Annotated in this window: 47 protein-coding genes (1 of these 47 cut by a window edge); 32 read left to right on the top strand and 15 right to left on the bottom strand. The window is 40.3% G+C overall.

Going from position 1 to position 51,445, the window contains the following annotated elements; translation table 11 throughout:
- Nucleotides 1-269 precede the first annotated feature (269 nt).
- Nucleotides 270-3,035, bottom strand: a complete 2,766-nt coding sequence (locus tag OQX61_RS20445) for a P-loop NTPase fold protein (RefSeq protein ID WP_265843668.1) — start codon at nucleotides 3,033-3,035, stop codon at nucleotides 270-272.
- 408 nt (nucleotides 3,036-3,443) lie between these two features.
- Between OQX61_RS20445 and OQX61_RS20440 the strand changes: the two genes are divergently transcribed.
- Both OQX61_RS20440 and OQX61_RS20435 read left to right on the top strand, forming a co-directional pair.
- The gene (locus OQX61_RS20440) at nucleotides 3,444-4,562 is read left to right on the top strand and encodes a hypothetical protein (RefSeq protein WP_265843667.1); all 1,119 of its coding nucleotides are present in this window, start codon (nucleotides 3,444-3,446) and stop codon (nucleotides 4,560-4,562) included.
- Nucleotides 4,563-4,577: 15 nt separating this feature from the next.
- Nucleotides 4,578-4,985 carry a hypothetical protein gene (locus OQX61_RS20435; RefSeq protein WP_265843666.1) on the top strand — a complete coding sequence of 136 codons (408 nt, stop codon included), beginning with the start codon at nucleotides 4,578-4,580 and terminating at the stop codon, nucleotides 4,983-4,985.
- A gap of 248 nt (nucleotides 4,986-5,233) precedes the next feature.
- Here the strand turns inward: OQX61_RS20435 and OQX61_RS20430 are convergent, their stop codons facing one another.
- Both OQX61_RS20430 and OQX61_RS20425 read right to left on the bottom strand, forming a co-directional pair.
- On the bottom strand, nucleotides 5,234-5,599 hold the full coding sequence (locus tag OQX61_RS20430) for an HIT family protein (RefSeq protein ID WP_265843665.1): 366 nt from the start codon (nucleotides 5,597-5,599) through the stop codon (nucleotides 5,234-5,236).
- Nucleotides 5,599-6,630: an HNH endonuclease domain-containing protein gene (locus tag OQX61_RS20425; protein ID WP_265843664.1), complete on the bottom strand. Its 1,032-nt coding sequence runs from the start codon at nucleotides 6,628-6,630 to the stop codon at nucleotides 5,599-5,601. The genes OQX61_RS20430 and OQX61_RS20425 overlap by 1 nt, the downstream gene beginning before the upstream one ends.
- Before the next feature lie 264 nt (nucleotides 6,631-6,894).
- Between OQX61_RS20425 and OQX61_RS20420 the strand changes: the two genes are divergently transcribed.
- The 8 genes from OQX61_RS20420 (at nucleotide 6,895) to OQX61_RS20385 (ending at nucleotide 19,738) form a co-directional block, all read left to right on the top strand.
- Complete coding sequence (locus tag OQX61_RS20420; protein ID WP_265843663.1) at nucleotides 6,895-8,985, top strand: carboxy terminal-processing peptidase; 2,091 nt, start codon at nucleotides 6,895-6,897, stop codon at nucleotides 8,983-8,985.
- 22 nt (nucleotides 8,986-9,007) lie between these two features.
- Nucleotides 9,008-9,556, top strand: a complete 549-nt coding sequence (locus OQX61_RS20415) for a sigma-70 family RNA polymerase sigma factor (RefSeq protein ID WP_265843662.1) — start codon at nucleotides 9,008-9,010, stop codon at nucleotides 9,554-9,556.
- Nucleotides 9,557-9,562: 6 nt separating this feature from the next.
- Complete coding sequence (locus tag OQX61_RS20410; RefSeq protein WP_265843661.1) at nucleotides 9,563-10,711, top strand: FecR domain-containing protein; 1,149 nt, start codon at nucleotides 9,563-9,565, stop codon at nucleotides 10,709-10,711.
- Nucleotides 10,712-10,822: 111 nt separating this feature from the next.
- Nucleotides 10,823-11,959, top strand: a complete 1,137-nt coding sequence (locus tag OQX61_RS20405; protein WP_265843660.1) for a TlpA disulfide reductase family protein — start codon at nucleotides 10,823-10,825, stop codon at nucleotides 11,957-11,959.
- A 31-nt stretch (nucleotides 11,960-11,990) separates the two neighbouring features.
- Nucleotides 11,991-15,548, top strand: a complete 3,558-nt coding sequence (locus OQX61_RS20400) for a SusC/RagA family TonB-linked outer membrane protein (protein ID WP_265843659.1) — start codon at nucleotides 11,991-11,993, stop codon at nucleotides 15,546-15,548.
- Between the two features lie 9 nt (nucleotides 15,549-15,557).
- Entirely contained in the window at nucleotides 15,558-17,006 is a 1,449-nt protein-coding gene (locus OQX61_RS20395; RefSeq protein WP_265843658.1) for a RagB/SusD family nutrient uptake outer membrane protein, read from the top strand.
- Nucleotides 17,007-17,016: 10 nt separating this feature from the next.
- Entirely contained in the window at nucleotides 17,017-17,847 is an 831-nt protein-coding gene (locus OQX61_RS20390; RefSeq protein WP_265843657.1) for a hypothetical protein, read from the top strand.
- 7 nt (nucleotides 17,848-17,854) lie between these two features.
- Nucleotides 17,855-19,738 carry a TlpA disulfide reductase family protein gene (locus OQX61_RS20385; protein ID WP_265843656.1) on the top strand — a complete coding sequence of 628 codons (1,884 nt, stop codon included), beginning with the start codon at nucleotides 17,855-17,857 and terminating at the stop codon, nucleotides 19,736-19,738.
- A 98-nt stretch (nucleotides 19,739-19,836) separates the two neighbouring features.
- Here the strand turns inward: OQX61_RS20385 and OQX61_RS20380 are convergent, their stop codons facing one another.
- Genes OQX61_RS20380 through OQX61_RS20370 form a run of 3 tightly spaced genes read right to left on the bottom strand, consistent with a single transcriptional unit; the run spans nucleotide 19,837 to nucleotide 21,416 of the window.
- Nucleotides 19,837-20,370: a hypothetical protein gene (locus OQX61_RS20380; RefSeq protein ID WP_265843655.1), complete on the bottom strand. Its 534-nt coding sequence runs from the start codon at nucleotides 20,368-20,370 to the stop codon at nucleotides 19,837-19,839.
- Nucleotides 20,357-21,088: an ImmA/IrrE family metallo-endopeptidase gene (locus OQX61_RS20375; protein ID WP_265843654.1), complete on the bottom strand. Its 732-nt coding sequence runs from the start codon at nucleotides 21,086-21,088 to the stop codon at nucleotides 20,357-20,359. Before OQX61_RS20375 ends, OQX61_RS20380 begins: the two co-directional genes overlap by 14 nt.
- The gene (locus OQX61_RS20370) at nucleotides 21,078-21,416 is read right to left on the bottom strand and encodes a helix-turn-helix transcriptional regulator (RefSeq protein WP_265843653.1); all 339 of its coding nucleotides are present in this window, start codon (nucleotides 21,414-21,416) and stop codon (nucleotides 21,078-21,080) included. The genes OQX61_RS20375 and OQX61_RS20370 overlap by 11 nt, the downstream gene beginning before the upstream one ends.
- A 223-nt stretch (nucleotides 21,417-21,639) precedes the next feature.
- On the opposite strand from OQX61_RS20370, the gene OQX61_RS20365 reads away from it, so the two are divergent.
- Both OQX61_RS20365 and OQX61_RS20360 read left to right on the top strand, forming a co-directional pair.
- Nucleotides 21,640-22,653, top strand: a complete 1,014-nt coding sequence (locus OQX61_RS20365; RefSeq protein WP_265843652.1) for an NAD-dependent epimerase/dehydratase family protein — start codon at nucleotides 21,640-21,642, stop codon at nucleotides 22,651-22,653.
- A 30-nt stretch (nucleotides 22,654-22,683) separates the two neighbouring features.
- Complete coding sequence (locus tag OQX61_RS20360) at nucleotides 22,684-23,262, top strand: Crp/Fnr family transcriptional regulator (protein WP_265843651.1); 579 nt, start codon at nucleotides 22,684-22,686, stop codon at nucleotides 23,260-23,262.
- A 149-nt stretch (nucleotides 23,263-23,411) separates the two neighbouring features.
- On the opposite strand, the gene OQX61_RS20355 is transcribed toward OQX61_RS20360, so the two are convergent.
- Both OQX61_RS20355 and OQX61_RS20350 read right to left on the bottom strand, forming a co-directional pair.
- Complete coding sequence (locus tag OQX61_RS20355) at nucleotides 23,412-24,686, bottom strand: ice-binding family protein (protein WP_265843650.1); 1,275 nt, start codon at nucleotides 24,684-24,686, stop codon at nucleotides 23,412-23,414.
- Between the two features lie 440 nt (nucleotides 24,687-25,126).
- Nucleotides 25,127-25,768, bottom strand: a complete 642-nt coding sequence (locus OQX61_RS20350; protein WP_265843649.1) for a hypothetical protein — start codon at nucleotides 25,766-25,768, stop codon at nucleotides 25,127-25,129.
- Nucleotides 25,769-25,970: 202 nt separating this feature from the next.
- Between OQX61_RS20350 and OQX61_RS20345 the strand changes: the two genes are divergently transcribed.
- The 8 genes from OQX61_RS20345 (at nucleotide 25,971) to OQX61_RS20310 (ending at nucleotide 32,875) form a co-directional block, all read left to right on the top strand.
- Nucleotides 25,971-26,441: a helix-turn-helix transcriptional regulator gene (locus tag OQX61_RS20345; protein WP_265843648.1), complete on the top strand. Its 471-nt coding sequence runs from the start codon at nucleotides 25,971-25,973 to the stop codon at nucleotides 26,439-26,441.
- 756 nt (nucleotides 26,442-27,197) lie between these two features.
- Nucleotides 27,198-27,434, top strand: coding sequence for a hypothetical protein (locus OQX61_RS20340; protein ID WP_265843647.1), 237 nt, complete (start codon nucleotides 27,198-27,200; stop codon nucleotides 27,432-27,434).
- A 198-nt stretch (nucleotides 27,435-27,632) separates the two neighbouring features.
- Complete coding sequence (locus tag OQX61_RS20335) at nucleotides 27,633-28,280, top strand: DUF6266 family protein (RefSeq protein WP_265843646.1); 648 nt, start codon at nucleotides 27,633-27,635, stop codon at nucleotides 28,278-28,280.
- A 78-nt stretch (nucleotides 28,281-28,358) separates the two neighbouring features.
- On the top strand, nucleotides 28,359-28,730 hold the full coding sequence (locus OQX61_RS20330; protein ID WP_265843645.1) for a hypothetical protein: 372 nt from the start codon (nucleotides 28,359-28,361) through the stop codon (nucleotides 28,728-28,730).
- The gene (locus OQX61_RS20325) at nucleotides 28,649-29,212 is read left to right on the top strand and encodes a peptidoglycan-binding protein (protein WP_265843643.1); all 564 of its coding nucleotides are present in this window, start codon (nucleotides 28,649-28,651) and stop codon (nucleotides 29,210-29,212) included. Before OQX61_RS20330 ends, OQX61_RS20325 begins: the two co-directional genes overlap by 82 nt.
- 92 nt (nucleotides 29,213-29,304) lie before the next feature.
- On the top strand, nucleotides 29,305-29,748 hold the full coding sequence (locus OQX61_RS20320; protein WP_265843642.1) for a hypothetical protein: 444 nt from the start codon (nucleotides 29,305-29,307) through the stop codon (nucleotides 29,746-29,748).
- 252 nt (nucleotides 29,749-30,000) lie between these two features.
- Nucleotides 30,001-32,217 carry an alpha-L-fucosidase gene (locus tag OQX61_RS20315; protein WP_265843641.1) on the top strand — a complete coding sequence of 739 codons (2,217 nt, stop codon included), beginning with the start codon at nucleotides 30,001-30,003 and terminating at the stop codon, nucleotides 32,215-32,217.
- 217 nt (nucleotides 32,218-32,434) lie between these two features.
- On the top strand, nucleotides 32,435-32,875 hold the full coding sequence (locus OQX61_RS20310) for an Hsp20/alpha crystallin family protein (RefSeq protein ID WP_265843640.1): 441 nt from the start codon (nucleotides 32,435-32,437) through the stop codon (nucleotides 32,873-32,875).
- 96 nt (nucleotides 32,876-32,971) lie between these two features.
- Here the strand turns inward: OQX61_RS20310 and OQX61_RS20305 are convergent, their stop codons facing one another.
- Nucleotides 32,972-33,391, bottom strand: coding sequence for an acyl-CoA thioesterase (locus tag OQX61_RS20305; RefSeq protein WP_265843639.1), 420 nt, complete (start codon nucleotides 33,389-33,391; stop codon nucleotides 32,972-32,974).
- A gap of 187 nt (nucleotides 33,392-33,578) precedes the next feature.
- On the opposite strand from OQX61_RS20305, the gene rpsO reads away from it, so the two are divergent.
- The 6 genes from rpsO to OQX61_RS20275 all read left to right on the top strand — a co-directional run bounded on the left by rpsO (nucleotide 33,579) and on the right by OQX61_RS20275 (nucleotide 40,477).
- On the top strand, nucleotides 33,579-33,884 hold the full coding sequence (gene rpsO / locus OQX61_RS20300) for a 30S ribosomal protein S15 (RefSeq protein WP_265843638.1): 306 nt from the start codon (nucleotides 33,579-33,581) through the stop codon (nucleotides 33,882-33,884).
- Nucleotides 33,885-34,001: 117 nt separating this feature from the next.
- Nucleotides 34,002-36,146, top strand: coding sequence for a polyribonucleotide nucleotidyltransferase (gene pnp, locus OQX61_RS20295; RefSeq protein WP_265843637.1), 2,145 nt, complete (start codon nucleotides 34,002-34,004; stop codon nucleotides 36,144-36,146).
- 81 nt (nucleotides 36,147-36,227) lie between these two features.
- Nucleotides 36,228-36,899: a ribulose-phosphate 3-epimerase gene (gene rpe, locus OQX61_RS20290; RefSeq protein ID WP_265843636.1), complete on the top strand. Its 672-nt coding sequence runs from the start codon at nucleotides 36,228-36,230 to the stop codon at nucleotides 36,897-36,899.
- A 249-nt stretch (nucleotides 36,900-37,148) separates the two neighbouring features.
- Entirely contained in the window at nucleotides 37,149-38,213 is a 1,065-nt protein-coding gene (serC, locus tag OQX61_RS20285) for a 3-phosphoserine/phosphohydroxythreonine transaminase (RefSeq protein WP_265843635.1), read from the top strand.
- A gap of 12 nt (nucleotides 38,214-38,225) precedes the next feature.
- Nucleotides 38,226-39,176: a D-2-hydroxyacid dehydrogenase gene (locus OQX61_RS20280; protein ID WP_265843634.1), complete on the top strand. Its 951-nt coding sequence runs from the start codon at nucleotides 38,226-38,228 to the stop codon at nucleotides 39,174-39,176.
- Nucleotides 39,177-39,232: 56 nt separating this feature from the next.
- Nucleotides 39,233-40,477, top strand: a complete 1,245-nt coding sequence (locus OQX61_RS20275) for a DUF1015 domain-containing protein (protein WP_265843633.1) — start codon at nucleotides 39,233-39,235, stop codon at nucleotides 40,475-40,477.
- 6 nt (nucleotides 40,478-40,483) lie between these two features.
- On the opposite strand, the gene OQX61_RS20270 is transcribed toward OQX61_RS20275, so the two are convergent.
- Genes OQX61_RS20270 through OQX61_RS20260 form a run of 3 tightly spaced genes read right to left on the bottom strand, consistent with a single transcriptional unit; the run spans nucleotide 40,484 to nucleotide 42,126 of the window.
- Complete coding sequence (locus tag OQX61_RS20270) at nucleotides 40,484-41,035, bottom strand: hypothetical protein (RefSeq protein WP_265843632.1); 552 nt, start codon at nucleotides 41,033-41,035, stop codon at nucleotides 40,484-40,486.
- 16 nt (nucleotides 41,036-41,051) lie between these two features.
- Nucleotides 41,052-41,336: an antibiotic biosynthesis monooxygenase family protein gene (locus tag OQX61_RS20265; protein ID WP_265843631.1), complete on the bottom strand. Its 285-nt coding sequence runs from the start codon at nucleotides 41,334-41,336 to the stop codon at nucleotides 41,052-41,054.
- Between the two features lie 10 nt (nucleotides 41,337-41,346).
- Nucleotides 41,347-42,126: an SAM-dependent chlorinase/fluorinase gene (locus OQX61_RS20260; RefSeq protein WP_265843630.1), complete on the bottom strand. Its 780-nt coding sequence runs from the start codon at nucleotides 42,124-42,126 to the stop codon at nucleotides 41,347-41,349.
- A 102-nt stretch (nucleotides 42,127-42,228) separates the two neighbouring features.
- Here OQX61_RS20260 and OQX61_RS20255 point away from each other — a divergent pair, with 102 nt between their 5' ends.
- From OQX61_RS20255 to OQX61_RS20230, 6 genes are all read left to right on the top strand, one after another.
- Complete coding sequence (locus OQX61_RS20255; RefSeq protein ID WP_265843629.1) at nucleotides 42,229-43,200, top strand: PhoH family protein; 972 nt, start codon at nucleotides 42,229-42,231, stop codon at nucleotides 43,198-43,200.
- Nucleotides 43,201-43,238: 38 nt separating this feature from the next.
- Nucleotides 43,239-44,192 carry a phosphoribosylaminoimidazolesuccinocarboxamide synthase gene (locus OQX61_RS20250; RefSeq protein WP_265843628.1) on the top strand — a complete coding sequence of 318 codons (954 nt, stop codon included), beginning with the start codon at nucleotides 43,239-43,241 and terminating at the stop codon, nucleotides 44,190-44,192.
- A gap of 182 nt (nucleotides 44,193-44,374) precedes the next feature.
- Nucleotides 44,375-44,761 (top strand): STAS domain-containing protein, encoded by a 387-nt coding sequence (locus OQX61_RS20245; protein ID WP_265843627.1) that lies wholly within the window; start codon nucleotides 44,375-44,377, stop codon nucleotides 44,759-44,761.
- The gene (locus OQX61_RS20240; RefSeq protein WP_265843626.1) at nucleotides 44,761-45,672 is read left to right on the top strand and encodes a ribonuclease Z; all 912 of its coding nucleotides are present in this window, start codon (nucleotides 44,761-44,763) and stop codon (nucleotides 45,670-45,672) included. The genes OQX61_RS20245 and OQX61_RS20240 overlap by 1 nt, the downstream gene beginning before the upstream one ends.
- A 154-nt stretch (nucleotides 45,673-45,826) precedes the next feature.
- Nucleotides 45,827-47,617 (top strand): class I mannose-6-phosphate isomerase, encoded by a 1,791-nt coding sequence (locus OQX61_RS20235; RefSeq protein ID WP_265843625.1) that lies wholly within the window; start codon nucleotides 45,827-45,829, stop codon nucleotides 47,615-47,617.
- Nucleotides 47,618-47,655: 38 nt separating this feature from the next.
- On the top strand, nucleotides 47,656-49,032 hold the full coding sequence (locus tag OQX61_RS20230) for a sugar porter family MFS transporter (protein ID WP_265843624.1): 1,377 nt from the start codon (nucleotides 47,656-47,658) through the stop codon (nucleotides 49,030-49,032).
- 143 nt (nucleotides 49,033-49,175) lie between these two features.
- Here the strand turns inward: OQX61_RS20230 and OQX61_RS20225 are convergent, their stop codons facing one another.
- The 3 genes in view from OQX61_RS20225 to OQX61_RS20215 are tightly spaced (at most 34 nt apart) and all read right to left on the bottom strand, a layout consistent with a single transcriptional unit that may run on beyond the window.
- Nucleotides 49,176-50,129 carry an MlaD family protein gene (locus OQX61_RS20225; RefSeq protein WP_265843623.1) on the bottom strand — a complete coding sequence of 318 codons (954 nt, stop codon included), beginning with the start codon at nucleotides 50,127-50,129 and terminating at the stop codon, nucleotides 49,176-49,178.
- 14 nt (nucleotides 50,130-50,143) lie between these two features.
- The gene (locus OQX61_RS20220; protein ID WP_265843622.1) at nucleotides 50,144-50,989 is read right to left on the bottom strand and encodes an N-acetylmuramoyl-L-alanine amidase; all 846 of its coding nucleotides are present in this window, start codon (nucleotides 50,987-50,989) and stop codon (nucleotides 50,144-50,146) included.
- Nucleotides 50,990-51,023: 34 nt separating this feature from the next.
- Nucleotides 51,024-51,445, bottom strand: the final stretch of a protein-coding gene (locus tag OQX61_RS20215) for an N-acetylmuramoyl-L-alanine amidase (RefSeq protein ID WP_265843621.1). Its footprint extends 484 nt past the window's final position; only the last 422 of its 906 coding nucleotides appear in the window; its start codon lies beyond the right edge, outside the window; its stop codon occupies nucleotides 51,024-51,026.

Here is a 51,445-nt window from a genome sequence, read left to right as displayed (position 1 = left end):
ATTAGATTTGAACTAAAATGAACAAGGCAGTAACTCTAATGAATCACCGCCTTGACACAGTTTATTTTACATACCCAAGGAATCTGTATTACCACTCTGGGATCTTGAATTTCACAGGTTTGCGTGTACATTTCACCAACTCACCGATCTTAATTTCTTTTATAGCTGCAAATGCTATGACACTAATTTACAGATTTAATTTTAATTATTGGGAATTCGAGATGACTTTATATTGAATTAGTACACTGTCTGTATGGCCTTCACTTTTTTTAATAAGCAATTACTACAGTCAATACTTTAAGCAACTCTTTATAATCAAAACCACTAACCATTGTTTCTGACATTAGTTGTATAGACTGGTATTCATTTGTGCCTTTTAATGCTGTGTCTAAATGCTTCTTCAATAAGTCGTCTTCCTCATTTAACGTATACATGACAATTAGCGTTGCCAATATTTTGCAATTGGCTTTGCTTTGCCATACGTTAGTCCTCTTTAAAGTTTTATAGTGTCTGATTAGCAGATTTTTTGCAATTAGGTAGCGATAATAAAAAATCCTGATTTGCCTTGGTGTAGCTCCATGATATTTAGTTATGGCAATCCTTAAAATATCGATTTCGTCATTAGCTAAACTTTTAATGGGATCCGTGATAGCTGTGGAACCTTCGTTTTGAATGACAGCGGTTTCTTCTAAGGATATGGAGTTTTCCAAATATTCAGTTGCAAAATCAGGCTCTTCATAATCTATATAGTCATCTTGCATTTGAGATTGCTCAATTTGATAGTCCAATAGAGCATCTTGAATTAGTTGGCTCTGTCTTGAATGGATTTGTCTGGTTTCCTGACTTAGCAATTCATTTAATTCAGATACTTCTAACTTTTCGCGGTCAGGCTGCGTTAGAGCAATTAAGAACTCATCAGAATCATAAGTAGACAAATCACCGAGTTTTAGCCCAGCAATAAAAAGCTTGTCAATGTATTCATCTGTGACTTTACTTAAGGCCTTTGCATGTTCTTCTTCTTTTTTATCGAGCCCAATCAACGAATGGTACTTCATTTTAATGGCCAGTTTCAGGATTCTTTCATCGACTGCAGCGACTACGATTAGCCTTTCAGCAATCTCAGGATCTTCAAGTAATACACGCAGAGAATCTATAATCTGTATGATTTTGGATTCATTACATCGATCAATATCCTCCACAAAAAGAATTATTTTTTTATTCCTTACATTTTTTTTTGTAATCCATGTTTTTAACAAGATTAGTGTTTCTTTTTGTATCTCAGCTTGTAAACCAAGGTGCTCTTTGTAAGAATGTTTCGTCGTATATTTCAAAAAAAGATCTTTTGCCTTTGAGCTGTATTCCTTCTTTATTGTTACATAGAGTGCATATGCTGTTGTTGAACTCATAAATGCAACCCCGAAGAAATTAAATGTTGATCTTAATTTGCCATCAATAAAGCTAAAAAGCTCTTTACCCAATATAAAACACAATATAGCAGCAAAAATTATTGCTAAAAGTTTAAGGATTGGCCATAACCTTTTTCTTTTGAAGTTTAGTTTAATTAATCTTGTTGCTTGAACCCACCAAGTGGAAATCCAGCAATCGTATTTTGGTTTAAGATATACTTCTGATATGCATTCATATAGGTAAGCCCATGTAGCAGGTGTATCTTGATACTTCCAGGCATGGAAATCGACTTTGATGAATTTGTCGTTCCTGGCAAGTTTAGTCCAGGTTTGTTCCATTAAAAAAGTTTTTCCACGTCCCCATTTCCCGAATATTCCGATCATTGAGCCCTGTTCTGGAGGCATCATATTGATAATTCCTGCAAGTTCTTCAGCTAGATCATTTACACCAAGCACCCCTTCAATATCCTTCTTGTCGCGAAAAGAGACATTGGTCTTTTTGAAATACTTTTCTGTGGGAGAAATCGGTATTGGAGGTATTTCTGGAGTTACTTCTTCTTCAGCAAGTAGATCGAATAGGTTTTCCATACCCATAAAATCCAATATGTTTAATTCGATCTTCCCAGGGTATGTTCTTAAACAGGGAGTTAACATATTCTGAAGTAAATTAATACTATCTGTTTTTCGAAAAATGGCTACAGATCTCGTACAACCTAGATCGATTCCTGTAACATTTGTAGATACCATGCATAGAATGAAAGGCTCATCTGTGTGCTCTTTGTAAGAGCTTATTACATTCTTGCGAATGTCATTTGCCATACCATTATGTATTGCTACTGCATGTGTTCCATTGCCAATCTGATTATTCAGTATTTCAGCAAGATTTTTAGCAAAATTTATAGTCGGGCAGTAAATGATTGTCTTGTCCTGATTTATCTTGGCTAATAATAGAACTGCCGCCGCTTCTATGTAGATCCGGGAAGAAACAATCTTTTTTTCTGATATCTCGGGATTTGTATTACTGAGTTCTTCACGTAATTCTTCTGACAAAGGGGTGAGATGAGTGACTTTGTAAGGCGTGAAAAGGAATGCATCTTCGATTGCATTCCTTAAGGTATAAATTGATACAGGCTTACCAAATCTTTCATCCGTTTGTGGTCTGTCAGTGATAGCAAGCTGAATGGCTTCAGGATACAGATCTAGTAAATCATTAAGAGTGGCCGTAGATAAGTCGCCTCCAATGAATAATATTAACCCAATTTTTTTCTCGACAGTCTCCAATTCAGCCATGGTCTGCTGTTTTGTTAATGTCAACAATGAAAGTACAGTGACTCTTCTAAATGACTTGTCCTCTGACTTGATATGTGTGTTAATTTCTAAACCTACGTATTGTTTTAATGATTCCGACACAGTAAGTTGAATCTCCTTATTTATTGTAACTAACAATATGTGTGCTGTCTTATCAATTGCATCGGAGTTTAAACACTCATTAACAATACAACCGCTTACAACTGTTTTTCCAGATCCGGTTGGCATCGCTATTGAAATGCGTTTGTTCCCTTCTTTAATTTGTTGTAATACAATAGTTATGGCCTGTTGCTGATGGGGATAGAGGTTTGAGAGTTTCATTTTAGAATTGCATTGTAAAGCATAAAGGTGCTATAATTTCAAAGGTGCACATTATTAGCGTTATACCAAATTTTCGAAATTTCCTCTAAAGATAGGTCGACTGAATTTTTTAAAATTAATCATTCACCAAATGATCCACCGATTATTGGATCAATGCCAGAAATCGTGGAACAATGACGCTTTTTTCGAATTTTCGTTTACAATTTAGATATTCTGAATAGGAAAATTTAATATTTTTAACCTCTCTGAATTGGGATTTGAAGGTCATTCCATGTTAAAAGATGTTAAATCTTGACTTTTATAAGTGAAAAATATTTGGAGAAATCAAACCATTGCTTACCTTAGACGTTGTTTAAGAATAGAAAGATAAATCTAATTTGAACAAATTAAACGCTCTCAACCAATTGTATGTCGGATTCAAAACACTTTTTATCACCTAGATTGACAGGGAAAAGATTCGACGATCATTCCGTCCCTGTTGATATTTTGCAGGATTTTGCTGCACTCCAAGAACTACTTATTGAATTAGCGAAAAATATTTATTTAGAGGACAATCCCAAAAGGAAACGTGTTCCAAAAGGTTTTACAGAAGGAGTTACTTTAAATTTAGATAAAATTGAAGATGGAAGTGCGATTTTAAACTTTTTTCTTGCGACAAGTTTATTAACTTCTCCAATCTTGGGCGAAGATTCTCACGCCTATACATATTTTGAAAAAGCCAAAAATAGAGTTATTGCAGTTGTTGCTGCTGCAGAGAAGGGTGAAGATATTAGAAGTGTCCTGCCTGTTAAATATTTAACATATTTTAATAGAATAGGCCGAAATCTTAAAGATGATGAATCAATTTACCTAAACCCATCAACATCTAGTAATGGGGTGAAACTTAATAAGAGCACTCGTAATAAAATCGTGCTTTCCGTCAGTTCAGATTCCACTTACACGGATAACTTTGCTATAACTGCTTTAATAACCTCGATCAATAAAGTTGATAAGAATTTCACTCTAATTATAGATGGCCAAAGAATTACAGCTAAATTGGATCATACCAATTTTAAAACGGTTATTACAACTTTCACAGAGTTTTATTCCAATACATATGTCTCGATCGAAGGAGAAGGGTTATATAATAGGAATGATAAGTTAATTAAAATAAATTCTATTACCACAATGGATATTTTAGATCCATTAGATGTTTCTTTGAGGTTATCAGAGTTGAGTAAACTTAAAGACGGGTGGTATAATCATGAAGGAATAGCGCCTAAGGAAGCTAACCTGATCAAATTTGAAAATCTATTCAAAGAATCATTTTCAGAAAGCTTGCCCTTACCAACAATATTTCCAACACTTGAAGGGAATATCCAGCTGGAATGGACCTTAGGAACCAAAGAAATTTCATTAGAGGTTAATCTGGATGATTTTAATGCCGAATTTATGTCTGTTGATGTCAATAGTGATGATGTTATCGAAGAGATAATCCATCTCACCAAGAAAACAGAGTGGAATAAACTCACAAAATACCTTAGCTAATTAATGTTCTCAAATATGCAAGATTCTACTATACTTCACAGACAAGTACATCCTAGTTTAGTTCAAGACAATAAGTTTTCCTCAAAAGCTTTTGAGATTGGGTCTTTACCAGTAGGACAAATAGCTTCTTCAGTTTTTGTTCCAAAAGATAGTGATAACAATCAGCTTTCAGTTTATAATGGTGATAAATTTAGTGCTGAGGAATCCCATGATCATTATATTGAGAAATTAGACTCCGCAGGAGTTGTATCCGTGTCCGTGGAAGAGTGTATTTCTATCGATTTAACTGCAACAGAGGATAATCTTCCTTTTGACGGACATTCTTTTATAGATTTTATTACTTTGAATAAATCCCAAGCCAAGATCAAGGCAAAAAAATTAAAAGCAATGGCCGTTGCTAGAGACTGGACTTTTAAAAAATAGAGACAGTATTCATGGTATGTAAAATAAACTGTGTCAAGGCGGTGATTCATTAGAGTTACCGCCTTGCTCATTTTAATTCAAATCTAATACCATCTGATCAGGAAACCAAATGGCAAGTTTTTGTGCAGTAATCCCCTGTATACATCGGTGATTTCGGGCCAGTCAAAACTGATTATACTTTAGGGTGGAACACTGGCGTCATTTCGACAGAAATATCTAGTGATAGGAGGTGTTTGCTTTAGATATCCTTAGTAACTTCCTTTTTCCGGAATACAATACCTAACTCCGCCACGCGGGTTTTCCATGTCTCCCTTGTACCTTGGTATCAAATGGCAGTGAAAATGAAAAACTGTTTGTCCTGCATCTTTGCCACAATTCATTCCGATATTAAAGCCGTCAGGCTTATGTTTTTTTAATACCAGAGATTTAGCACTTTCAATTGTATCAACAAGGCTATGTTTTTCCTCAACTGTCAAACTGAAAAAATCTGCTCTAATAACATTCGAAATAATCAAAAGATGGCCTGGGGAAACAGGGAAGGCGTCTTCAATTATAAAGAAGTGATCGTTACTATAGATGGTTTTGTGCTTTGGTATATCTAAAAAATCTTTCATTAAAAACTTCCTGCTAGTTCAATTTTAGGTTGCCATTTTTGAATAGCCAATTCTGACGCTAAGTTATACTGTTTTTCTAAAAATGCTATTCTTTGCGCTCGTGTATATCCTGTTTGGTTGATGATGGTTTCGGCCAAAGGGTGCTTACTTTCAATATAAAATTCATTCCGGTTAAAAAGCCTCTCCAGAAATCTCTTTTCAGGTATCCTAGCGCTCTTATTGTTGTTTATTTGTTTATCCGATAGCACTAGATTCCAAACACCATTTATATTTGCACCTTCATTGTGATGGTATTGCTTATGGAGGTGCGGTAAAAAATGGTCTATGGCGCACATGTTTAATTCATCATTTTTATAAATAGAAATGTCCTGAAAGGAGTAGAAACACTTGCCCTTTTGATAGCCATTAAGCGCGTCTCGTACAGAAGTAATGTTCACTCTTCTCATGAAATTGTTCTGTACAAATAACAAAGATTCAACATCATCATATTTTACTTCAAGTATGTTCGGACTTATGTTTAAACTCCATGCAGTTTCTACCAGGTTCCATCTTGCTTCAACCTCTTGATCCAGATTCTTAAACTGAAAGGTATCGAATAGCTTGAGCAGACTATCAGTAATTATAATTTCCTTTTTGCCTACGGCAAAGTTCTTTTCATAAAATGGGTTAGGTATGGCGCCACCATTAACATTTTGAAATGCATCAATTACGTTTACAAAGCCGAATTTTTCAGTATCCCTGTAAAGCTGATCTTGATTCAATTCATTTTTTATAAAAGCACGACAACTATTTAAAAATTTACTGCTCTGTGAGCTACCTTGTTTGTCATTAAATTTTAGGTGCTCTATAATATTGCCTGCAAAAGGTACTGCTAAATCACTTAAACTAATAGATGTAGTTTGATTGCCAATTAGGGTTATTAATGATTTTGCAAAGGCGAATTTATAAGTAGCAGAATTCTTTCCGAACAGTATTAATGATCTCCATTGAGATTCCAGGGATGGATCATTAATTTGAAACTTTGTACTCATGACGGATCAAGGTACAAATATTCGAGATTAGTTACAGAATATTGATTAAACTGACAGAATTTTAATTGTTAACAGCAATGTAATTTCTATTCTTCGGGATGAACAGAATTGTTTCTTCCTGAAAAAACCGTACAGGTGATTACTGTTAGTCCTTGATGTCTTTATAGAAATCGCTAAAAAACAATAAAAATATTTTTATACATCTCTTCACCCTTTTTGCTTTCTGGTCGCCTTTAAGGTAATCACAAAACTTAAACTGTTATAATGAACCTAAGTAACCATTCAAATACATTCCGTGTATTCAGTTTTGCTGCGATTCTGTTTTCTGGATTGGCACATGAAGCGATAGCACAATCTAGCCCGCAGGATATAGAAAGCCTTCAGAAGAAGACGATCGAGGCTGTTGTTAGAAATCTGAAGCAGAAACATGTGCGGCCTAAAGCGATTGACGATAATTTTTCTAAAATCATCTGGAGGAGATACCTTGAAGGACTAGATCCGAATAAAAGTATTCTTCTTTTGAGCGACTTGAATGCCCTGAAGAAATATGAACTGAGTATAGATGATGAACTGAATGCCGGAACAACAGATTTCTTTACTGCCACTTTTAAGATCTATCAACAGCGGTTGAATGAGGCTGAGCTTGGTTTTAAAAGAATTCTGGGGAACCCGATGACTTTCAGTAAAGATGAAACGATTCAGCTTGATGGGAGTTTACTGAAATTTGCGGTGAATAAATCGGCACTACAGGAAGTTTGGAGAAAAAAAGCAAAATACCTGGTGTTGAAGAAAATGTTCGATCTGGATAAAAATAAACTCAATAGTCCGGCACTGGAAAAGGAAGCCAGAGCAAGGGTAGCAAAATGGCTAACCAGTAGTTTTAAAACTTTGAGGGCTGAATACGCTTTAAATGAAAAGTTTAGTCAATATCTTAATACGATTACTTTAGAGGTTGATCCACATAGTTCTTATGCTGCGCCTATTAAAGCCAGGGGCATGGAGGATCAAATGGCTAAACGTTTTTTTGGGATTGGCATAGAATTACAAGATAAAGAAGGAGATGTGTTTGTAAAGTCTCTTAGACCGGGTGGTGTTGCCCTCAAAAGTGGTCTGATAGATATCAACGATCGTATATTGCGTGTTAGCGACACCAAAGGAAGCATGGTTGATATAGCTGGGATGCCCATTACGGACATTCCTGATTTAATTCGTGGAGATAAAGACACGCAGGTTTCCCTGGATTTATTGAAAGGTAATGGTTTGGAAAGAACCGTTTCCTTGAAACGTGCTGAAGTAAAGGATGAAGAAGGCAGAGCTAGAAGTGCCATAATGGAGCAGGAGGGACAGAAAATAGGGTACATTTACCTACCGGAGTTTTATGCCGATGTAGCCGGTGCTTCTGGTGCTCATGCGGCTACCGATGTAGAAATAGAGCTCCTGAAATTGAAGGAAGCTAAAGTGAATGCAATCATCATAGACCTTAGGAACAATGGTGGCGGATCTCTGGACGAAGTGATTAAGATGAGCGGTTTCTTTTTAGGTAAAGGGCCGAAAGTTCAATTGAAGGATGGTGTTGGTGTGAAAATTCACACTTCTGGCGTCGCAGCCTTATACAATGGCCCACTAGCGGTGATGATCAATGAGCAGAGCGCTTCTGCATCCGAAATCTTTGCTGCGGTAATTCAGGATTATAAACGCGGAATTGTGATCGGCAGTCCTGCTACGTATGGAAAAGGAACAGCACAAGCAACCGTGCCAATGGGTAAGATGGGTGATAAAGCGAAAGGAATTCCTGACCAGAGTTATGGTTCACTCCGACTTACAGAATATCAGTTTTACCGTGTTAATGGGGGCTCAACTCAGCTGCGGGGGGTAAATGCCGATGTCGTATTGCCCGGAAAACTAGCCTATCTGAAAATCAAAGAAAAGGATAATGTAACTGCGCTAAGCTGGGATAGTATCCCGGCAGCAGTTTATACTGAAATTAATAAACCCGCAGCCTGGAATAATATTATAAATTTAGCGAAGGAAGCTGTCGGAAAGGAGGAAGGATTTAAGACCATTGACGAAACCAGCAAGTTAATTGCCCGAAATCAGCTGGCCCCCATTCATCTAAACGCTGATCAATTTAATAAAATGCAGCAGAATCTGTTGGCGTATACCAAAAAGATAGACCAGGCGGCCATACTGCCTTCTTCTAAAAAAATAAGAATAACGGGTACAATGCAAAATGCTGCGGAGTCGGGCAATGAATGGTATCAGCAATGGCTGGATGTTATTTCGACCGATCTGTATGTGGAGAAGAGCCTGCGTATTATGAATAAAGTGATTACAGCAACAGCTAAAATAAATTAAACACCATAAAATGTAAAGCCTAATGGCAAAACTTTCAAAGATAGAATTCTTGTTTCGGGAGCATTATTCGTTTTTATGTACTGTTGCTTTTAAAGTGGTAGAAGATGAAGATGTGGCGAAAGATATCGTTCAGAATTTTTTTCTGTATTGCCTGGATAAGAGCTCTACACTGGAGGTTATCGTAAGTTTTAAAAGCTATGCATTCAGGGCAGTAAGAAACGCTTCATTAAGTTATATAAAGAAATCGAAGAAAGTAGATTATAATGATGAGCTGTTGCAGCACACGGCTGCTAACCTGATCAGTTCATCAGAACATGAACTACAGGAGCAGGAAGCAGAGCGGGATCTGGTTTTATGGCAAATCATCGGACAAATGCCTGAAAGGCGACGGCATGTGTTTTTATTGAGCAATAAAGATGGTTTAAAGTACACCGAAATTGCAACACAGCTGGATATCTCTGTAAATACGGTAAAAACACATATTAAATTATCTTATGAGTTTTTAAGGAGAGAATGCCAGTCGCTCATCAGAATAGTGATTTTAATTTATGTATGGATTGGATTTTATTAACTGGATATGAATCAGGAAGAAAAATTTAATTGGGAAAAGCTTTTAAAACATCTTGAAGGAGATAAAGAAGCAGAACCAGGAGCTGAAGAATTGAATCAGGAGGAGCTGGAAATGCTGCTGCTGGCAGAAGAAATGACTATGAGGTTAAAGGGAATAGATCCGGAAAAGCAATTTCCGGTAGAACCGGGCTGGGAAGAGTTGCAAACCAGGTATGAAGCGCAGAATAAACAGGAAGCTGTAATGGTTAACTGGAACAAGTGGTATCGGCTGATGGCTGTGGCAGCTATGTTTGTGGCTGTAATTGGGGCAGGCTGGTGGTTTCAGTTCCGGCAAACGGAACCCATTAAAACCAGTCAGCATATTGCAGCGCAAATACAACTTACGCTGGCCAATGGCGAGCAGGTGGAATTGGCCGCAAGTCAGGCCCCGGTTTTAAAATCTGAAGGGGCCTCTTTCAATGGGAGTACGCTGGTCTATAAAAAGGAAAGCGAATTGGCTCCGGTTACAGCTGAAAAACTTAGCATAAATACACTGGAAGTACCATATGGTAAACAAACCAGGTTAGAACTGAGTGATGGTACGGTGGTTTGGGTAAATGCAGGGTCAAAATTGAGCTACCCTACACGTTTTGCAGCTTCAAAACGAGAGTTGACCCTGGATGGAGAGGCTTTTTTTGAAGTGAGCCATGACCTTAAACGGCCTTTTATTGTGCATGTAGGGGCATTAAATGTACAGGTATTAGGAACTGCATTTAACATCAATAACTTTGGTGCTACGGTGCAAACAGCATTGGTAAGGGGTAAGGTAAGCCTGGAGACTGCTAACCAATCATTGATCCTGCTACCAGGAGATTTGGGTGCATTTCAGGAACAACAAGGCAAATTATCTAAATCAAAAGCCGATTTGAAGCGTTTTACCGCCTGGAAAGATGAGGAGATCTATTTCGACAACAATACCCTCGAAGAAATTGTATTTCGATTGAAACGGGAATATAACCTCAGTTTTGTTTTCGAAGATGCCGAACTTAAAAGGTTGCATTTTACGGTAGATATGCCTAAAGATGATATTCAAAAGGTTTTGAACAACATCAGATTAAGTACAAATGAAGTCAGTTTTGTGGTAAAAGGGAATGTGGTTGAGGTAAAGCGGCGATGAATTGTTGGACTTTATTAAAAAAGGGTGAAAATAATTCAAATTGTTTTCACCCTTTTTCATTTAGCCGGCGCCTATACATTATCAACTTAAACAAACCAAAACTTAAAAACAATGATGAAGAAATCAATACTAACTATTTGTAGTTTGGTAATGGGTATATCGGGCGTTTTTGCTCAGGACCGACTTGAACTGACAGCAAAATTGCCGGAACTTACGGAAAACATGATCGTGTATCTGTGGAACCCCATTGATAAGAAGACGGATTCTACCTATGTTAAAAACAATAGTTTCTCGTTTTCCAAACCCATGAATGGAGGCGGAAGTATTTTTATTTTGCAGGCAGGTATTTACAATGAGGCAAATGGACTTGGGACGATGATTTACCTGGAGCCCGGGAAAATAAATATTTCGGGGACAGCTAAAGGCTTTGACCTGGCCAACCTGAATGGAGATGCATTTGTAAAAGACTGGGTAGATATGTCCAGGAAAATGGCAGGTGCTGAGGCTGATATTAACGCTGCTGATGCACTGGATGTCAGCATAGGACAGGCCACGAAATTGGGTGATGAGGATGCCCTGAAATCCTTAAATGCCCAAAAAACCCTTTTAGTCCAAAAGGCTGTTGCGGCTGGTAAGAAGTATATGGACGAACATTTAAGTTCAGGGGTTTCGGCATATGTGCTGAACGCCACATTAAGCACTGTACTTAGCAATGAGGAAAAATTAAGCTATTTGAACAAGTTTACCGGAAATGCAAAGGACAATCAAATTACCAGAATGATGCTTTCTAGTTTAACAGGCTCTTCCGATCAATGGGTTGGTAAATATGCCCCTGATTTTAGTCAGCCGGATGTGAATGGTAAAATGGTTTCTTTATCCGATTTCAAAGGTAAATACGTGCTGGTAGATTTCTGGGCAAGCTGGTGTACACCTTGCTTATCTGAAATGGACGGACTTAAATCAGCTTATGCGAAATTTAAAGATAAGAACTTCACAATAGTCAGCATATCTCTCGATAAGGACAAAACTAAATGGCTGGAATCTATTAAAAATGAAGAACTTCCCTGGACTCAATTGTCAGACTTAAAAGGAGATAAGAATGATGCAGCATCCGCTTACAAAGTTATGGGAATCCCTGCAAACTTTATGATTGATCCAAATGGAAAGATCATTGGTGTCGCGTATCGTGAAAGTAACGACCCGGGATCCAGGGTAGTGGAAAGTGCATTAACCAGGATACTCAAATAGTCTACCTTCCAAACCAAACCAAACCAAACTAATGAATAATTTTTATGGAATAATCCGTACTGTCATTTACAGTGCCTTGTTTCTTATTGTTTTTTTGCTGCCAGCTTCTGCGCAGCAGAAAAACAGTAATAAAGTTACGTTAAATGTACGTAATGGTACATTGGAGAGCATTCTTCAATCCATTATGAAGCAAACATCTGTTAGAATTGTATATAACCATGAGCTGGTGCAGAAAGCGCCACGTATGAACTTTGCAGCCAGTAATGAAGACTTGAAAACCGTGGTCAGACGTTTGTTGAAAGGATCTGTCCTTACTTTTGTACTGCAGGATGATGTACTGGTGATCGGACCGAAAGATGAACAGGAGGAGATCAGAAAAACCACCAGGGTCATTAAAGGGCAGGTGTCGGACAATATCGGCATACCGCTGTCATTGGTTAATATCAGTATAACCGGTGAGCAGAGGCAAGTTCAGACGGATGAAAACGGGAGATTTTCGATTGATATAGAAGAGGGAAATTCTATCTCTTTTTCTTATGTTGGTTTTGAAAAAAAAACACTGAAACCACAGCCGGGAGAAATAGTTAACATTAAACTGAAACCCCTTCAAAATGAGATGGAAGAGGTCGTGGTAACCGGTTATCAGGAAGTGAGTAAGCGCCTGTCTGCCAGTTCAACTTTTACCCTGAAGGCGGCGGATATAAAAACGCCGGGGGTGCCAAATATCACCGCGATGCTTCAGGGGAAAGTACCGGGGCTTTCGGTCATAAATACATCAGGAAGTCCGAATGCAGTGCCAAAATTGCGTTTAAGGGGAACCTCTACTTTATTGGGGAATGCGAATCCGATCTGGGTGGTTGATGGGATTGTAAGAGAGAATCCTGATGGCGGCAATCCTGATAATGTGATGGGTACAAACCCATCCCTGATGGACATGATTCTGGGTAAAGAAAGCGCCTATTCCAAAGCCAGTTTAATAGGTAATTCTATGAGTGGTCTGAATGTGAACGATATTGAAAGTATTACTTTTTTAAAGGATGCTTCGGCAACGGCTATATATGGAACAAGGGCTGCTAACGGGGTAATTGTGGTTACTACACGCAAAGGACTGAGCGGTAAACCCGTAGTCAGCTATAATTTTAATACCGGTTATATCCAAAAGCCATCCTATTCCGGGATGAAGATGATGAATTCTCAGCAAAGAGTCCGGTTTTCAAGGGAAATTTATGAAGACGGACTTTTCTATCCCGGCGTTCCATTTAATATCTCCTATGAAGGTGCATTTCAGGATTTGATGAATAGAAAAATTACAGAGGCAGAGTTTCAGAAACAAGTGGCACATTTTGAAACGATCAACACCAATTGGTTTGATGTACTGTTTCAGAATTCCCTTAATATGTCACACAATGTAAATCTATCCGGTGGATCAGAAAAGGTAAGGTATTATTCCTCTTTGTCGTACGACAATAGTAAAGGCAGTGCAAAAGAGGATTGGCAAAACAGAGTCGGTGGGAAACTGGGGCTGAATGCAGACCTTAGCAGCCGGCTCAAACTTGATTTTAGTTTGACTGGTAACCAGCGTAATTCCAATGGTTATTTTCAGTTAAATCCACTGGATTATGCTTTAAAAACAAGCAGAACAATAGGTCCAGATGTTTTTTATCCCACCCGTACGCCAACTTATGATACTCAGGGGAACGGAACTCTGCTGAGCTACAACTTAAAAAATGAAATAAATGAAAGTGGAAGCACTGTAAAAGTCACCGAGATTAATGCAAGTTTTACACTTAACTACCGCATTATAGACGGGCTTAGGTTCAATTCCGTGTTGGGTGTCAATTCCCAGCAATCCAATGCAGAACAATACGCTACGGAACGCAGCAACTACATAGCCAACAGCCGTGGCTACGATTACGGAAGCGTGGTTCCGGGAGGAATAGAAGAACAGTCGTCGTCTTTACCATTCGGCGGGACCATGGCGACTGATCACATCACCAGTTATAATTATACCATTCGTAATTCTATGGAGTATACCAAACGTGTTTTTGGCGAACGTGATCAGGTCAACATTTTTGCCGGCCATGAAATGAGGTCTGTAAAGTATAACGGTTTCTCTGAACGCGTACCAGGATATCTTAAGGATAAGGGTGAATCATTTGTTCAACTGCCAAATTCTTATTTTTTCTTTGCTCCTAGAAAAACAAATACTGTAGACAATGCGCTTTCGGCATTTGTTTCGGCCTCCTATAGTTTTGCAGATAAATACATCCTGAATGCCAATATCCGTACGGATGCCTCTAACCGGTTCGGGCAATATTCCAACAGTCGGTTTTTACCTGTCTGGAGTATCGCCGCACGCTGGAACATGATTGAAGAGCCATGGTTGAAAGACGGCAAAGTGATCAATGCATTAGATCTGAAAGCATCCTATGGGTTTCAGGGAAATGTGGTGACCAGTGTAGGACCAGACCTTATTGCCAGTATCCCGGAGGGAGGGTCGCCAATTGATGCGGCAGCCAGACAGTACATTCTTAAACTGAAGTCATTGCCATATCCTGATTTGCGATGGGAGAAGACCCGCTCTTATAATATGGAACTACATGCTTCCTTGTTCAACTCATTTGCAGACTTTACGATCGCTTATTATGATAAAAGAGGATCTGATATCATCACCAGCCGGAAAGTGCCTTTGGAATATGGGATTTCGACCATGTACCTAAACGGAGGCAATATGCGTAATCATGGCTACGAAGCCAATCTTAATTTAAATCCTATTCGCGGTTCCAACTTTGACTGGTCAGTATCTGTCAATGTATCTAAAAACTTTAACAAGGTAGAGCAAGGTGTAAGTGAGATCCCCTATACCCTAAACGATTATCTCAATGGTACTGCACAGGTAACCGGACAGCCCGCCGGCACTTTCTACGTTGTCTCTTATAAAGGACTGGATCCAAAATACGGAATGCCTCTTTTCAATAAGATTGATGATGGTAGCTCTTATCTGGACAGGACCTTTATGGATGCGCTGGTGATCGGTGGTAATCGTGTGCCCGATATTTCAGGAGGGCTGACAACTTCTATAAGGTATAAGGCATTTTCAATGGGGGTTTCATTTGCCTTTAGTTTGGGCAGTAAGCGGTTGTTAAACGCGATGTATGCAGGTGATAATCAGTTTATCCCGATGCCTGACCAGAATATGCCGGCCATTTTTGAACAGCGCTGGCGCAAACCAGGCGATGAAGCTTTTACAAATATACCTGGATTTGTGAGTTATGTGCAAGCGGATCAGCAGGTTGAGGTTTCCTACGCTAACCGCTATAGCCGCTATTATCTGTATGACCATTCAGATCTGAACCTGGTTTCAGGAGATTTCCTGAGGTGCCGTTCCATGAACCTGGGGTATTCTTTGCCGGCAGGCTGGTTGAAACGAGCCAGAATCAAACAGATGTCTGTAACGGCTACAGCAACTAATCTTTTTGTAATTGCTGATAAAAAATTAAGGGGTCAGGATCCGGAGACGGATGGAGTAGGTACTACAGCCTTACCAATTGTGCCTGCTTTTAACCTTGGACTTAGTTTGTCATTTTAATAAATAATTATGAAAGACGTGAAAAAATATATACCTGTATTATGCCTTCTGTTTTTTTGTCTGATATCCTTATCCTGCAAGAAATTTCTGGAGGAACAATCTCAGACAGAAGTCATTCCAAAAACAGTAGAATCTTTAAATGAATTGTTATTGGGAGAGGGGTACCAGGGCGTTGACAAAGCGGTAGGCTGCATTCCTGTCTTCTATGATGATGACAAGGAACACCATGGTTTTTTTTTTGGGACCAAAGCCTCCTATTATGTGTACACCTGGCAGCCGGATCAGGAGCAATCGTTGTACGGAATTGACTGGAATAGTTCTCCCTGGGTAAATTATTACAAATTGATCCAGATCTGTAATGTAGCGCTGGATTACTCGGGTAAGGTTAGTGGAGAGCAGGCCGCCAAAGATAATTTAAATGGACAAGCCTATCTGCTTCGGGCATTTTATTATTTTAAACTTGTAAACCTTTATGGTAAACCCTATACGGATAAACTATCTGCTCCGGATCTGGACCCGGGAGTGCCTTTGATCATTAAATCAGGCGTATCTCTGGAAGGGAAAAAGCGTAATACGGTAAAAGAGGTGTATCAGCAGATTCTGGATGATCTTGGAAAAGGAATCCCGCTCCTGGAAAAATACAGAAAAGACAATGGCATTTATCGCATCAATTATCTATCGGGCTATTTGCTAAGCTCAAGGGTGAATTTGTATATGGGCAACTGGAAGAAAGTAATAGAAGCTGCTACTGAGGTGATCAACAATAAATCTACGCTTGTTGATCTGAATGGTTGGGGTACGCCTGATCAGAACAATAAACCTGTGATCAGAAGCGATAATCCGGAAACGATATGGGCATTTGGAAAACAAGATGATGTGACCTTTGATGGGGGGAATAGTGAGCGGGATAATTACCAGCTTTCGGCAAGCTTGCTTTCTCTATATGAAGATGGGGATTTGAGGCGGAGCGTCTATATCAAGGCTGCGAGATCAATTAAAAGGGTACAATATCAGGTCGGTTTCAATAGAACGGCACAGTCCTTAAGGGTATCTGAAGCTTTTTTGAACAGAGCGGAAGCTTATGCCCAATTAAATAAAGAGGGGGGGGCTGCGGATGCACAGCTGGCTTTAAATGATTTAAATACCCTGCGAAAGAAACGGTTCTCTACTGCTCAATATAAAGATCTTTTGAGTGTTGATGCTGATGATCTGCTACAGAAGTGTTATGATGAAAAACGCAGGGAGTTTTTTGAAGAAGAACAGCACCGATGGTTCGACTTGCGACGCCATGGTATGCCCTCCATCAGCCATTCTTATTATGAAAGTGAAGGACAAAAGTTAAAATATGTGCTCCAGGATCATGACCCGGCTTATCTGATGCAGATACCCAAAGAGGGCCTGATCCTAAATAAAAATCTGGTTGATAACCCTAAGCCTGCCATTCGTGTCGGACAATAAGCAGCAGAATATGAAACTAAAACTATTATTTCCTGTACTATCCTTTATGATCATATCGATACTGGGATGTAAGAAGGAACCGGTGATTAAGCCGGATACTATACAGCCTGAGTATCAGCTTCCACAAGGAAATCATCCATATGATCATAAGATCCTCGATTTTTACAATAAGTATGGTACTTATATTTTGTATAAATTTAGTAGTAAGGATTTTCGATGGAACATTACTGATGATATTTTATATGTGGCCGATCAAGGCGATCAGGACTATGTGGAACAATCCTTAGACGTATTGGATAAAAAGCTGTTTAGCTTTTATAATGAGGGATTTTTGAAGCTTACGCTACCCTACAAAATTTTATTGTCATCCAGAATAAGAGTCGTTAAACTGCCGGATACGCTGGCTACGCCTATTCCTGCAATCAGCACTTTTAGCCATTTTACATTCGGACAAACCAGTCGCCGCTTCAGTCAGTTGACAGATCAGGAATTAGTGGATCTAAAAACGGACATGCATGTAGCCTATTGGCAGCAGGCCATCAACACCAAAAAGATGGAGCTTCCACCTTCCTTTGCTGCCGCAACAGATTATTCTATGGTGATGGAATTCAACAAAAATCAGTATGGTGTATTCCATTATTCTAATGGAATGAATGCCACTGATGATTTTCTGGGATATATAGCAGCGATTGTTACGCATACAGCTGAGGAACTGGAAAATGCAGTTTTCACTTTAGATAATGATCCGGAAGGAAGGTTTAGATTTAAATACAACATGATCACGAACTATTATAAGGTAAAGTATAATGTGGATTTACAGGCTATTGGAAATTCAAAATAAGAGATATATGAAAAGGACCTTACTCTTACTTGCGCTGGCTATCCCTGTTTTTGGGATTTGCCAGTCGCAGAAATTTAAAATAAAAGGAACAGTCGGTGGCACTTCTCTCAAAACGAAGGCTTATCTGGTCTATCAGATTGGTCCAAAGATGATTGTGGACTCCTGTCGTTTGAAGAATGGTACATTTGAGTTTTCAGGTACCCTCGAAGAACCTGTGGAAGCATCATTGGTTTTGGGCCATGCAGGCTTCCTGCCTATGGATGATCAATTGGATGCGCAAACTGTTTACCTGGAGAACGGGGTAGTCCGCATTGAAGGGAAAGATTCCCTGGTCACATGTAAAATCTGGGGCACGCCGCTCAACATAGATAACCAGATGCGGTTAAAACTGATGAGAAATTTATCAGGCAACAAGGTATTTGCTGAACTTAAAGCAATGGCAGGTTTTGTAGATGCTCATCCTGCCTCAAGAGTGAGCCTGGAATGGTTGTACCTCATTGGGGCAAGAGACAGTACCGTAATTACCGCTTATCCTAAACTATCAACTGCGTTAAAACAAACCAAAATGGGAAAAGAGCTGGGCATGGCAGTAAAGACTTCCATGGCGATCCGACCGGGGCAAATGGCGCCGGATTTTACGCTCCGGGATCAGGAGGGACACCCAGTTAAGCTTTCCGATTTTCGGGGCAAGTATGTGCTGCTGGACTTCTGGGCCAGCTGGTGTAAGCCATGCCGAGCAGCACAGCCAAAACTGTTAGAAATCTACAATGAGTTTAATGCTACAGGAAAGTTCGTTATTCTGGCGGTATCTTTAGATAAAGATCAATCTGCATGGTTAAAAGCCATCAAGGAAGACAATGTTCCATGGCTGCAGGTTGCAGACCTGAATGTTCCGGTAAATAAAGCCGCTCAACTATATGATGTCACCATGATTCCTAACGGTTTTTTGATAGATCCCGATGGAAAGATTATTCGTCCTGATCAGGAAAGAGAATTCTTAAGGGAGAAACTGAAGGAATCTGTACCTGCGGAGCTGTCTTTATTAAAAATGAATGATATACTGACTGTCCTTTCCAAAGAAAACATCACTGAGCAGGATATTCGTGAAGACTATGCTGCCTTAAAAGCCATTTTAGAAACAGATATCGGTGAACGGGCCATGCTCCTGGAAATGGATAAGCTGGAGTATCCTAAGGACAAGGATGCCATTTATAATATCCTACTTGAAAAGGGTGTTCCGTTGTCCAATGAGAAAAGGAAAATGACACAAAAGTTTATTGTAGCGCATCCGGATTCCTATGTCAGTTTGTATCAATTGAACGACCTGGAACTAGCGTATACCGTGGATGGCTATGCCAGAGCTTATCAGCAGTTGACTGACCGTATGAAGAACACTAAAACGGGCCTGGTCATAAAGGAGAGAACTGAACGGGCGACGGTAACGCCGACCGGGAAAACAGCAAAAAACTTTAGCCGGAAAGATCAGCATGGCCGGCCGGTTAAACTCAGCGATTACCGGGGCAAGTTGGTATTGCTTGATTTTTGGGGGAGCTGGTGCATGGTTTGCCGGGAATCACATCCGCAATTAAAGCAGCTTTATGAAAAATATAAAGACAAAGGACTGGAGATTGTGGCTGTAGCCAGGGAAAACAGCAAAGATGTAACTAAAAACAGGACAGCCTGGCTTGCTGCCATTAAAAAGGACGATGTTAACTGGGTACATGTTTTGGACGATGAAGGAACAGGAGCAGCAAGCATTATTGCTGAATATGGAATTACGGGTTACCCTACTAAACTGTTGCTTGATCAGAACGGAAAAATCCTGATGCGGGTTACCGGAAGTATGAACGATGAAATAGAAGAACGGATTAAATCAATCTTAGAAAAATGAAACCTGCATAAGCATACCGCTACAAGAAAAGCCTTTAGATTTATGATTTAAAGGCTAAGTTAGCCAAAAGTCTAGATGGCAGCAGGTATCTACATGGTTCAGGCAGATTTACTTAGTTTGCTTTTGTGGTATTCATCCATTGTACCAAAAGGAAGCTTACTGCCCTTAGCCAGTACGTCAAATATGAACTGGTCACACTGCCCCTTATTAAAGTGACCATCCTTCAGGCCCTGGTCCAGGATGTCCATAGTGGTCAGGTAGGTAATACAATTTTTAGTGCAGAATTTTTCGATGTCCTTGAGGTTGCTGCTGGCAATGAACTTATTTTGGTGCTTGGCAACAGCCATACAGGCGCTTTCTCCTTCACCAAATTCGCGATGGAGGTAGGCGTACTCCATGATGATATTCATATCTGTAGGAAATGGCATCACATGGATGTTGTGGTTTTGAATAAATAATTCAACTATTGGCCGGATTGATGAAGACCTGCAGATTTCTTTTTTTACCTTGTCTAAGATAATAAACCGTCCTGCATATATGGCTGGGAGGTTTTCAAGGAGTCCTCCGCTGATAAAGTGCCTGATCACATCGGAGTCGAGCAGGATCAAAGGGGCTGCATTACTCATGCTCATGGCCAGTGGTGATATTGGTAATATCAACGCCGATGTCGCCCATCAGGCTGATGAAATGGGACTCTGAAATTACCTCCCTATCAAACAGTGCCTTTGCTTTTTCGCCATAATTGCTGATCACAAGGTTGTGGTTCCCCGGATTGTATAGGTCGCCATCATAACCGAGCATTATTGCTGTCTGCTTAACATTTTCAAGCATCGAAGTGTATTTTTTGAATTCGATCAGTCCGATCTCGCTCAGCCTGAAAAGTACAGATGCCCTACTGCAGGCGAAATACTGCTCGATCTTTACGATTGTTGCTAAAGTGATTTTGTTCTTGGTCAGCTCTGCTTCGGGTATCAAACTGATTACCCCTTCTTCGGGCATCAAAAGATAGGCTGCAAAGCAGTCCGCACTATATTCGTTCTTGTCTGTTTTATCAAATTTGCCCGCGCTGGATACTTCCGAGGTAAAGTCGGTCTGTATGAAAAGGTGGTAGAGTTCGTGAGCGATTGTAAAGTTCTGTTTGCTAACCCTGTGGTTGGAGTTGATAAGCATACATTTAAAGCCGCCGTTCTTGATCGCCATTCCCGAGAATTTGTCCGAGAGTGGCTTGAACATGGCCATTACGCCAAGTTTCAGCAAAAGGCTTTTTAATATAATCGGGTCACATGGGCCAATGCCGTTCTGGGCGCGGAACTTGGCTGCAGTATTCTGTAGGATATAGTTAACTGACATTTTTTTCTTCGAGCTTACAGATCTTAAAATAGTTCTTTACCACCTTTCGGAAGGATTCAAGGTGTGGAAGGTCGCCGTCCTGTATCTCTTCAGCTCGGAAGGCGAAGGCGATGTTATTCTGGATTAGCTGCGGGTCGGTCTCAAAGAAGTCAGTGAGGTCTGCGCCATATAAATCAGCCAGGCGCTCAAGGACATCAAGGGGCGCTTCGCGCTCATTGTTTTCATAATAGCTTAGGGATTCTCTTTTGATATTCAGGTAATCAGCAACTTTCTGTTGTGAAAGTCCGTTTTTTTCCCTGTAGGATGCGATTAATTCTCCGATTGCCATAAGTTTTAAATTGTTGTTGTTACGAAGTTAAAACAAATTTTAATAATTATAAAAAGTGTAACCAAAATATATCAATAATATGTTATTTGTGACAAGGTTGATAGATAATAGACCTCTTCTCGTAACAGTTGACGGAATCTCTACCCAAAGCCATTTCCTAACAAAAGTCAAGTGTATCCGGGAACCTATATAGGAACTTAGTGTCTTCAATAATTAAGATAGGATGACACAGAAAAAATTAGCACTGGTTTCGGGAGCAAATGGACATTTAGGAAATAATCTGGTAAGGTTTCTCCTAAATAAAGGTATCCCTGTGAGGGCCTCTGTCCGCAATATCAATAACAAAACACCTTTTGCAGGATTGGACTGCGAGGTGGTACAGGCAGATATTACGGATAAGATCTCTTTTGTAAAAGCCTTACAAGGTGTAGAAACCTTTTATGCCGTTGGCGCGTCATTCAAACTTTGGGCTAAAGACGCCAAAAAGGAAATTTACGATGTCAATGTTCAGGGAACAAAGAACACTATTGAAGCTGCTGCAGAAGCTGGTGTAAAACGCATTGTTTATGTCAGTTCAATCGCAGCCCTGGATTATGCAAAATTGCCAGCTAAAGAAAGTTATGGATATAACCCTGATCGGAGGGACATGTATTACAATTCTAAAAATGATGGTGAAAGGCTGGCTTTCCAGCTCGCTAAGGACTTAGGTGTAGAACTTGTGGTGGTAATGCCTGCTGCCATGATTGGTAGCGAAGCTTTTTTGCCTCTTAACGTATCCTACGGAGTGCTTAAACTTATTCTGAAAAAACAAATTCCTGTTGACACCAAAATAACGCTGAACTGGATTGATGTAAAAGATGTAGCTGAGGGCTGCTGGCTGGCTGCGGAAAAAGGAAGAAATGGGGAGCGATACATACTGGCAAATGAACAATGTATGACGATTACCGACACCACTAAGCTTGCCAGTGAGTTATATCCGGAATTAGCACTTAAAATACCTGGTGCTGTTCCAAAATTTATGTTGTTTGCTATTGCGGGCATCATGGAGTTTTTAGCAAAACTTAGTAATAAGGCCCCTGCATTGACAAGAAAGGACATTGCGATGTTTTCTGGTTTGCAACAGAATTTCGACATTAGCAAAGCCAGAAAGGAATTAGGATTTAGTCCCAAAAATCCTGAAAAGGCAGTAACAGAAGCTTTAGCATACTTAATGGAGCATAAGGAGTTATTAAAATAGTTAGTGTAAATTTGAAAGGGTTTTAAAGGTATGCTGCAACAGAAATTAATTGACTTTATCCAATCCGGACATAGGCTTTCAAAAGAGGATACGGATCTGGTTGTCCAATATTTTGAACCGGTACTTTTTCCGAAAAATCGTATTATTGAAGAAGAGGGAAGAGTACCGAAGTATCTTTATTATGTAGTTTCCGGCTACCTGCGCTTATTTCATTATAATGAAGCTGGTGATGAAATAACAACGCATATCAATTGCCCTCCAGGTTTTTTTACCTCCTACTTCCCCTTTGTAAATGAGACTAAGTCCAATGACAATGTTGAATGTATTACCGACTGTGAATTGTTACGGATTACAAAGGCAGATCTGGAAAGCTTAACTTCAAAAAGTATGGCAATGAAAGACTTCAGTATTGGCGTTTTTCAGCAATCCATTGCCTATAATGAAACCAGATCTATGGAATTGGCAACCCTTTCTGCTGAGCAGCGCTACCAGAAGCTCATCGGGAACTATCCCGGAATTTTACATCATGTTCCCATCACTTATATTGCTTCTTTTCTGGGTATGAAGCCGGAAAGCCTGAGCCGTATCAGGAGGAAAATGTTCCTGTAACTTTTGCTTAAGAAATCGAAAGCTACTGAACGATGATGGAGCCATTACAATTAAAGCAAGCCTGCTAAATTAATAGCGGCTTGCTTTAAATATTCTAGAACTTAATTTTTTGAAATTATATCAATGATAACCGTTCTGTTGTAAAAGGACTAAGGTTGAATAACTGTGCTGGCGTTTAAAGTAACGGCAGTTTGTGCCAGTAACCTGCCCGTAACTTTTGCTCCTGTATTTAAAGAGATAAGTGTTTTGCTCAGAATGATCCCACTAAAATCAGTATTGGTTCCAAGTGTAGCTTGTCCACTAACCACCCAGAATATATTCTTGGCCTGGGCCCCGCCTAACAAAGTGATCTTAGCACTATTATTAACAGTAAGGTTTTGCGCAATCTGGAATACCCAGGTATCATTAGGTCCGCCTGTTAAAGTTACGCCTGCATTTGTTATCAATACACCAGTGGACCATTTGTAAAGCCCTGGAGTTAATATCCTGCCACTAACATCTCCGGCATATAAGTTTACGATAGGTGCTGGGGTAATTAAACCATTAGCGGTTGTAAATGCGTTTTCCATATTACTGACTGCTGTTGTCATATTAGCAGGAGTTGGGACGGCATAATCAGATGCATATACCTTGCCGGTTACAATTGGCGTATGAGAGGATTGACCATTGGTATCCATAATTAACCCAAAGCCTGTAATTGCCGTTGCCGACGCCGGGCTCACCCCTATATTACCAGTAACAGATGTAGTACCAGTGGTAGATATACCTGATTTTGTCAATATTGCAAAATCGCCTGCAGCCCCGAGGTTTATAACACTTGACCCTATCTGGATTGTGGCCTTGTAATTCGCAACCAGGTTCCTGTTTGCATTAATTGTGAACTGGTAAGTTGAGCTTGCAGATACCGCGTTACCATTTTCTGTCCAGTTTACAAAAGAATATCCTGCATTGGCAGCCGCAACTACTGTAACAGAAGTACCAATGGGATAAGCGCCGGAACCAGTGGTTGTACCACCTGCAGCGGTACTGGATGATAAGTTGACCGCAAAGTTACCCTGAGGGACCGCCATAAAGTTTGCAACTAAATTCCTGTTCTTTGTAATGGTAAACTGGTAACCCGAACTAGTAGAAACTACTTCGCCATTCTCTGTCCAGCTGGAAAAGGTATAGCCTGTATTAGGTACTGCGGTAATCGCAACGGATGAGTCAAGTGCAAATGCACCTGCTCCTGTAAGCACACCACCAATAGCAGGGCTGGCCGTTAGGCTCACTGTATGGATGATTGTTGAATCATCTTTTTTACATGCACCAATAAAAGTGAAAAGTATTAAAGCGCCCAAAAATAACATTTGATGGATTTTTGAGTGGCGTGGGAGTTTGCGCACTGAATTGCTCCCCTGGGTTTGAGTAAAATTGGTTTTCATAAGTGTTTGATAAACTTGGATAAGAATCTTCCAACGGGTGGTAATTTGAAAAAATAGGAGGAGATGATTAGTACTTCAAGTACCGGCGCACTTGCAAAGGTAGTGCCTGTAATTTTTCTGAAATAACTAATCCCGGGTACTTTCACTAAATCCGCTGACAATAAGAAATAACGTTACGTAGCTAGCGTGCTTTTCCAATTAGCGTTCTTTTAGGGATATTAAGTTGGCTAATTATATAAATTATCAATTATTTATAAATTAGAATAAGTCAATTGTGAAATAATTTGATGATCTGTTTATAGGACAGTTATGAGTATGGCAGCTTAGATTGCACTTAACACTACCAGTAATTAAAAGCCAGCTGAAAAAGACTTTAAATTCTCCCTCTTGACTTTGTCGGATAATGGATAAAGTTTTAATTACAAGAGGGAGAATTGTGGCTAATCAAAAAGTTCAGGGTAGTATTTATTTAGGTAAGGAAGGGCTTGGGTTTCATAAACTACTGATATGGATTCTAATGCCTTTTCCAGGTACTCCTGAATTTCGATAATCATATAACCGTATTCCTCCTGCTGCGTAAAGCTGGTTTCCTGTTTCGAATGGATGAACAACAGACCCAGAATTTTATACCATTGGTCTAGCGTATTAAACTCGAATAAATCTTCAAAGAAGGTTTTAACATCATTGATTTCATCGCCTAAAAGGTTTCTGTAATAAAGATCCGGACAGCTCAGTGTTTGCGTATTCTCTATGTGCCATCCGAAGCAATCGTTGTTTAGGCGGTAAATAGGATGGTCTTTATCAATTCTAAGGTCGATGTCATCGTGTTGTAGTAGATAGGCTATCTCCAATAATTTAGTGCAGTGCTGATGAATTAATGGGAACTGATCCGGATCTCCAAACTGGTCATTGGAAAGGGAACAGGCTGTTTTTACCCAGTTGTGAATGTCCTGGCGAAGCTCTTCTATATACACTTGTTTTGTATAAAAATAACCGATGCAATAAAGTGGACTGTCAATGTCATCGTTGTTTAGATAACTGAAATCAAACTCTTGTGCTGTGTTTACTAATTGTGTTTTCATGTCTTTAATTTTTAAATGAATGGTTCGTTAATTCTTCCCGATAGGATTGAAACGAATAACTACATAGCTGAAATTCTAAACCATGCTTTTTCTATTCTATTTAAGTTTTTAGTAATTATAAGAATGTTATTTACTATTTTAAGTCGCTATTGTTTATTTGAAGTTTAATATTTAACTTAACATTAAATTTAAAGGTGTTATTATGAAAACAACAAGAAATAATGAGTTAAGAGTTCATCAGGGTAAAAATGTTAAACGGTTTAGAGAAATGTTAGGTTTAAGACAAGAAGGTTTGGCGGAGGAAATGGGGAATGAATGGAACCAAAAGCGGATTTCATTGGTGGAAGCTAAGGAAGTTGTAGAGCAACAGGTGTTGATCCTGGTGGCAACTGCTTTAAAGATACCGGTAGAGGTTCTGGAGAATTTCACTGAAGAAGCAGCGATCAATTACTTCAATACATTTATTGATAGTGCGAATAATTCGGTAAATAACGGTACTGGTTCTAGTACGGTTAATGCGGCTGGCAGCGGAGGTAAATATAATTTAGTGGATCAGCTGATTGAGGCGATGGAAAATCTCAAAATGCTTTACAATAAGAACACGAACCTTTATGAAAGATTACTAAGTGTAGAAAGGGAGAAAATTGAAATACTTACTGCTAAGGTTGGATAGGACATCTCTAATCCTGTCCAATATTTGACTGAGCGAGAGTTTTTAGACTAGAAGTCGCAAAATGCGACATCTAGTAATTATTCCACCAATCAGGGATCGTACATAAAGTTATTAGCGATCAGGAGGTAGAAGACATGGTATCGCAAAATGCGATACCATCAAAACAGACGCGAGGAGTTGATTTATGTGTTTACTGAGTATAGAATATTTAATAATGAGCCGATTATTTCAGCTAATCGGCTCATTATTTTCATTGAACCTGAGTTGATTAAACTAACTCACGCTGATTGGACAAAAGGTTGGCGGTGTTTTTAGCGCCTTAACTATTAAAATGCTGCTATTTCTGATTCATTCCAGGAGGTTGATCGACCTTAAGACAGCTAATTCCCTCGATACTATTTAATTGTATTCTTTTAAGTTGTGAAATTATTAGTTTTTGCTAAATAATTGATTATATTTATCTTACTGTTATTAATTAACAAATTTTTGACTTTATAGTATCTTATTTGTTTTCTTGAATGTCTTTTTTGTGGCATTTCTTGCTAAATAATTTTGCTATTGGGGGGTATTTCTATTCAGTTTAACCTTAACACACGCAAATGACCAGGTATCTCACTCCCATTTAAGCGCAGCAGGCGTATTAAAAACTCATCTACCGACCTAATCAACCTCTATTAGTTAAACTATGAAGGCCATTTTTTACAGGGCATGGCTACTGCTGTGCTCCAAAATGACCTCTTTTAAACCCCAATCACTATGAGAATGACTTTATTAAGGATCGAACGGATCTTGAACAAGCTACTGATGTCAAGAGAAAGACTTTATTTAAAGCCAATTACAGAAATTAAAGAAGAAGAATGGCTGGACAAGCACGACGTGATGAAGTTATTGCGTATTGGTACAAGCAGTTTTTACCGGAAACTAAAGACCTGTGGCTGGGTAGAAAAGGAAATTGCCGGACGGAAATACTACTTAAAGTCCTCTATTATTTGAGCTTCAGACTCCCGGATCAACCCAAATTAAACCAGTCTGTGCCAAACTGTACCACAAGCGGCTGGTTGCTAGGTTATTAGTTTTCAGATCCATACGTTTGGATTGTAATGTTTAAAGCGATTTCCGTGGCGCCGCGGAAAAAGCGGCTTGCAAGCAACTTACGATTCAACAGATTTAGAAAACTTAAGAATTAAAAAAATGGGAAAATTATTTGCAGGTCCATGGAGCGATTTCCAGGGCAAAGTAGGAAACACCGTAGGACGTTATGTAAACGGTGTAAACGTTCTGGCTGTTAAGCCACACAAATCTAATAAACCAGCAACACCACATCAGCTAAATCAGCAGGATGTGTTTGGAAGAGTCAATAATATCGTTAACCATTGGGATGACACCGTAGAAGCTGGATTTGGAAAACGTTATTCCAGACAATCGGCAAGGATGGCCGCGGTAGAATACAATTTAAAAAACGCAGTAACCGGAGTATCGCCGAACAGGGAAATTGACTATACTAAATTCACTTTAAGTCTTGGTGAGTTGCCGGGAGCACAGGTGATGAATGTGATTAATTCATTGGAGGAATCGTATTTGTTGACTTTCTCCTGGTTGAAAGATGTCAATCTTAAGGCAATAAACGATACTGATCTCCTTACTTTCATAGTCCATTGCCCTGCTTTAGGGCGCAGTACAGGAGTGCTAAAAGCGATTGAAAGATCTGTATTGAAGTATGATTTGCCGATTCCTTATGTTTTTAACGGCCAGCAAATTGAATGTTATGCCTGTTTTACCAGTGCAGACGGGAAAACGGTTTCTGACTCACAATATGTAGGTAGCCTTCTGAAAGCTTAATTAATGACCACCCATTGGCCGAAGGCTGATGGGTGTTTTTTTTAAACAAATATTTCAACTCCTTAAATCAACGAAAAGATGAAACAATTAACTATAAATATGCCTGATGTGATGTTGGGTACTGGTGTCAAAATAGGGTTATTGCTGACCGCTCTGCTGTGGTTATGGCCTTTCGGACAGCAACTGATCATGAGCCTGGATGTGAATGCGGGTTATATAGATCCTGGGATCTGGCTGCTGCTATTACTCAGTGTCATTGCCTTTTTAATTATGGTTGGACTGAGCTTTTTACTCCTCCAATGGTTATGGAAAGGCTTAGGGCTTCCAAAGATAGATATCATGGTTTTACAAGTTAAAAATATGGAATTATGGCAACAGCTAGGTTTATTATGGGCGTGCTTTGCATCCTTGCTCTTTGCGGGAGTCGGATGTCTGATCGCCATCTGCTAAATACAGAAATCAGCACAATTAAAGCGGAAACAGCATTACGACAAAGGATTGTTGCGATTGCTGCAGGAGAATTGGGTGTACGAGAGCAAACGGGAAAGAATGACGGGGAAAGGGTAGAGGCTTATTTGCAGTCGATTCAATTGGGAAAGGGTCATGCCTGGTGTGGTGCTTTCCTGAGCTGGGTATATCTTAAAGCCGGATTGGCATCACCTCGCATAGGTTGGACACCGGATTTGTTTCCCTTCCGGCGCCTGACGAAATTACCCCTTCCAGGGGACCTGTTTGGGATTTACTTTCCGGCTTTAAAGCGGATCGCTCATGCGGGACTGGTCGAGAAGATCAGTTCCGATTGGGTCATCACCCTGGAAGGAAATACAAATGTAAAAGGAAGCAGGGAAGGAGATGGGGTGTTTAGAAAAAGAAGACATAAGCGTACGATCAGCCGGTTTGCCAATTGGATTAAACAAGAACACCAATCATGAGGCGCGCCGTTTTTACACTGATCTGCTGCGTTCTGTTATTTTATGGCTGCGGTTTATTTCAGAAAACCAAAACAAGTAGCTTGAGGTCTGCGATGAAAACGAAAGAAGAATCTGTTAAAACTGCGCAGCTGAATACACGGAATCAAAGCGTTGGCTGGTCTTTATCGCGTATGGATGATTCCTTAAACTCCTCCTCGGTGGTAGTGATCTGGCCAAAGGGGGAGTTTAGTTTCTCTCCATCAGGAGGGTTTTCAGGAATGGCAGAAAAGATAGAGATTACCGGAGCGATAAAATCTGGTCGGAAGCTAACTCAAGAGAGAATCGGCTTGAAGGAACAATCCAGGGATATTTCGTTGAAAGAAGAAAACACAAAAGCAATCACAGCAGCTCAAAAGGACACTATAAAGGAAAGGTTTCCTGTTTCGGGATGGTGGTGGGTTTTACTCCTCATCCCGCTATTATTGGGATTAAGATGGTTATTTTCAACCGGAAAATGGAATGCAAGACAAAAAAGGCCCGTATCACAAACTCAGTGATACGGGTTTTTCTTGTCTTGCGCCGGTATGGGCGCAAACTCCAGGCTGAATATTTTTAAAGCTTACCCCCCAAAGTCCTTTTGTTATTGTCTATATCTTTTATAAACGGCGGGAATGGCTGGATTGATCGCTTTGCCGGAGCAGGAGAAGCTGGCTAAGGCATTGCTTTTTAATGGGCATACACAGATAGATAGCCAGCTATTCAAAGCAAATTGTAATTTTACATCACCAACCTAAACCAAATTCAATTAAATGAAAAAAACATTTATCACCATATTAGTCGGTTCCGCACTTTATTATAGTGCTGCTGCACAAAGCATAAAACTACAAAACACAATTCCTGTTGCTACAAATGATACCAAAGCTGCAATTATAGCCAAGGCGGCGCAGGTGGTACCAACAGCCAACCAGTTTGCGGCCTTAAAGAATGAATTTATTGCCTTTATACATGTTGGTCCAAATACATTTACCCGCAAGGAATGGGGGGATGGTAAAGAGGATCCTAAAGTTTTCGATTTAAAAGAACTCCATACTGACCAGTGGTGTCAGACCATGAAAACGGCAGGTATGAAAATGGTCATTATTACCGTAAAACACCATGATGGATTTGTGCTTTGGCAGAGCCGTTATACTGACCATGGCATCATGTCTACTGGTTTCCAAAATGGAAAAGGTGACATTTTAAAAGAACTATCAGCATCCTGCAAGAAATACGGTTTGAAGTTGGGTATTTATTTATCTCCTGCAGACCTTTTCCAGATCGAAAGTCCTACAGGTTTATACGGCAACCTAAGCAAAGTTAGCAAACGTAGTATTCCACGTGAGGTTTCAGCAAGACCCTTTGCCAACAAAACCAAATTCGAATTTGAAGTAGATGATTATAACGAATATTTTCTTAACCAGCTATTTGAAGTTTTAACAGAATATGGTCAGGTTGATGAGGTTTGGTTCGACGGAGCAACTCCTAAAACAAAAGGTGGTCAGGAATACAATTATGCGGCCTGGAAAAAACTGATCCATACTTTAGCACCTAAGGCTGTTATTTTTGGTAAAGAAGATATCCGCTGGTGCGGTAATGAAGCCGGAGCAACGAGAGACACCGAATGGAATATCATTCCCTATCCAACGGACCCGAATATTGCAAACAATTTTCCCGATTTAACCGACCAATCTTTAGGAAGTAGGGACGATCTGTACAAAGGAAAGTATTTGCATTACCAGCAGGCAGAAACAAATACCTCCATTCGGGAGGGATGGTTTTACCGTGATGACGAGAAACAAAAAGTACGTAGTTCTGATGATGTTTTTGATATTTACGAAAGAGCCGTCGGGGGGAATTCTACTTTCTTACTTAATATCCCGCCAAACCGTGAAGGTAAATTCTCTCCTGAGGATGTAAAAGTATTGACCGAAGTTGGTAAACGCATTAACGAAACTTATGGTAAAAATCTATTTGCCGGTGCAAAAGGTCCAAAACAAGTGCTGGATAATAGCTCAAATACCTTTCTGTTACTAGCAAAGCCAGAAAAAAGCATCGAAATTACAACCATAACACCGGTTACTATAAACAGAATAGTTTTGCAGGAAGCAATAACATCTCATAGCGAACGGGTAGAACAGCATATTCTGGAGGCCTGGCTAAACAATAAATGGCAGGAAATTGCTTCAGCAACAAATATTGGTTATAAGCGTATCTTGCGTTTTCCAGCAGTTACAGCCTCAAAATTCAGGTTAAAAGTACTATCATCAAGAGCATCACCTGCGATTGCTACAATTGAAGCACATTATTATAGTCCGAAACCACCTCAGTTACAATTTGACAGAGACATTAATGGTTTACTCACCATATCGCCAAAAACACATGAATTTGGATGGAAACCACATGGCCAAAATGCCACAGAAAATCTGGGCAAAGGAATTGAAATTTATTATACTACCGACGGTACCGAACCGAACAGGACATCAAAAAAATACCAGGGTCCGGTTTCAATAGCCAAAGGAGAAATTAAAGCAATTGCTATCGCTCCTAAAGATAAGGGAAGTGTTGCCACAGAAACATTTGGATTGATCAAGAAAGACTGGAAATTATTATCGGAAGCAAATACAAACAAAGGAACAAAGGCTTTTGATGCCAACAAGGGTAGTTATTGGCTTTCCGGACTTGAAGAGAAAAAACAGATTGCCATAGATTTAGGTGCTGAACATAGTTTAAACGCCTTTGTTTATACTCCACCAAAGAACTTTTTAGATGGGATGATGGAAAAAGGTATCATACAGGTTAGTAACGATGGCAAAAACTGGGAGACCATAGAAAACTTTGAATTTGGTAACCTAATCAACGATCCGACACCAAGAACCCACTATTTGAAAAACGAGGTATTAGCAAGGTATGTTCAGATACAGGCAACAGGCATTGCCGGTAACAAAAAGACATTAGCTATAGCAGAACTCGATTTCCTGACGAAATAAAGTATAGATGGTTTGTTATTTGCCTATGAAATAACTGACTTTTTTTCTTTAAAACTGTCATATTTTCTTTCAGAAACTGAAAATTTTTCAGCTAATATCTGCTTTGAGGCGCTAATAACGCTGTTTTTCGGATTGGCACAGGACTTGAAATAAACCTGGTGTATTTGAATTTTTTAATGGTTAGAAACAGATTCTAAAAATAAAAGGAGGATTATATATGTCACTGGTAAAATTTAATAATGGAGCAAAAAACACTGGATTAATGAACGATTTCAATGATGTTTTCGGATCAATATTTACTGATGCTTTATTGCCAGGTCATCTGATCACTAAAATACCTGCTGTAAATATCAGCGAGAACAATGATCAGTACCACATTGAAATGGCTGTTCCAGGATTAAAGAAAGAAGATTTCAAAGTAAATCTTGAAGGAGATGTATTGACTATCTCTGCAGAGATTAAAAAAGAAGCAGAAAAAGAAGAAAAACAATATAAGAAACAAGAGTTTAGTTATAGCTCATTCTTACGTTCCTTCACCTTGCCTGATTCAGTAGATCATGGCAGCATCGATGCGACTTATAAAGATGGCGTATTGGTGATTGAAGTAGCTAAAAAAGAAGAAGCAAAAAATGCAGTGCGTCAGATTGAAATTAAATAATTAGTGTTTTTAAGAGAAGATTATCTAATAATTAGTAGCTCTGGCTTATTCAATCCAGCCCTCAGTTTTTAAAGCTGAGGGCTTTTTTTATACTTACTATATGCTATAAGCCTTGATCATTTCATCACTTACCTTACAAGCTTTTCCGGTTTTTGTATCGATCATCACATAATCAAACCAACCATCAGAAGCGATTTTTTTGCTGCGTTTATTTTCTATTTCGAACTGAACCCTGCAACCTTTTTCATTGATCGTCAGGATACCGGTGCGGATCAGGACCACATCACCCAAAATCAAGGGACGTTTAAAGTCTACATGAGCGGTGCGTACTACCCAGCCATAGCCACTTTCCAGGAAAGATTCCATAGACATGTTGTAAAACTCTTCCATCTGATCGTAACGGGCAGAGAGCACATAGTCGAAATACTTACTATTGTGCACATGCTGGAACATATCTATGTCATCCGGGCGTACTTTTAATTCAGTTTGAAATATGCTGTATTCGTTCTTTTCCATGTTTTATACGTTCTGTGTCAACGATTCTTCGTGCTGCGCCAAAAATAAGGTTTAGAATTTGATATATTTGGTTCAGGAGGCGTAAATTGAACCCGTATGACAATTGTTTTTTTTGCGATTCAAATAAACTTAGACTATCTTTGCACACAATTAATTAATCCATACACACTTTAGTATCATTCAAGAAATGTATTTAAGTAAAGAAAAGAAAGCCGAAATCTTCAAAACACACGGCGAAGTAGAAACTAACACTGGTTCTGCTGAAGGTCAAGTAGCATTGTTTACTTACCGTATTGCACATTTAACTGAACACTTAAAGAAAAATCGTAAAGATTTCTCTACTCAGTTATCTCTTCAAAAATTAGTAGGTAAACGCCGTGGTATTTTGGCATATCTATTTAAAAAAGATATCACTCGCTACCGTGCTGTCATCAAAGCTTTAGGCTTAAGGGACATCATCAAACCTCTAGGTTCATCTAGAGATAGTAAATAAGCGTTAAAATATCAGGAAAAGCCATTCTTAGGGATGGCTTTTTTACTTTGAATAATAAAATTAACATATATAAATCAGGTGTGTAGAAAGAGGAAAACACACCACAACACTCTTTAAATGAATGTAATAAAAAAATCGTTCGACCTGGGCGACGGAAGAATTGTCGAAATTGAAACAGGAAAATTAGCGAAACAAGCTGATGGTTCTGTAGTTGTTAGAATGGGAGACACCATGTTATTAGCTACTGTAGTATCTTCAGTAGGTGCTAAAGCAGGGGTAGATTTCTTACCATTATCAGTAGATTATCAAGAGAAATATGCTGCCGCTGGCCGTATTCCTGGAGGTTTCTTACGTCGTGAGGCAAGATTATCAGACTATGAAGTTTTAATTTCTCGTTTGGTTGACCGTGCTTTACGTCCGATGTTCCCTGAAGATTACCACTCTGATACTCAGGTGATGATCTCTTTGATCTCTTCTGACAAAAATATTATGCCAGACTGTTTAGCTGGATTAGCTGCTTCGGCTGCTATCGCGGTTTCAGATATCCCTTTCAACGGGCCGATCTCTGAAGTACGTGTTGCTAAAATCGACGGTAAATTTATCATCAACCCTTATGTAAGTGATTTAGAACGCGCAACAATGGAATTCCTTGTAGCCGGTACTGAAAACGATATCGTAATGGTAGAAGGTGAAGCTGATGAAATCTCTGAAGCGGATATGGTTGAAGCTATTGAGTTCGCTCATAAAGCAATCATCGTTCAGGTTCAGGCTCAAAAAGAATTAGCTGAATTAGTAGGTAAGACCGTTAAACGTACTTACTCTCATGAAAACAGCAATCCTGAATTAAGAAAAGAAGTATTTGCTGCTACTTATGATAAAGTATATGCAATCGCAAAAAGCAACACTAGTAAAGGTGAGCGTACTGACGCTTTCGCTGCTATCCTTGCTGAATTTGTACTTACTTTAGGTGAAAACGTTGATGACGTAACTTCATTCTTAGCTAAGAAATATTTCCATGATGTACAATATGACGCCATCCGTAACTTAGTATTAGACGAAGGAATTCGTTTAGACGGTCGTGATGTACGTACAGTACGCCCAATCTGGTCTGAAGTAAGTTACCTTCCTTCTGCTCACGGTTCTGCAGTGTTCACTCGTGGTGAAACACAAGCATTAACCACAGTTACTTTAGGTTCTAAAGATGATGAGCAAATGATTGATGGTGCATTCATCAATGGTTACAACAAATTCTTACTACACTATAACTTCCCTGGATTCTCTACTGGCGAGGTTCGCCCGAACAGAGGTGCTGGTCGTCGTGAAATTGGTCATGGTAACCTTGCTATGCGTTCATTGAAGAAAGTATTACCAGGATTAGAAGAAAACCCATACACGATTCGTATCGTTTCGGATATCTTAGAATCTAACGGTTCTTCATCAATGGCAACTGTTTGTGCTGGTACATTAGCACTTATGGATGCAGGTATTAAAATCAAAGCACCAGTATCTGGTATTGCTATGGGATTAATCACTGATGAGAAAACTGGTAAATATGCGATCCTTTCGGATATTTTAGGTGATGAAGATCATTTAGGTGATATGGACTTTAAAGTAACTGGTACTGAAAAAGGTATCGTTGCTTGTCAGATGGACTTAAAAATCAATGGTTTGAAATGGGAAGTTTTAACTAACGCCCTTAATCAAGCTAAAGAAGCTCGTTTACACATCTTAAACGAAATGAAGAAAACGATTTCTGCACCACGTGAAGACTACAAAGATCACGCGCCACGTATCGTTTCTCTAACTATTGATAAAGAATTTATTGGAGCTGTAATCGGCCCAGGCGGTAAAATTATCCAGGAAATGCAACGCGAAACCGGCGCATCTATCTCTATTGAAGAAGTAGGTAACAAAGGTATCGTTGAAATCTTTGCTGATAATAAAGCGGCTATTGACGCGGCTGTAGGTCGTATCAACGCGATTGCTGCTAAACCAGACATAGGTGCTACTTATGATGGTAAAGTGAAATCTATCATGCCATTTGGTGCATTCGTAGAAATCATGCCAGGAAAAGACGGATTATTACACATCTCTGAGATCGACTGGACTCGTTTAGAAACGATGGACGGTGTGTTCAAAGAAGGTGACAGGATTCAGGTGAAACTTTTGGATATTGACAAACAAGGAAAAATGAAACTTTCTAGAAAAGCTTTATTGCCTCGTCCAGCTAAACCAGAAGGAACAGAAAACACTCCTGCATAATTTCATAACATTTAAAACCCCGCAAATTGCGGGGTTTTTTGGTTTAAAACGGTTATATTTACCTAACGATAAAACGATCCTATGAAACACATCATCGCCCCCTCTGTTCTTGCTGCTGATTTTGCAAACCTTCAACGTGATATTGAAATGGTCAATTCCAGCGAAGCAGATTGGTTTCATGTAGATGTGATGGATGGTGTTTTTGTGCCGAATATCTCTTTCGGTTTTCCCGTGATGGAAGCGATTAAGAAACATGCCACCAAACCATTGGATGTGCATTTGATGATCGTAAACCCTGATCAGTATATCGAACGCTTTGCAGCAGCAGGTGCTGCGGTGATCACCGTTCATTATGAAGCCTGTGTACACCTTCACCGTACCGTACAAGCGATTCATGCGGCAGGATGTAAAGCTGGTGTGGCTTTAAATCCACATACGCCTGTAGCCTTGCTCAAAGACATCCTTGCGGATTTAGACCTGGTATTGGTAATGTCCGTAAACCCTGGTTTCGGCGGACAACAATTCATTCCCAACACCTTCAGTAAACTGAGAGAGCTAAAAGCGATGGCCCTGAAGTTAAACCCTGAGCTGATCATCGAAGTAGATGGTGGGGTAGGGATCCATAACCTGGAAGATTTAATGGATGCAGGTGCAATGGCATTTGTTGCCGGTAATGCCATCTTTAGCGCTGAAGCGCCAATGGAAATGATTTCGGCCATGAAAAACCTGAATACAGGTACTTTAAAAATCTAAGTTTCTATCCTCCGGACAAGAGATTTTTTCCGATTCTCCCTTTATGTTTAAACCAGCCTTATAGGTTATTAAACGCTGTTTTACTATGCAGCGTAGTGGCAGGTATCTGTATTTTTTATTTCGATGATTTTCAGGCTAATTATTTAACTGGCAGTCGGATTCGGCCATAAATGTTCATTAAGTTCAGAAATTAGAATCATTAAATCATATAAAATATTACATTTACAACCAATAAAAATAAACATAAAAATGAGACATAATTTCGGCGCTGGACCCTGTATCCTACCACAGGAAGTTTTCAAGCAAGCATCACAAGCAGTACTTGATTTTAAAGACGGCTTGTCTATTCTGGAGATCTCACACCGCACACCTGAATTCGAAGGTGTTGTGGAAGAGGCCGGAAAGTTGGTTAAAGAATTGTTAAATGTTCCTGCCGGTTATTCCGTTCTCTTTTTACAAGGTGGTGCGAGTTTGCAATTTGCAATGGTTCCTATGAACTTATTGCCTGAAGGCCAAACAGCCAGTTACCTGGAGACAGGAGTATGGGCAAACAAAGCGATTAAAGAAGTCGCTAACTTTGGAACTGCAAATATTGTAGCTTCATCAAAATCATCAAACTATACCTTTATTCCTAAAGGATATAGCATCCCTGAAGATAGTGCTTATTTTCATTGTACCTCCAACAACACCATTTATGGTACGGAAATGTTCGAATTGCCGGAAACTAAAGTTCCTGTAGTTTGCGACATGTCTTCTGACATCATGAGCAGAGTGATCGACGTAGCTCAATACGACCTGATCTATGCTGGTGCACAGAAAAATATCGGCCCTGCCGGCTTAACTGTAGTGATCGTGAAAGACGAGATCTTAGGTAAATCAGGTAGAAAGATCCCTTCTATGTTAGACTATAAAGTGCATATCGATGGTGGTTCTATGTACAATACCCCTCCGGTATTCTCTATCTACGTTGCGATGTTAAACCTTCGCTGGTTGAAATCTAAAGGTGGTGTTGCAGAAATCGAAAAGGAAAACATTGCTAAAGCAAGAGCTTTATACGCGGAAATCGATAGAAATCCATTGTTTAAAGGTACTTGTGCAGTAGAAGATCGTTCAAGAATGAACGTTTGCTTCGTAATGGAAAATCCTGAACTGGAAAAACCATTCCTGAAATATGCAGAAGAAAATGGTATCGAAGGTATCAAAGGTCACAGAAGCGTAGGTGGTTTCAGAGCCTCTATGTACAATGCCCTGCCGATTACCAGCGTACATACTTTAATTGAATTAATGCAGATTTTTGCAGAGAAAAACCAGTAAAATATATATTTGATGATCAAGATACTTGCCAACGATGGGATTGATCCTATCGGTAAATCCTTATTGGAACAAGCGGGTTTTGTAGTAGATACAGAAACCGTAGCTCAGGATAAATTAGCTGAAGCTTTACAAAATTACGATGCAATTACGGTACGTAGTGCCACAAAAGTTCGTCAGGAACTGATAGACCAATGCCCTAACCTGAAACTGATCGGTAGAGGTGGTGTTGGTATGGATAATATTGATGTTGATTATGCAAGAAGTAAAGGTCTGGCGGTAATCAATACACCTGCTGCTTCTTCTTTATCAGTTGCAGAATTGGTATTCGCGCACTTGTTTACAGGTGTTCGTTTCCTACAGGAATCTAACAGAAAAATGCCTGTTGAAGGTGATACTAAATTCAATGCCCTTAAAAAAGCGTATGCTAAAGGTGTAGAATTGAGAGGTAAAACAATCGGTATCATCGGATTCGGTAGAATCGGAAGAGAAACAGCTACAGTAGCTTTAGGCTTAGGCATGAATGTACTGGCTTATGATCTTTTCCCTTTCGACGGAAACCTGACTTTGAACCTTCAGGGTGGTATCAAAGTTGACATTCCAGTGAAAACAGTATCTCTTGAAGAAGTGATCAGCAACAGTGATTTCATCAGTTTACATACTCCATTTGCAGACAAGCCTATCTTAGGTGCTGCGGAGTTTGAGCAAATGAAACCAGGTGTTGGTGTAGTGAACTGCTCAAGAGGCGGTACCATCGACGAGGCGGCCCTGATTGCTGCTTTAGACAGTGGTAAAGTTGCTTTCGCAGGTTTAGATGTGTTCGATAACGAACCTACACCAGCGGCTGCTATTCTTCAACATGCTAAGATTTCTTTAACGCCACATATCGGTGCGGCAACTAATGAAGCACAAGAGCGTATCGGTGTAGAATTAGCCAGCCTGATTATTGAGCATTTTAATAAATAGTATCAATAGCTTTTAATGAGGTGCCCTAAGTGTTGGGCACCTTATTTATTCCTCCTATGCCAAATATAAAGCCTTTTTGCGGATTAAAACCTGCATCACACCTGCAATCTAAGGTGGTAACCCGTCCATTGGAACACTATGGATCAGGGGAAGCCCGGTTGATCGCTTCCGAGAACAGTTGCAGCTTTCTGCACCTGATTAATCCCGAACTGGACAATCCTTACCTCAGAGGCACCAGACAAGAACTGATTTTCAAGAAAATTGCCGAGAACTTTGAAGGTTTTCTGGAACATCATTATCTGGAGCGAGAAGCCGTACCGGTGATTTATGTGTATCAGGTGTTGCATGATGGCCTGTGTCAGACCGGAATATGGACCTTGACGCACATCAATGATTACCTGGAAGGGCGTATCAAAAAGCACGAATCTACAGTAGAACGCAGGGAGAAGCTATTGGCGGATTACCTGCAACAAACCGGTCTGGATGCCAATCCGGTCCTGATTACTTACCATCCTGATCCTACGATAAACAGGCTGATTGATAAATACACCGCATTGGAACCCGCGCTTGATTTCGTTTTTGCGGACCATAGTGAACACCGGATCTGGGCAATCGCTGATCCTCAGGATTTACAGGAAATGGTGGCTGCTTTTGCTGCAATTCCTGCCGTATACATTGCCGATGGTCACCATCGCGCTGCTTCAATGGCTAAAATGGGATTGCAAAAACAAGCTTTAAACGGCGGTAAACATAACGGATCCGAACTCTATAACTATTTCACGACGGTTTACATGAATACCGAAGAGGTAAAGGTGCTGGAATTTAACAGGCTGGTCAGGGATTTAGGCGCGCTGACTGAAACTGATTTTATGGACGCTTTAAATCAGAATTTTGAGGTTGTTCCGGTGCAGGAAATAGTGAAGCCTGCTCATTTACATGAAATAGGGATGTATTTCAGCGGACAATGGTATGTGCTGAAACCTAAGTCGGGCATTTATGACGAGCATGATCCGGTAGGGGTATTGGATGTGAGTATTCTACAGAATTTCATTCTGGAGCCGGTTCTGGGCATTAAAGACCCGAGAACGGATGCGCGGATTACCTTTGAAGGAGGGCGGACAAAGCTGAGTGAATTGCAGGAGAAAGTGGATAATGGCTTGTTTGTAATTGCTTTTACTTTATTCCCGACTTCAGTTGAACAGGTGATTGCAGTGGCAGAAGCTGATGGCGTCATGCCACCGAAATCAACATGGGTAGAGCCGAAGTTTTTAGTCGGACTCTTAACGAATTATTTTAATTAAGTTATTTTAACTGAGCTTAATGTTTCCTTTTATTCCTTTAAGCAGGTCGTTAAACAAACCTTTTTTATAGCCGAACCAAACCATTCCAACAATCAGTAAACCTAAAAATCCAATGACCCAATAGTAAAAGCTTTTCCCGTTTTCTATCTTCCTGATTTCCGTTTTCAGGTTCTGATTCTGGTCCTGCAATTTCTTGATGGACAGCATGTAACTCTGGATTCTGCCGTTTGAGGTATTGGAAGTGATGATCACGTTTTTTACCTCCTGGTCTTTATAATCCATGAGTACTTTCAGCTCCTTGAAAACGTTATTGTCGTTCAGGACAATTTGTCGGAGTATTTCATTAGAATTCTTGATGTCTCTTTTGGTTTGAAAACCAAATATTCCCGTTCTGGCGTCCAGACTCTGGTCATATTGTCCGAATCTCGCGCTGCGCTCTGCCAGTAAGGCATTGATTTTCAATCGTTGCAACTGGTAAGCACTCGTATCAACCCGTATGGCTGCCGCATTTAAGCTGAAAAATCCAGCCAAAAGCAGCAGTAAGCAATTTTTAATCATTTGTGTGTGTTTCTTTCTATGGTATCAGCAAACTCCATGCCTCAGCTTTAGCTGCGAAATTGGGTTTTACTTTGGCCCAGGTTTCTCTGAATAGGGGAGAGCGCCTGTAATCTTCCAGATGGGCCTCATCCTGCCAGTGACTGATGGTAAAGAAGGTGTTGGCCTGTTGTGAGTCTTGCAGCAATTGAACGCTGCTACAGCCTTTAAACGCAGCGATTTGAGGTTGTACTGCTTTGAAATTCTCCTGGAATTCCGCTACAAAGTCCGCGTTAAACTGCATTTTTACCAGACGAGTAAGCATTTTTTATAGGTTAAGGATGAAATTCGACTCTGATGATGTCATTGAGGTGTAAGCCTAATAAACCGCTTGCTTTTCCTTTGTTAATCGCGATTTCCAGGTGGTTACTAATGCCAAAAAGACATAGCTTTTCACCTTCAGGAACTTCGTTATAATGCCAGCTGAGTTGGGTAATGGTCTCGCTTTTCCGGAAGTACAGGGTGAAGTCGCGGTTGCGCTGAATTTTGGTGAATAGTTCTTTCGTAATGTTGGTGATTACATTGGAGAACGTGTCGATATAAATGACACTTCCGCGGATGATATCACGCTCAATCACAGGGTTTAATAGCATGCGTTCCTCGATGTTGTCGGTAGGCATCCCAATGTCTTTTAACCTGCCACCTTTAGCCAGGTGAATGGCCGCTTTTACGAAGATATCTACCAATGGGAAATGGAGATATTTGAGGTCCTGCATGATGTTCAGTTCCACGATCTCTTCCGGCAGGTCTTCAAACAATAAAGAAAAAATCCCGTTGTCGGCACCAACAAAAAAGTGGTCCCTGTATTTTAACGCAATATATCGGGTGTTTTCACTAAAAACGGAGTCAATTCCGATTAAATGGACGGTGCCTTTAGGAAAATAAGGGTAAACATTTTTTAAAACGAATGCTGCATAAGAAATGTTGAAGGAAGGAACCTCATGTGTCACATCAACAATATTTGCTGTAGGCAAGATGCTCAGGATACTGCCTTTAAGGGCAGCCTGATAAAAATCTTTTGAACCTAAATCTGTTGTTAATGTAATTATGGCCATTAAAAATTGAATATTTATTCTTAATCTTGCGTAAGCGGCAATTCGCCTACAAATATTCAATTTTTATATCAAAATATACACCTCTTACTAAAAAACAATATTTTGAACGAACTTATTTTAACATTAGAATCGGTAGATCCGGTACAGTTTTGGGGAGCAAATAATGAGCACTATGAGCTGATTAAGAACGCTTTTCCCAAACTTAAATTGGTGGCAAGAGGGATTGAACTGAAAGTGTTTGGCGATGAAAAAGAACTTAAAGTTTTTGAGCAAAAGTATATTCTTTTGTTGACGAGACTGGAAGAGAACCTGGGTTTGAACACCATTGACGTGGAAAACATCCTTCATGCCAGCCTGAAAAAGGCTGTTCCTGAAAGTGGAACGGAAAAGCCTGCGGTAATTACCGGAGGTGGTGGTGAGGTTATCGTATTTGGAACGAATGGTTTGATGGTGAAAGCCAGAACCGCGAACCAGAGACGTATGGTAGACAGCATGGTGAAGAATGATGTTTTGTTCGCCATAGGCCCTGCAGGAACAGGAAAAACCTATACCGCAGTAGCATTGGCGGTGCGGGCATTGAAAAATAAAGAAATTAAAAGGATCATTTTAACCAGACCTGCGGTAGAAGCAGGGGAAAACCTGGGCTTCCTGCCCGGCGATCTGAAGGAAAAAGTAGATCCTTACCTTAGACCACTATATGATGCCCTGGATGATATGATTCCAGCGGAAAAATTAAAGCAATATATTGAGAATAGAACCATAGAAATTGCCCCTTTGGCATTTATGCGTGGCAGGACACTCGATAACTGTTTTGTGATTCTGGATGAGGCCCAGAACTCAACTGACCTTCAGTTGAAGATGTTCCTCACCCGGATGGGCCCTTCTGCTAAGTTTATTGTGACCGGCGATATCACCCAGATCGATTTGCCGAAAAAGCAAATGTCTGGCCTGTTTAACGCCCTGCGTATCTTAGACGATATTCCTGGTATTGAAATTGTTTACCTGACGGGGGAAGATGTAGTGCGGCACAAACTGGTAAAAAGAATTTTACAAGCCTACGGCGATATCCAATAATTAAGAACAAATAACACAACAGCTCTTTGGCAAATACCATGACAGCAATTAAAGAAACCAATTTCAGCTTTCCAAAGCAAAGCAATTTTTACAAGGGAAAAGTGCGCGACGTATACACCATCAACAACCAGTTTATGGCGATGGTGGTGACCGATAGAATATCTGCATTCGATGTAGTATTACCCGAAGCAGTGCCTTTTAAAGGGCAGGTACTCAATCAGATTGCCGCTAAATTTTTAAATGCGACCAAAGATATCGTACCAAACTGGGTAATCGATGTACCGGATGAAATGGTAACCATCGGCCGCATTTGTGAGCCTTTCAAAGTAGAAATGGTAGTCCGTGGATACCTTGCAGGTCATGCCTGGAGAGAGTATAGCGCCGGTAAACGTAGTGTTTGCGGGGTAGCTTTACCAGAAGGACTGAAAGAAAATGATAAATTACCTCAGGCCATCATTACGCCAACTACTAAAGCTGCTGTAGGTCATGATGAAGACATTTCAAGAGCAGATATCCTGGCAAAAGGGATTGTTTCTGTTGAAGATTATACACAGCTGGAAGCTTATACTTTAGCGCTTTATGCACGTGGTACAGAAATGGCAGCAGAACGCGGCCTGATTCTCGTAGATACAAAGTATGAATTTGGTAAAGTTGGCGATGAGATCTTTTTGATCGATGAAATCCATACGCCTGATTCTTCCCGTTATTTCTATGCGGAAGGTTATGCAGCACGTCAGGATGCCAATGAGCCTCAAAAACAATTGTCAAAAGAGTTTGTACGTAAATGGTTAATCGAGAACGGTTTCCAGGGTAAAGACGGACAAGAAGTTCCGGTGATGACTCCGGAGATTGTAAACTCTATTTCTGAGCGTTATATTGAGCTTTATGAGCAGATTACAGGTGATACTTTTGTGAAAAACGAAGCGTCGAATGTGATTCAACGTATTGAAGCTAACGTTACTAAATCTCTGAACCAGCTTTTAGGAAACTAATCCTTTCTGTGGTTTTATAGGTTATTTACAGCCGCCGGTTACAGGTTTTCCTGATATCGGCGGCTGTTTTTTGTGGTTCAAATCCCCTTACCTGGACTTTTATTAATGATTTATTAGCCCGATTGACGCTAATAACAGATAAAATTAATTACTTTAGCAATAGAAATAAACCAATCAATATCATGAAATTTTCAGTTGACAAGCACGAAAAATATGTGGTTCTTAAGCTTAGAGAGTCTAAGTTTACCAATGACAATACGCCAAAGTTAAAATCTGAGTTCATTTTATTGAACGCAGAAGGATATCACAACATCGTATTGGATTTATCCTCGGTAAAAGAGTGTAATGATTCTCAGGATTTAAGCAGCCTGTTAGTCGGAGATCGCCTGTGCAAAAATGCAAACGGATTGTTTATCGTTACCGGTATCAACCCTGTTGTAGCTAAAATATTAGAAATGTCTAACCTGGACCAGTCGCTGGTGATCGTATCTAAATTGGATGAGGCAACAGACCTGATCTTTATGGAAGAGATTGAGAAGGAATTATTGGGGAGTGTAGATAAAGGTTAATGAAGTTTGAGGTTACCATTTTGGGAAGCAGTTCCGCTACCCCAGTATACAATAGAAATCCAAGTGCACAGCTTTTAAACTGTAATGAGAAGTTTTACCTGATTGATTGCGGAGAAGGAACTCAGCAGCAATTGATTCGTTTTGGCTTCAAAGCGAGTAAAATAGACGTTGTATTCATCAGCCATTTGCATGGTGACCATTATTTCGGATTGATCGGCTTATTGTCGACCATGCACCTGAACGGAAGGATCAAACCCATCCGGATTTATGGGCCTCCAGCCTTAATGGAGATTCTGGAACTGCAGTTTAAGCATTCTGAAACCATTATCCGGTACCCGATAGAATTTATGGCCATCACCGCAGATCTACCTACTGTCATTTTCGAAAACTCAGACCTGATCGTGTCTACCATCATCCTCAACCATAGAATTCCTTGTACTGGTTTTACCTTTACAGAGAAGAAAAGGTTGCGTAAAGTAGTGATCGAAAAGCTGGAAGCAGAAAACGTTCCGTTAGAATACTATCCTTTGTTAAAAAGAGGGGTGGACCTGACTTTACCTGATGGTAGAATCCTGCTAAACCTGGACTATACCGTAGATTCTGACCGTCCGAGGAAATATGCCTATTGTTCCGATACCCTTTGCGATGGCAGCTATTTTGAAGAAATTAAAGATTGTGATACCTTGTATCATGAAGCTACTTTCTTGCATGAACTGTTGGAAAGAGCGAATCAAACCCACCATACTACGGCCTTACAAGCTGCTGAAGCGGCGATAACGACCGGCGCAGCGAAGTTGCTGATCGGACATTTCTCGTCCAGATACCAGACTTTAATGCCTTTACTGGAAGAAGCGGTACAGGTTTTTGAACATACGCAGCTCGCCACAGAAGGCAGTACTTTTTCTATCTAATTTCTGGTTAGCCAATCAATAATCCCCGGATGTACATTCGGGGTGTCATTTTAGTGCCTTGATTTTCAGGATTTTGTCTAATGTTTTTATTATATGAGGCAAGTATGTATGTACATACGAACATATATAATATATTTGTGTTTCATCAAGTATTATGGATACAGAAAATCTTAAGAAAGAAGCCAGAAAAACAGAACAGGAGCTTTTACCTTTAAACAAGCCCCTGGCTAAGACCAATCAGTATGATATTTATCCGACCAGAAAGATCAGTCAGGGCCATATTAGTCATGATCTGGCAGAATTGTTCTCCGGGCTTCCTGCAACAGGGAACCTGATCATTGATGGTTACGTAGGTGTAGATTGGGAAGCCTTTGTAGCGCATAGTAAAGTGTTGCTGGCTAAGACCTCGGTTGATTGGCATTGGATCAATGTAGCGGATGCTTTAAAGCCGGCAGCGGAAATTGAAGAGATGATCCATCCTTACCTTCATAGCGATGGCCAAAACTCTATCTTTGGCAAAGCCTTTAGCGGAGCAGTATCCGATTTCTTTGACGCAGAAAAGCTGGAGCAATTACAGCCCTCTGAAACAAGAAGCATCATTTATGGTACCGGTGCTGCCTTAGCAGGTTGGGAAGGAACATTGATTTACCTGGATATTCCTAAGAATGAGATTCAGTTTCGTTCCAGAGCAGGGCGCGTACTGAATGTAGGCGCCAATGAAACCGCAGATCCAAAAGCACAATACAAGCGGTTTTATTTTGTAGATTGGCCGGTATTGAACCGACATAAAGCAGCACTCCTTTCTCAGATAGATTATTTTATAGATGCTCAGCACGGACTGGTTTTTCCATGGACGACTGGTGATACTTTCAGGGCAGCACTGGCTGAATTAAGCGAACATCCTTTTCGTGCACGTCCATGGTTTGAACCCGGAATATGGGGTGGCAGCTGGATGATGGAACACATTCCTCATTTACCGAAAGGAGTTCCGAATTATGCCTGGTCTTTTGAATTGATCAGTCCGGAGAATGGTATTTTGATCGAAGATCAAGGCAGGATGCTGGAGTTTTCTTTTGATTGGCTGATGTTTGCGCATTCCTCAGCAGTGCTGGGAAAAGCCGCCGAAACATTTGGCACTTATTTCCCGATCCGCTTCGACTTCCTCGATACTTTCGATGGCGATCACCTGTCGATTCAATGCCATCCTTCTTTAAAATACGCACAGGAAAACTTCGGCGAGCAAATCACCCAGGATGAAACTTATTACATTCTGGATCAGAAAGAGCATGCTGGTGTTTACATTGGCTTCACCGCAGACAGTGATCCGGTATCATTTGAAAAAGATTTGAGAAGCAGCTATGAAAACGGAACTGCGCTGGATATTGAGCAGCATGTACAACTGATTCCTGCTAAAAAACATGATTTCTTCCTGATTCCTAATCGTACGGTACACAGTGCAGGGATTAATAACCTGGTATTGGAAATCAGCAGTACGCCTTATATATTCACCTTCAAGTTGTACGATTGGGTGAGGAAAGATTTAAACGGGATGCCAAGGCCGATCAACATCGACCATGGCATGAAGAATATTGATTTCTCCAGAAAAGGCGAAAAGGTGCAGCAGGAACTGATTTCTAAGCCGGTGTTGCTGGAACAAACTGCAACAGCTGAGCATTGGCATTTGCCTACCCATGAGGAGCATTTCTACGATGTAGAACGCTATGAATGGGAGGGTACAATAACTATTGAAACCAAACAACATTGCCATATTTTGATGCTGGTAGAAGGAAGCCAGGTGCAAATTACGGCCAATGGAGAAAGTAACATTTACAATTATGCGGAGACGATTGTTGTGCCTGCCGCAGTAAAAACATATACGATGACCTATCCGGGAGCCGGGAGAGGGAAAGTCGTAAAGGCATTCGTAAAAGACAACAGCCTGTAAGGAAGACCAAGTATAACCAATACCAAATATAAACGAGTATGAAGAACCACAAAACCTTTCTGCTACTCATCACCATGATCGCTGCCCTGGGGGGATTCCTCTTTGGCTTCGATATGGCGGTGGTGAGTGGAATTATTGAACCCCTGAAACTACAATTTAACCTATCCTCCGCACAGGAAGGGTGGTTTGTTTCCAGCGCCCTGCTGGGTTGTATTATTGGGGTCGCCTTTTCCGGCTACCTGAGCGACAAAATCGGACGCAAAAAGGTGCTTTTCATTGCTGCCTTCCTGTTTTTTGTCAGCGCGATAGGTTTTGCGGCAAGCAGCAGTTATGCCTTGCTGATCTTTTTCAGAATCCTTGCGGGAATAGGGGTAGGCGTAGCTTCCAATATTTCCCCGCTTTACATTTCTGAAATGTCGCCGGCGAAAAACAGGGGTCGCCTGGTTACTTATTATCAGCTGGCGCTGACTTTCGGTATTTTGCTGGCTTATGTTAGTAATTACCTCTTGCAGGGTCATGCCAGCTCCTCATTTTTTATGGCTAATCCTGATGTGATGCATTGGTTGTTCGTGTCAGAAGTATGGAGAGGCATGTTTCTGGTGGGGGTAATCCCAGCTTCCTTGTTCTTTGTACTGATCTTTTTTGTGCCGGAAAGCCCGAGGTGGTTGTTGCAGCACGGGAAGGTTGAGCAAGCTAAAGCCATTCTGATTCAGATCAACGGGGAGCGCGAAGGCGCGCTGGAACTGGCAGGAATGAATACGGCTAAGGTTCAGATGGAAGGCTCCTTTAAGGCCTTGTTTAGCGGGCCGGTAAAGAAAGTACTGATCCTGGTGATGGTGCTGACGGCACTGGCACAGTTTAGTGGTATCAATGGCGTGATTTTTTACGGTCCGACGATTTTGAAGTCTGCCGGGTTTGTAACCAACGACGCGCTTTTATACCAGATGGTACTGGGTGCGGCCAATGTGCTGTTCACCTTTATTGCGATCTGGAAGGTGGATACCTGGGGTCGCCGGCCCTTATACCTGACGGGTGCGATGGTGGCGGCGATTGCGCTGGCATTAACCGGTATCTGCTTTATGTTAGAGATTAAAGGCCTGGCATTGGTTTCCTGCATCATCGCCTTCCTGTTTGCTTTTGCCTTCTCTTTAGGGCCATTGAAGTTTGTGATTGCTACAGAGCTGTTTCCAACTGCAGTTCGCGGTCGCGCTTTGTCAATTTGTATCATGACCATGTGGATTGCAGATTGGTTTGTAAACCTGATGTTCCCATTGATGAGAGATGGCCTGGGGATTCCTGCCACCTTCTTTATTTTCGCTTTCTTCTGCCTGTTCACGTTTTGGTATGTGAAGCGGAATTTAAAGGAAACAAAGGGCCAGACATTGGAAGAAATTGAAAAGGGATTGATTCATTAGTCAATTCCCGGAGGATCACAGCTTGCTCATTCTTCCGGGATTCTGTTTTATGACCAGCGCTTAAAAGTAAACAGGATAAATCCTTGAAACATAAAAAAGCCTTTCAGAAGTTCTGAAAGGCTTTTTTATGTTTCAAGGTCAGCTTATTTTTCTTTTTTAGCACCACCACCGAAAACCGAGAAGTGTACATAACGCTTAGGGTTCTCTTTTAAGTCGATGACCAGCTTATCTAAATTGCTGGAAGCATTACTTAAGTTGTCATACATTTTTGTATCGTTAATCAATAATCCTAAAGTACCTTTTCCTTCATTGATTTTTCCTACAATACTTTGTAAGTCGGCCATAGATTTATTGGCGTTGTCAATGGTTTGTTTGAAGTTCGCAGCAGCCACCTGATCAGTCACCGTGTTGATGTTGTTCAGGATACCATTGATCTTTTCATTGTTGTTTTTAAGGTTATTAGAAATCGCTTCTACATTAGCCAGAATAGTGGAGATTCTCGAGCCTTCCGAGCCTACCAGATGGTCAACTTTTTTAGAAGTTTCTTCCAGTGAAGCCAGTGTAGCTGCAATGCTGTTAAAGCTTTTGTCTACGTTTTTCTGGAAGTTAGGGTTAAGAATTGAATTTACACTGGTTAAGATAGAGTCCATTTTCGCAATGATCATTTCTGCTTTCTTTTGAACTGGTTGTACCGTTTCCAGGATGCCTTTAGCCACATTCGCATTTAAAGTATCTCCGTCTTTAGCAAACACATTACCGGTTCCTAATGCCATCACAATGGCTTTACCACCCAGAAGGTCGACACTTTCAAGTCTGGCAATACTGTTACTTGGAATTTCGTATTTTCCTTTGATCTTTAAGGTAGCGATAATGGTTCCATCAGGTTGCAGGGTTAAGGCATCTACACGACCAATCTGGTAACCATTGATTAAAACAGGTTTAGAAACGCCCAGACCGTCTACATGAGAATATCTGGCATACAATACGGTTTCGCTGGAAAAGATGGCGTTGCCTTTTAAAAAGTTGTAGCCAATGATTAATAAGGCTATTGAAAAGGCTGCTAATATGCCTACTTTGGTTTCGTTTGCTATTTTCACGTATGTGTATTTACTTAATTTACTTCTGTTTGTTTTTTGTATTTCTTTACGGCATCAAATATGGCATTTACAATCTCCGCCTGTCCGCTGGCAGAGTTCATATAGTTTTCTTCTGCGGGATTGGAAATAAATCCAATTTCGGTTAGTACGGCCGGCATTCCTACTCTTTGTAAGATCAGGATCCCTTGCTCTTTTACCCCTCTGTTGCCTCTTTTATTTTCGTTTGTGTAGTTGTCCTGAATCAATCTGGCTAATTTTAGGCTCTTATCCCTAAATGTATTTTTAAACAAAGATAGTATAATAAATGTTTCAGGATCATTGGGATCATAGCCGTCATAATTTTGCTTGTAGTTTTTTTCCAGTTTGATATCGGCATTCTCTCTGATGGCAACGTCCTGTTCGTTAAGGCGATGCGTACCGGCAACGAAGGTTTCCGTACCACTGGTTCCTGTGTTTTTTACATACGCATATCTTGGAATTTTGCGGCCATTTTTGGCTTTGGTATAACCTGATACCACCCTGCGGTCGGGCATGGAATTACAGTGAATAGAAATAAAGATATCGGCTTTTGCGTCGTTGGCAATTTCGGCTCTTTTGTAAAAGTCGACATCCACATCTGTTTTTCTGGTATAAAGAATTTTAATGTCCGGAAGGTCCTCTTCAAATTTCTTACCCAGCTTTAGGGCGACCTGAAGGGCGACATTTTTTTCTACGGAGTAAGATCCTGCTGCACCGGGTTTACCACCGCCGTGCCCGGCATCTATGACTATGGTTTTAACTTTGTATCCCTGGGAAAAAGCAAACTCTGAACTGATAAATAATAAAACGGCAAATAAGAATACACTTCTTTTCAATCTCATCGGGCTTAACTCTTAATTTTTACTTGTAATCTAATTATCCTTCTATCCTATGTTGATAGCTCTGTATGGCCTTTAACAGGCACCTTGTAATCTCTATTTGTCCGGCTTCTGAGTTCATATAGTCCTCTTCGTCCGGGTTGCTGATAAATCCTATTTCTGTTAATATGGCGGGCATCCCTGCTCTTGCTAAAACGGCCAGACTTTTCTCCTGAACGCCACGGTTTACCCTGCCTACATTTACGTATTCATCCTGCACCAGTTTGGCCAGTTTCAGGCTTTGGGTGCGGAAGGTGTTCTTCATCAAAGATAGTATAATATAATTCTCTGCATTATTAGGGTCAAATCCCTCATAGTTCTCTTTGTAGTTTTCCTCTAAAAAGATGGCTGCATTTTCTCTTTTGATTACCTCATCCTGCTCATTGATTCTACCCATACCAGATACGAAAGTTTCTACGC

The organism is Pedobacter sp. PLR (assembly GCF_026239675.1).
GTDB lineage: Bacteria > Bacteroidota > Bacteroidia > Sphingobacteriales > Sphingobacteriaceae > Pedobacter.
The sequence above is the reverse complement of the archived record's forward strand: the minus strand, read 5'-3'. Positions and strand labels throughout refer to the sequence as shown.

Bases quoted from the DNA above. Each gene is read 5' to 3' on its own strand.
- OQX61_RS20445 (WP_265843668.1), bottom strand. From the start codon at position 3,035: ATGAAACTCTCAAACCTCTATCCCCATCAGCAACAGGCCATAACTATT.
- OQX61_RS20440 (WP_265843667.1), top strand. From the start codon at position 3,444: ATGTCGGATTCAAAACACTTTTTATCACCTAGATTGACAGGGAAAAGA.
- OQX61_RS20435 (WP_265843666.1), top strand. From the start codon at position 4,578: ATGCAAGATTCTACTATACTTCACAGACAAGTACATCCTAGTTTAGTT.
- OQX61_RS20430 (WP_265843665.1), bottom strand. From the start codon at position 5,599: ATGAAAGATTTTTTAGATATACCAAAGCACAAAACCATCTATAGTAAC.
- OQX61_RS20425 (WP_265843664.1), bottom strand. From the start codon at position 6,630: ATGAGTACAAAGTTTCAAATTAATGATCCATCCCTGGAATCTCAATGG.
- OQX61_RS20420 (WP_265843663.1), top strand. From the start codon at position 6,895: ATGAACCTAAGTAACCATTCAAATACATTCCGTGTATTCAGTTTTGCT.
- OQX61_RS20415 (WP_265843662.1), top strand. From the start codon at position 9,008: ATGGCAAAACTTTCAAAGATAGAATTCTTGTTTCGGGAGCATTATTCG.
- OQX61_RS20410 (WP_265843661.1), top strand. From the start codon at position 9,563: ATGAATCAGGAAGAAAAATTTAATTGGGAAAAGCTTTTAAAACATCTT.
- OQX61_RS20405 (WP_265843660.1), top strand. From the start codon at position 10,823: ATGATGAAGAAATCAATACTAACTATTTGTAGTTTGGTAATGGGTATA.
- OQX61_RS20400 (WP_265843659.1), top strand. From the start codon at position 11,991: ATGAATAATTTTTATGGAATAATCCGTACTGTCATTTACAGTGCCTTG.
- OQX61_RS20395 (WP_265843658.1), top strand. From the start codon at position 15,558: ATGAAAGACGTGAAAAAATATATACCTGTATTATGCCTTCTGTTTTTT.
- OQX61_RS20390 (WP_265843657.1), top strand. From the start codon at position 17,017: ATGAAACTAAAACTATTATTTCCTGTACTATCCTTTATGATCATATCG.
- OQX61_RS20385 (WP_265843656.1), top strand. From the start codon at position 17,855: ATGAAAAGGACCTTACTCTTACTTGCGCTGGCTATCCCTGTTTTTGGG.
- OQX61_RS20380 (WP_265843655.1), bottom strand. From the start codon at position 20,370: ATGAGCATGAGTAATGCAGCCCCTTTGATCCTGCTCGACTCCGATGTG.
- OQX61_RS20375 (WP_265843654.1), bottom strand. From the start codon at position 21,088: ATGTCAGTTAACTATATCCTACAGAATACTGCAGCCAAGTTCCGCGCC.
- OQX61_RS20370 (WP_265843653.1), bottom strand. From the start codon at position 21,416: ATGGCAATCGGAGAATTAATCGCATCCTACAGGGAAAAAAACGGACTT.
- OQX61_RS20365 (WP_265843652.1), top strand. From the start codon at position 21,640: ATGACACAGAAAAAATTAGCACTGGTTTCGGGAGCAAATGGACATTTA.
- OQX61_RS20360 (WP_265843651.1), top strand. From the start codon at position 22,684: ATGCTGCAACAGAAATTAATTGACTTTATCCAATCCGGACATAGGCTT.
- OQX61_RS20355 (WP_265843650.1), bottom strand. From the start codon at position 24,686: ATGAAAACCAATTTTACTCAAACCCAGGGGAGCAATTCAGTGCGCAAA.
- OQX61_RS20350 (WP_265843649.1), bottom strand. From the start codon at position 25,768: ATGAAAACACAATTAGTAAACACAGCACAAGAGTTTGATTTCAGTTAT.
- OQX61_RS20345 (WP_265843648.1), top strand. From the start codon at position 25,971: ATGAAAACAACAAGAAATAATGAGTTAAGAGTTCATCAGGGTAAAAAT.
- OQX61_RS20340 (WP_265843647.1), top strand. From the start codon at position 27,198: ATGAGAATGACTTTATTAAGGATCGAACGGATCTTGAACAAGCTACTG.
- OQX61_RS20335 (WP_265843646.1), top strand. From the start codon at position 27,633: ATGGGAAAATTATTTGCAGGTCCATGGAGCGATTTCCAGGGCAAAGTA.
- OQX61_RS20330 (WP_265843645.1), top strand. From the start codon at position 28,359: ATGAAACAATTAACTATAAATATGCCTGATGTGATGTTGGGTACTGGT.
- OQX61_RS20325 (WP_265843643.1), top strand. From the start codon at position 28,649: ATGGCAACAGCTAGGTTTATTATGGGCGTGCTTTGCATCCTTGCTCTT.
- OQX61_RS20320 (WP_265843642.1), top strand. From the start codon at position 29,305: ATGAAAACGAAAGAAGAATCTGTTAAAACTGCGCAGCTGAATACACGG.
- OQX61_RS20315 (WP_265843641.1), top strand. From the start codon at position 30,001: ATGAAAAAAACATTTATCACCATATTAGTCGGTTCCGCACTTTATTAT.
- OQX61_RS20310 (WP_265843640.1), top strand. From the start codon at position 32,435: ATGTCACTGGTAAAATTTAATAATGGAGCAAAAAACACTGGATTAATG.
- OQX61_RS20305 (WP_265843639.1), bottom strand. From the start codon at position 33,391: ATGGAAAAGAACGAATACAGCATATTTCAAACTGAATTAAAAGTACGC.
- rpsO (WP_265843638.1), top strand. From the start codon at position 33,579: ATGTATTTAAGTAAAGAAAAGAAAGCCGAAATCTTCAAAACACACGGC.
- pnp (WP_265843637.1), top strand. From the start codon at position 34,002: ATGAATGTAATAAAAAAATCGTTCGACCTGGGCGACGGAAGAATTGTC.
- rpe (WP_265843636.1), top strand. From the start codon at position 36,228: ATGAAACACATCATCGCCCCCTCTGTTCTTGCTGCTGATTTTGCAAAC.
- serC (WP_265843635.1), top strand. From the start codon at position 37,149: ATGAGACATAATTTCGGCGCTGGACCCTGTATCCTACCACAGGAAGTT.
- OQX61_RS20280 (WP_265843634.1), top strand. From the start codon at position 38,226: ATGATCAAGATACTTGCCAACGATGGGATTGATCCTATCGGTAAATCC.
- OQX61_RS20275 (WP_265843633.1), top strand. From the start codon at position 39,233: ATGCCAAATATAAAGCCTTTTTGCGGATTAAAACCTGCATCACACCTG.
- OQX61_RS20270 (WP_265843632.1), bottom strand. From the start codon at position 41,035: ATGATTAAAAATTGCTTACTGCTGCTTTTGGCTGGATTTTTCAGCTTA.
- OQX61_RS20265 (WP_265843631.1), bottom strand. From the start codon at position 41,336: ATGCTTACTCGTCTGGTAAAAATGCAGTTTAACGCGGACTTTGTAGCG.
- OQX61_RS20260 (WP_265843630.1), bottom strand. From the start codon at position 42,126: ATGGCCATAATTACATTAACAACAGATTTAGGTTCAAAAGATTTTTAT.
- OQX61_RS20250 (WP_265843628.1), top strand. From the start codon at position 43,239: ATGACAGCAATTAAAGAAACCAATTTCAGCTTTCCAAAGCAAAGCAAT.
- OQX61_RS20245 (WP_265843627.1), top strand. From the start codon at position 44,375: ATGAAATTTTCAGTTGACAAGCACGAAAAATATGTGGTTCTTAAGCTT.
- OQX61_RS20240 (WP_265843626.1), top strand. From the start codon at position 44,761: ATGAAGTTTGAGGTTACCATTTTGGGAAGCAGTTCCGCTACCCCAGTA.
- OQX61_RS20235 (WP_265843625.1), top strand. From the start codon at position 45,827: ATGGATACAGAAAATCTTAAGAAAGAAGCCAGAAAAACAGAACAGGAG.
- OQX61_RS20230 (WP_265843624.1), top strand. From the start codon at position 47,656: ATGAAGAACCACAAAACCTTTCTGCTACTCATCACCATGATCGCTGCC.
- OQX61_RS20220 (WP_265843622.1), bottom strand. From the start codon at position 50,989: ATGAGATTGAAAAGAAGTGTATTCTTATTTGCCGTTTTATTATTTATC.